The sequence below is a fragment of the Clostridioides sp. ZZV15-6598 genome (assembly GCF_020657705.1).
In the GTDB taxonomy this organism is placed as follows: Bacteria; Bacillota; Clostridia; order Peptostreptococcales; family Peptostreptococcaceae; genus Clostridioides; species Clostridioides difficile_F.
Genome location: NZ_JAGWCS010000017.1, coordinates 1 through 52,500 on the forward strand (window position 1 = coordinate 1; position 52,500 = coordinate 52,500).

The 52,500-nt window shown below is 29.6% G+C and carries 47 protein-coding genes and 2 riboswitches; of the genes, 46 read left to right on the forward strand and 1 reads right to left on the reverse strand.

Annotation, left to right across the window (positions count from 1 at the left end; all coding sequences use genetic code 11):
• Positions 1 to 143 precede the first annotated feature (143 nt).
• From cdaA to fabZ, 27 genes are all read left to right on the forward strand, one after another.
• Positions 144 to 983 carry a diadenylate cyclase CdaA gene (cdaA, locus tag KGF50_RS05185; RefSeq protein ID WP_227434523.1) on the forward strand — a complete coding sequence of 280 codons (840 nt, stop codon included), beginning with the start codon at positions 144 to 146 and terminating at the stop codon, positions 981 to 983.
• Complete coding sequence (locus tag KGF50_RS05190; protein ID WP_227847110.1) at positions 980 to 2,164, forward strand: CdaR family protein; 1,185 nt, start codon at positions 980 to 982, stop codon at positions 2,162 to 2,164. Before cdaA ends, KGF50_RS05190 begins: the two co-directional genes overlap by 4 nt.
• Before the next feature lie 303 nt (positions 2,165 to 2,467).
• Positions 2,468 to 3,370, forward strand: a complete 903-nt coding sequence (ptb, locus tag KGF50_RS05195) for a phosphate butyryltransferase (protein ID WP_227434525.1) — start codon at positions 2,468 to 2,470, stop codon at positions 3,368 to 3,370.
• Positions 3,371 to 3,391: 21 nt separating this feature from the next.
• Positions 3,392 to 4,471, forward strand: coding sequence for a butyrate kinase (buk, locus tag KGF50_RS05200; protein WP_227847111.1), 1,080 nt, complete (start codon positions 3,392 to 3,394; stop codon positions 4,469 to 4,471).
• Positions 4,461 to 5,138, forward strand: a complete 678-nt coding sequence (locus KGF50_RS05205; protein ID WP_227434527.1) for an ATP-binding protein — start codon at positions 4,461 to 4,463, stop codon at positions 5,136 to 5,138. Before buk ends, KGF50_RS05205 begins: the two co-directional genes overlap by 11 nt.
• Positions 5,139 to 5,180: 42 nt before the next feature.
• Positions 5,181 to 5,396, forward strand: coding sequence for a 4Fe-4S binding protein (locus KGF50_RS05210; protein ID WP_227434528.1), 216 nt, complete (start codon positions 5,181 to 5,183; stop codon positions 5,394 to 5,396).
• Positions 5,397 to 5,425: 29 nt separating this feature from the next.
• Entirely contained in the window at positions 5,426 to 6,505 is a 1,080-nt protein-coding gene (locus KGF50_RS05215; protein ID WP_227434529.1) for a 3-methyl-2-oxobutanoate dehydrogenase subunit VorB, read from the forward strand.
• The gene (locus tag KGF50_RS05220) at positions 6,505 to 7,257 is read left to right on the forward strand and encodes a thiamine pyrophosphate-dependent enzyme (protein ID WP_227847112.1); all 753 of its coding nucleotides are present in this window, start codon (positions 6,505 to 6,507) and stop codon (positions 7,255 to 7,257) included. The genes KGF50_RS05215 and KGF50_RS05220 overlap by 1 nt, the downstream gene beginning before the upstream one ends.
• Positions 7,258 to 7,815, forward strand: coding sequence for a 2-oxoacid:acceptor oxidoreductase family protein (locus KGF50_RS05225; protein ID WP_227847113.1), 558 nt, complete (start codon positions 7,258 to 7,260; stop codon positions 7,813 to 7,815).
• 170 nt (positions 7,816 to 7,985) lie between these two features.
• Positions 7,986 to 9,332 (forward strand): phosphoglucosamine mutase, encoded by a 1,347-nt coding sequence (glmM, locus tag KGF50_RS05230; RefSeq protein ID WP_227847114.1) that lies wholly within the window; start codon positions 7,986 to 7,988, stop codon positions 9,330 to 9,332.
• A gap of 267 nt (positions 9,333 to 9,599) precedes the next feature.
• Positions 9,600 to 11,432, forward strand: coding sequence for a glutamine--fructose-6-phosphate transaminase (isomerizing) (gene glmS / locus KGF50_RS05235; protein ID WP_227847115.1), 1,833 nt, complete (start codon positions 9,600 to 9,602; stop codon positions 11,430 to 11,432).
• A 186-nt stretch (positions 11,433 to 11,618) separates the two neighbouring features.
• Positions 11,619 to 12,695, forward strand: a complete 1,077-nt coding sequence (locus KGF50_RS05240) for a (Fe-S)-binding protein (protein ID WP_413926792.1) — start codon at positions 11,619 to 11,621, stop codon at positions 12,693 to 12,695.
• A 28-nt stretch (positions 12,696 to 12,723) separates the two neighbouring features.
• Positions 12,724 to 13,320, forward strand: a complete 597-nt coding sequence (locus tag KGF50_RS05245; RefSeq protein ID WP_227847116.1) for a CDP-alcohol phosphatidyltransferase family protein — start codon at positions 12,724 to 12,726, stop codon at positions 13,318 to 13,320.
• Between the two features lie 23 nt (positions 13,321 to 13,343).
• Entirely contained in the window at positions 13,344 to 14,561 is a 1,218-nt protein-coding gene (locus tag KGF50_RS05250; protein WP_227847117.1) for an ABC transporter substrate-binding protein, read from the forward strand.
• Positions 14,551 to 15,426, forward strand: a complete 876-nt coding sequence (locus tag KGF50_RS05255) for an ABC transporter permease subunit (RefSeq protein ID WP_227847118.1) — start codon at positions 14,551 to 14,553, stop codon at positions 15,424 to 15,426. Before KGF50_RS05250 ends, KGF50_RS05255 begins: the two co-directional genes overlap by 11 nt.
• An 8-nt stretch (positions 15,427 to 15,434) precedes the next feature.
• The gene (locus tag KGF50_RS05260; RefSeq protein WP_227847119.1) at positions 15,435 to 16,229 is read left to right on the forward strand and encodes an ABC transporter permease subunit; all 795 of its coding nucleotides are present in this window, start codon (positions 15,435 to 15,437) and stop codon (positions 16,227 to 16,229) included.
• 20 nt (positions 16,230 to 16,249) lie between these two features.
• Positions 16,250 to 17,287 carry an ABC transporter ATP-binding protein gene (locus KGF50_RS05265; protein ID WP_227847120.1) on the forward strand — a complete coding sequence of 346 codons (1,038 nt, stop codon included), beginning with the start codon at positions 16,250 to 16,252 and terminating at the stop codon, positions 17,285 to 17,287.
• Positions 17,288 to 17,422: 135 nt separating this feature from the next.
• The gene (locus KGF50_RS05270; protein ID WP_227847121.1) at positions 17,423 to 18,163 is read left to right on the forward strand and encodes a rhodanese-like domain-containing protein; all 741 of its coding nucleotides are present in this window, start codon (positions 17,423 to 17,425) and stop codon (positions 18,161 to 18,163) included.
• Between the two features lie 43 nt (positions 18,164 to 18,206).
• Positions 18,207 to 19,508: a rhodanese-like domain-containing protein gene (locus KGF50_RS05275; protein WP_227847122.1), complete on the forward strand. Its 1,302-nt coding sequence runs from the start codon at positions 18,207 to 18,209 to the stop codon at positions 19,506 to 19,508.
• A gap of 185 nt (positions 19,509 to 19,693) precedes the next feature.
• Positions 19,694 to 20,563 carry a 4Fe-4S binding protein gene (locus KGF50_RS05280; RefSeq protein WP_227847123.1) on the forward strand — a complete coding sequence of 290 codons (870 nt, stop codon included), beginning with the start codon at positions 19,694 to 19,696 and terminating at the stop codon, positions 20,561 to 20,563.
• An 85-nt stretch (positions 20,564 to 20,648) separates the two neighbouring features.
• A complete protein-coding gene (locus KGF50_RS05285; RefSeq protein WP_227847124.1) occupies positions 20,649 to 21,386 on the forward strand; it encodes a YwmB family TATA-box binding protein in 738 nt (245 codons plus the stop codon).
• 20 nt (positions 21,387 to 21,406) lie between these two features.
• The gene (gene murA / locus KGF50_RS05290; RefSeq protein WP_227847125.1) at positions 21,407 to 22,660 is read left to right on the forward strand and encodes a UDP-N-acetylglucosamine 1-carboxyvinyltransferase; all 1,254 of its coding nucleotides are present in this window, start codon (positions 21,407 to 21,409) and stop codon (positions 22,658 to 22,660) included.
• 86 nt (positions 22,661 to 22,746) lie between these two features.
• Complete coding sequence (gene spoIID / locus KGF50_RS05295; RefSeq protein WP_227847126.1) at positions 22,747 to 23,811, forward strand: stage II sporulation protein D; 1,065 nt, start codon at positions 22,747 to 22,749, stop codon at positions 23,809 to 23,811.
• A 65-nt stretch (positions 23,812 to 23,876) separates the two neighbouring features.
• On the forward strand, positions 23,877 to 24,545 hold the full coding sequence (locus tag KGF50_RS05300; protein WP_227847127.1) for a M23 family metallopeptidase: 669 nt from the start codon (positions 23,877 to 23,879) through the stop codon (positions 24,543 to 24,545).
• Between the two features lie 97 nt (positions 24,546 to 24,642).
• Complete coding sequence (gene spoIIID / locus KGF50_RS05305; protein WP_044212029.1) at positions 24,643 to 24,903, forward strand: sporulation transcriptional regulator SpoIIID; 261 nt, start codon at positions 24,643 to 24,645, stop codon at positions 24,901 to 24,903.
• A 197-nt stretch (positions 24,904 to 25,100) separates the two neighbouring features.
• Entirely contained in the window at positions 25,101 to 26,120 is a 1,020-nt protein-coding gene (gene mreB, locus KGF50_RS05310; protein ID WP_227847128.1) for a rod shape-determining protein MreB, read from the forward strand.
• Positions 26,121 to 26,135: 15 nt separating this feature from the next.
• Positions 26,136 to 26,564 (forward strand): 3-hydroxyacyl-ACP dehydratase FabZ, encoded by a 429-nt coding sequence (gene fabZ / locus KGF50_RS05315; protein ID WP_227847129.1) that lies wholly within the window; start codon positions 26,136 to 26,138, stop codon positions 26,562 to 26,564.
• A gap of 135 nt (positions 26,565 to 26,699) precedes the next feature.
• On the opposite strand, the gene yyaC is transcribed toward fabZ, so the two are convergent.
• On the reverse strand, positions 26,700 to 27,209 hold the full coding sequence (gene yyaC, locus KGF50_RS05320; RefSeq protein ID WP_227847130.1) for a spore protease YyaC: 510 nt from the start codon (positions 27,207 to 27,209) through the stop codon (positions 26,700 to 26,702).
• 188 nt (positions 27,210 to 27,397) lie between these two features.
• Positions 27,398 to 27,501, forward strand: a riboswitch (SAM riboswitch).
• Positions 27,502 to 27,637: 136 nt separating this feature from the next.
• Here yyaC and metK point away from each other — a divergent pair.
• From metK to KGF50_RS05415, 19 genes are all read left to right on the forward strand, one after another.
• Complete coding sequence (gene metK, locus KGF50_RS05325; protein WP_227847131.1) at positions 27,638 to 28,831, forward strand: methionine adenosyltransferase; 1,194 nt, start codon at positions 27,638 to 27,640, stop codon at positions 28,829 to 28,831.
• A 333-nt stretch (positions 28,832 to 29,164) separates the two neighbouring features.
• Entirely contained in the window at positions 29,165 to 30,262 is a 1,098-nt protein-coding gene (locus KGF50_RS05330) for a hypothetical protein (RefSeq protein WP_227847132.1), read from the forward strand.
• A gap of 271 nt (positions 30,263 to 30,533) precedes the next feature.
• Entirely contained in the window at positions 30,534 to 32,753 is a 2,220-nt protein-coding gene (locus tag KGF50_RS05335) for an ATP-dependent RecD-like DNA helicase (RefSeq protein ID WP_227847133.1), read from the forward strand.
• A gap of 2 nt (positions 32,754 to 32,755) precedes the next feature.
• Entirely contained in the window at positions 32,756 to 33,538 is a 783-nt protein-coding gene (locus KGF50_RS05340) for a ComF family protein (RefSeq protein WP_227847134.1), read from the forward strand.
• A 343-nt stretch (positions 33,539 to 33,881) separates the two neighbouring features.
• Positions 33,882 to 35,786 carry a BglG family transcription antiterminator gene (locus KGF50_RS05345; protein WP_227847135.1) on the forward strand — a complete coding sequence of 635 codons (1,905 nt, stop codon included), beginning with the start codon at positions 33,882 to 33,884 and terminating at the stop codon, positions 35,784 to 35,786.
• A 139-nt stretch (positions 35,787 to 35,925) separates the two neighbouring features.
• A complete protein-coding gene (locus KGF50_RS05350; protein ID WP_227483559.1) occupies positions 35,926 to 36,234 on the forward strand; it encodes a PTS lactose/cellobiose transporter subunit IIA in 309 nt (102 codons plus the stop codon).
• A gap of 26 nt (positions 36,235 to 36,260) precedes the next feature.
• Complete coding sequence (locus KGF50_RS05355) at positions 36,261 to 36,587, forward strand: PTS sugar transporter subunit IIB (protein ID WP_227847136.1); 327 nt, start codon at positions 36,261 to 36,263, stop codon at positions 36,585 to 36,587.
• A 47-nt stretch (positions 36,588 to 36,634) separates the two neighbouring features.
• Positions 36,635 to 37,969, forward strand: a complete 1,335-nt coding sequence (gene celB / locus KGF50_RS05360; RefSeq protein ID WP_227434554.1) for a PTS cellobiose transporter subunit IIC — start codon at positions 36,635 to 36,637, stop codon at positions 37,967 to 37,969.
• 10 nt (positions 37,970 to 37,979) lie between these two features.
• Positions 37,980 to 38,498 carry a GrdB-related putative oxidoreductase gene (locus tag KGF50_RS05365; RefSeq protein WP_227847137.1) on the forward strand — a complete coding sequence of 173 codons (519 nt, stop codon included), beginning with the start codon at positions 37,980 to 37,982 and terminating at the stop codon, positions 38,496 to 38,498.
• Between the two features lie 94 nt (positions 38,499 to 38,592).
• A complete protein-coding gene (locus tag KGF50_RS05370) occupies positions 38,593 to 39,552 on the forward strand; it encodes a N(4)-(beta-N-acetylglucosaminyl)-L-asparaginase (RefSeq protein WP_227847138.1) in 960 nt (319 codons plus the stop codon).
• A gap of 54 nt (positions 39,553 to 39,606) precedes the next feature.
• Entirely contained in the window at positions 39,607 to 40,659 is a 1,053-nt protein-coding gene (locus KGF50_RS05375) for a Sapep family Mn(2+)-dependent dipeptidase (RefSeq protein WP_227847139.1), read from the forward strand.
• 2 nt (positions 40,660 to 40,661) lie between these two features.
• A complete protein-coding gene (locus KGF50_RS05380) occupies positions 40,662 to 41,336 on the forward strand; it encodes a copper homeostasis protein CutC (RefSeq protein ID WP_227847140.1) in 675 nt (224 codons plus the stop codon).
• A 565-nt stretch (positions 41,337 to 41,901) separates the two neighbouring features.
• Positions 41,902 to 42,453 (forward strand): ribosome hibernation-promoting factor, HPF/YfiA family, encoded by a 552-nt coding sequence (hpf, locus tag KGF50_RS05385; RefSeq protein WP_227847141.1) that lies wholly within the window; start codon positions 41,902 to 41,904, stop codon positions 42,451 to 42,453.
• A gap of 131 nt (positions 42,454 to 42,584) precedes the next feature.
• On the forward strand, positions 42,585 to 45,260 hold the full coding sequence (secA, locus tag KGF50_RS05390) for a preprotein translocase subunit SecA (protein WP_227847142.1): 2,676 nt from the start codon (positions 42,585 to 42,587) through the stop codon (positions 45,258 to 45,260).
• Between the two features lie 14 nt (positions 45,261 to 45,274).
• A protein-coding gene (gene prfB, locus KGF50_RS05395) for a peptide chain release factor 2 (RefSeq protein ID WP_227847143.1) occupies positions 45,275 to 46,382 on the forward strand; the annotation gives its coding sequence in 2 pieces (ribosomal slippage) (positions 45,275 to 45,349 and positions 45,351 to 46,382; 1,107 coding nt in all).
• A gap of 149 nt (positions 46,383 to 46,531) precedes the next feature.
• Positions 46,532 to 48,673, forward strand: coding sequence for a Tex family protein (locus KGF50_RS05400; RefSeq protein ID WP_227847144.1), 2,142 nt, complete (start codon positions 46,532 to 46,534; stop codon positions 48,671 to 48,673).
• 163 nt (positions 48,674 to 48,836) lie between these two features.
• On the forward strand, positions 48,837 to 50,003 hold the full coding sequence (locus KGF50_RS05405) for an amidohydrolase (protein ID WP_227847145.1): 1,167 nt from the start codon (positions 48,837 to 48,839) through the stop codon (positions 50,001 to 50,003).
• A gap of 59 nt (positions 50,004 to 50,062) precedes the next feature.
• Positions 50,063 to 50,180: riboswitch (FMN riboswitch) on the forward strand.
• A 124-nt stretch (positions 50,181 to 50,304) separates the two neighbouring features.
• Positions 50,305 to 50,910: an ECF transporter S component gene (locus tag KGF50_RS05410; RefSeq protein ID WP_227847146.1), complete on the forward strand. Its 606-nt coding sequence runs from the start codon at positions 50,305 to 50,307 to the stop codon at positions 50,908 to 50,910.
• Positions 50,911 to 51,246: 336 nt separating this feature from the next.
• A complete protein-coding gene (locus KGF50_RS05415) occupies positions 51,247 to 52,287 on the forward strand; it encodes a DUF4116 domain-containing protein (RefSeq protein ID WP_227847147.1) in 1,041 nt (346 codons plus the stop codon).
• Positions 52,288 to 52,500: the final 213 nt, after the last annotated feature.

Sequence of the window (52,500 nt, forward strand, 5' to 3'; positions counted from 1 at the left end):
GTATTTAGAGATTATTTAACAATCTCAAGCTATAAAAATAGAATTATTTACACAAAAGTTAAATAGTTTGTATAGAGTTAGATTTATATAGTATAATACATAGTGTAAATAATTAAGAAGTTATCGAACAGGAGGATAAAACTGTGTTAGATATAAATTCTTTTTTAAATGAATTTTTTAATATAATATTAAGAATGAGTATATATGATTTAATTGACATATCCATAGTAGCATATATTTTTTACAAAATATTTATGTTTATAAAAGACACAAGAGCAGAACAAGTATTTAAAGGTATAATATTTCTTTTGCTAGCAACTCAACTTAGTAACACTTTTAAATTGCATACCGTTTATTGGATATCTCTTAAGGCCCTGGATTATGGAGTTATAGCAGCTCTTATAATTTTTCAGCCAGAATTTAGAGCAGGACTTGAACATATAGGAAGAGCAAAGTTTAATTTATTTGGAAAAAATGTAAATACTTCAGAGGAAACTCTTAATAGAACTATAGAAGAGATTGTAGAAGCTTTATATTCACTTTCTAGACAAAAAATAGGAGCTCTTATCATAATGGAGAGAGAAACCAGAATAAGTGATATAATAAATACAGGAACTATAATTGATGCTGAAATTTCTAGGCAATTATTGATAAATATATTTATACCAAATACACCATTACATGATGGAGCTGTTGTAATTAGAGATTCTAAGGTAAAGGCGGCTGCATGTTTCTTGCCGTTGACGGAGAGTAAGGATTTAAGCAAAGATTTAGGTACTAGACATAGAGCTGGAATAGGTGTAAGTGAAGTCTCTGACTGTATAACACTAATTGTATCAGAGGAAACTGGAGGCGTATCAATCGCTAAAGCGGGTAAGTTATATAGAGATATTTCTAGAGAAAGAATGATGAATATATTACGTAGTAATCTAAAAACGAATACAGAAACAAGAAGTTTTTTCAAAGGTGGTATATTTAAATGATAAATAGACTAAAAAATAATACCAAAATAAAAATAATATCATTTTTAAGTGCAATTGCCTTATGGATGTATGTTATGGCTGTAGTTGACCCTGAAGAAACTAGAGGGTTTGAAGATATACCTGTATCTATAAGTAATATGAGTGATTTAAATGATAAAAATCTTGTTATATATCCAGACGAAAAATTAACAGCAGATGTGTATATAAAAGGTAGTTTATCAAAGGTACAAAAAGTTAAAAAAGAAGATATACATGTATATGGAACTGTTGAAGATCCAATACAAGGCAAGAAAGAAGTATATTTAAAAGCAAATATTCCTCAAGGTGTTACTTTAGAATTTAAGCATGATGTTTTAATAGTAAATCTTGAGAAAAATATAAAAGAAAAAAGAGATATAAAGGTAGAAGTAAGTGGGAATTCAAAGAGAAATATAGATAAGATTGAATTGAGTAAAAATTATGTCGATATATCAGGACCGATGAGTTTAGTTAAAGAAGTTAAAAATGTAAGAGCTAATCTAAATGTGGGTAATGAGACAGAAGATTTCTCTAAAAAATTGGATTTAATACCTTTAAATAGTGATGGAACTAAGGTTGAAGGTGTGACATTAAGTTCAAATTCTGTAACAGCAAGTGTAGAATTATTAAAAGAAAAAACTGTACCAATAAGAGTAGATTTAAAGGATAATAATCAAGATAATAATACATTGAAAAATTATAAATTAAGTAAAGATGAAGTTACAATAAAAGGTAAAAAAGAAAATATAGACAAAATAAATTATATTAAGACAAAACCTGTTGATTTAGTTGATTTAGCTAATGGAGAAGAAAAAGAAGTGAGTCTAGAGATTCCAGAAGGAATAACTATTGATGACAGCTCTATAACTATAAAGCTAAATGAAACAAAACAATTAAGTGCTGAGTTTGTATATAGTCCAGAAGATATTATGTTAAGAAATATTCCAGCAAATATGGACAATCCGAGTATAATTTCTACTGGAGATATTCAAGTTGTTGTAGAATCAACAGAAGATTTAAGTAAGCTAAATAAAAAAGATATTTCGTTATATATCGATTTATCAGAAGCACCTACTGAAAATGGTAAATATAAAATAAAATATGAAACAACATATCAATTTAAAAAAACAAATATAGAACCTAATATTGTTGAAGTGGAATGAACAAATATTTTGAATATTTAGTTGTTACAAGATGCGACAAAAAAATCCATAAAATTAAGTTTGTTAATTTTATGTTTTTGTTGCATCTTGTTTATTTTAGTTATATTATAAAATAAGGACAATGAGATATTTGTTAAATCTAAAAAGTGTTAGATATATGAAAAAAGACTGATAAATAGATTTAAATAAATATTTTTGAATTAAATATTTCAATTATCCCTAGGAAAACGTTGCTGAACGAGTTATAATTTAATTGAGATATAAAAGTTCTATTTCAAAAAATTCAAGATGAGGTGGAAATGCATGAGAAGTTTTGAAGAAGTAATTAAGTTTGCAAAAGAAAGAGGACCTAAAACTATATCAGTAGCATGTTGTCAAGATAAAGAAGTTTTAATGGCAGTTGAAATGGCTAGAAAAGAAAAAATAGCAAATGCCATTTTAATAGGTGATATAGAAAAGACTAAAGAAATTGCAAAAAGCATAGACATGGATATCGAAAATTATGAAGTAATAGATATAAAAGATTTAGCAGAAGCATCTCTAAAATCTGTTGAATTAGTTTCACAAGGAAAAGCCGATATGGTAATGAAAGGCTTAGTAGACACATCAATAATACTAAAAGCAGTTTTAAACAAAGAAGTAGGTCTTAGAACTGGTAATGTATTAAGCCACGTAGCAGTATTTGATGTAGAGGGGTATGACAGATTATTTTTCGTAACTGATGCAGCTATGAACTTAGCTCCTGATACAAATACTAAAAAGCAAATCATAGAAAATGCTTGCACAGTAGCACATTCATTAGATATAAGCGAACCAAAAGTTGCTGCAATATGCGCAAAAGAAAAAGTAAATCCAAAAATGAAAGATACAGTTGAGGCTAAAGAACTTGAAGAAATGTATGAAAGAGGAGAAATCAAAGGTTGTATGGTTGGTGGACCTTTTGCAATAGATAATGCAGTGTCTTTAGAAGCAGCTAAACATAAAGGTATAGATCATCCTGTAGCAGGAAGAGCTGATATATTATTGGCTCCAGACATCGAAGGTGGTAATATATTATATAAAGCTTTAGTATTTTTCTCAAAATCAAAAAATGCAGGAGTTATAGTTGGAGCTAAAGCACCAATAATATTAACTTCTAGAGCAGATAGTGAAGAAACTAAACTTAACTCAATAGCTTTGGGCGTTTTAATGGCAGCAAAGGCTTAAATTTAAGGGGGAAATAGGCAAATGAGCAAAATATTTAAAATCTTAACAATAAATCCTGGTTCGACATCAACTAAAATAGCTGTATTTGATAATGAGGATTTAGTATTTGAAAAAACACTAAGACACTCTTCTGAAGAAATAGGAAAATATGAGAAGGTTTCAGACCAATTTGAATTTCGTAAACAAGTAATAGAAGAAGCATTAAAAGAAGGTGGAGTAAAAACATCTGATTTAGATGCTGTAGTAGGTAGAGGAGGTCTTCTTAAGCCTATAAAAGGTGGAACTTATTCAGTAAGTGATGTTATGATAGAAGATTTAAAAGTAGGAGTTTTAGGAGAGCATGCTTCAAACTTAGGTGGTATAATAGCAAAACAAATAGGTGATGAAGTTAATGTTCCTTCATACATAGTAGACCCAGTTGTTGTGGATGAACTAGAAGATGTTGCTAGAATTTCTGGTATGCCTGAAATAAGTAGAGCAAGTGTAGTACATGCTTTAAATCAAAAGGCAATAGCAAGAAGATATGCTAAAGAGATAAACACAAAATATGAAGATATAAATCTTATAGTTGCACATATGGGTGGAGGAGTTTCTGTTGGAGCTCATAAAAATGGTAGAATAGTAGATGTTGCAAACGCATTAGATGGAGAAGGACCTTTCTCTCCAGAAAGAAGTGGTGGATTACCAGTAGGAGCATTAGTAAAAATGTGCTTCAGTGGAGAATATACTCAAGATGAAATTAAAAAGAAAATAAAAGGTAATGGTGGATTAGTTGCATACTTAAATACTAATGATGCTAGAGAAGTTGAAGAAAGAATTGAAGCTGGTGATGGAAAAGCTAAATTAGTATACGAAGCTATGGCATATCAAATCTCTAAAGAAATAGGAGCTAATGCAGCAGTTCTTAAGGGAGATGTAAAAGCAATATTATTAACTGGTGGAATCGCATATTCAAAAATGTTTACAGATATGATTGCAGATGGAGTTAAATTTATAGCAGATGTAAAAGTTTATCCAGGTGAAGATGAAATGATTGCATTAGCTCAAGGTGGACTTAGAGTTTTAACTGGTGAAGAAGAGGCTCAAGTTTATGATAACTAATGATAAAAGAATAAGAATCATAACAGGTCACTATGGAAGTGGTAAAAGTGAATTTGCGATGAACTATGTTGTTAAATTAAGAGATATGGTTTCTGGCAAAGTTGCTATAGCTGATTTGGATGTGGTGAATGTATACTTTAGAACTAGAGAAAAGAAAGAGCTAATGAAATCTTTAGGTATACAACCAATAGATAGTTCAATTAATGCTCCAACATTAGATTTACCAGCAGTATCAGCAGAAGTAATGTCACCTATGGTTGATCATTCATACAATTCTGTTATAGACTTAGGTGGAGATAATGTAGGTGCTAGAGTCATAGGAAGATTTAGTCATTTATTAAAAGAAGGCGACTATGACATGCTTTTTGTAATAAATGCAAATAGGGAGAAAACTCAAACTTCTGAAGAAGTTATCCAATATATAAAGGAAATAGAAAAATCTTCTAAATTAAAGGTAACAGGTCTAATTAATAATACTCATCTTATTAGATTTACTACTATTGATGACGTTTTAAGAGGTCAAAAAGTTGCAGAAGAAGTTTCTAAGGAATGTAATATACCTATAAGATATGTTGCATGCTTAGAAAATCTTGTTGAACAATTACCAAAAGATTTAGAGGGAGAAATTTTTCCAATAAAATTATATATGAGAGAAGACTGGATGTAGTTTGAGCTCAAATATATAGAAAGTTTAAGGAGGCTTAGGTAAATGGCTAAAGGAAAAGTATCTTTTAATCAAGAACGTTGTAAAGGTTGTGGATTATGTGTTGAAGCATGTCCAGTAAAAATCATACAATTAGACTCAAACACAATAAACAAAAAAGGGTATAACCCAGCAACTGTTTCTGAAATGGAAAAATGCATAGGATGTGCAAGTTGTGCGACTATGTGTCCAGATGTAGTTATAACAGTAGAAAGAGATTAATTTAAATTAATATTTAAGGGGGAATTTTAATGGCTAAGATACTTATGAAAGGTAACGAAGCATTTGGAAAAGCAGCTATAGAAGCTGGTTGCAAATATTTCTTCGGTTACCCAATAACTCCACAAAGTGAATTACCAGAATATTTATCAAGAGAGTTACCTAAAATAGGTGGAGCGTTCGTTCAAGCTGAATCAGAAGTTTCTGCAATAAACATGGTTTATGGTGGAGCAGGTGCAGGAGCAAGAGTTATGACTTCTTCATCTTCACCAGGAGTTGCTTTAAAACAAGAAGGTATAACATATGCAGTAGGAGCAGAAGTTCCTTGTGTTGTACTTAACGTAATGAGAGGTGGTCCAGGACTTGGAAGTATACAACCTTCACAAGCTGACTACTTTATGTCTACAAGAGGTGGAGGAAACGGAGACTACAGAACTCCAGTATTCGCACCAGCTACAGTTCAAGAAGCTGTTGATATGATAATGGAAGCTTTTGATGTTGCAGATTACTACAGATCACCTGTTATGGTAGTTGCAGATGGTATGATAGGTCAAATGATGGAGCCAGTTGAATTCAAAGCTCCTGAAAAGAAAAGAGAATTGCCTCCTAAAGATTGGGCAACTGTTGGAACTAAAGGAAAAAGAGTACCTAATGTAATAAACTCTTTATACTTAGAGCCAGAAGTATTAGAAGATCACTGTTGGCACTTAGAAGCTAAATTCAATGAAATGGAAAAGAATGAAGTACAATATGAAATGTACAAAACAGAAGACGCTGAATTTATATTTGCAGCTTATGGAACTACTTCAAGAATAGTGAAAAGTGCAATTGATATATTAAGAGAAGAAGGAATAAAAGCAGGTCTTATAAGACCTAAAGTATTATGGCCATTCCCATTTGAAGCATTTGACCAAATCCCTAGTGCTAGAAACATATTAACTGTTGAAATGAGTATGGGACAAATGGTGGAAGATGTAAAAATGGCAGTAGAAGGTAAATTACCAGTTTACTTCCATGGAAGACCAGGAGGAATGACTCCAACACCAGCAGAAATAGTTGAAAAAGCTAAAAAAATTATTGCCGGAGAATTGGTTGCAGGAGGTGCTAGATAATGGCTGTTGTATTTAAGAAAACTCAAGGGTTACAAGATACTCAAACTCACTACTGTCCAGGATGTACACATGGTATAATCCATAGATTAGTTGGTGAAGTATTAGAAGAATTAGGAGTATTAGGTGATGCTGTAGGTGTTGTTCCAGTTGGATGTTCAGTTTTAGGATATAAATATTTTAACTGTGACACTCAAGAAGCAGCTCATGGTAGAGCACCAGCTGCTGCTACAGGAATAAAAAGAGTTCATCCTGAAAACACAGTATTCACTTATCAAGGTGATGGAGACTTAGCTTCAATCGGTACTGCTGAGATAGTTCATGCAGCTGCTAGAGGAGAAAAAATAACTACTATATTTGTAAACAATACAACATATGGTATGACTGGTGGACAAATGGCTCCAACTACATTAGTTGGACAAAGAGCTACTACTGCTCAATCAGGAAGAAATCCTGAAACTCAAGGTTATCCAATAAGAGTAAGTGAAATGTTAGCTACATTAACAGGAGCTGTATTCGTAGAAAGAGTAGCAGTTGATACTCCAGCTCATGTTAGACAAGCTAAAAAAGCTATAAAGAAAGCATTCCAAGTTCAACAAGCAGGATTAGGATTTGGAATAGTAGAAGTATTATCTACTTGTCCTACAAACTGGGGACTAGCTCCAAATGATGCTTTACAATGGTTAAGAGACAATATGATACCATACTATCCATTAGGAAATTTCAAAAATGTTGAAGTTGAGGAGGTGAAGTAAATGTCTACAGCTAGAGTAATATGTGCAGGCTTCGGAGGCCAAGGTGTTATGTCTATGGGACAATTACTTACTTATGCAGGAATGTTAGAAGGAAAAGAAGTTTCTTGGTTACCATCTTATGGACCAGAAATGCGTGGAGGTACAGCAAACTGTGCAGTAACTGTATCTAGTGAACCAGTTGGTTCTCCACTTATAACAGATGATGCAACTGCAGCTATATTATTAAATATACCAGCATTTGAAAAATTTAAAAATGACGTTGTACCTGGTGGAAAAATAATAGTAAATAGCTCTTTAATAAAAGAAAAAGTTGAAAGAACAGATGTAGATGTTTATTACATCCCAGCAAATGAATTAGCTGTTGAATTAGGTAATGATAAAGTTGCTAATATGATAATGCTAGGAGCTTACTTAAAAGTAGCTGATACAGTGGATATAGAATCTGTATTAGAAGCATTTAAAAAAGTTTTTGGACCTAGAAAAGAAAAATTTGTTCCATTAAACAGAGAAGCTTTACAAAAAGGTATGGATGCTGCATGTTGTGGAGCAACTAACTAATAAAGAAAAAAGATGTCAAAAAAAAGACAATAGAATTATTTCTATTGTCTTTTTTGCTGAGAAGTATTAAAATATTTTTATGACTGAAATTAAGAATATAATAGTATTTTATGAATTATAAAAATATAATACAAATTACAAGCTTTTCAATTATGAAAGGAGAATATTTAGTGAGAAAGTATTTTGGAACAGATGGAGTTAGAGGCGTAGCAAATACAGAATTGACATGTGACTTAGCATATAGACTTGGTAGAGCTGGTGGATTTGTTTTAGCTCAAGGAGACCATAGAGTAAAAGTAGTAGTAGGTAAAGATACTAGAATATCAGGAGATATGCTGGAGGCATCTTTAATAGCAGGTCTTATGTCTGTTGGATGTGATGTTATTACTGTTGGAATAATACCAACCCCTGCAGTTGCATATTTAACTAGAAAATATGGTGCTGATTGTGGTGTGGTTATATCTGCATCTCATAATCCTGTTGAATATAATGGAATTAAATTCTTTAATAAAAATGGATATAAATTGGATGATGAAATAGAGTTAAAGATAGAAGAATATATAGATGATATAGAAAAAGTAGATTGTATGCCAGTTGGTGAAAATGTAGGAAGAAAATTACATGAGCATTATGCACAAAGAGACTATGTAGATTATTTAAAATCAATAATTAACACTGATTTTAGAGGATTAAAAGTGGTCTTAGATTGTGCTAATGGTGCATCATATAAAGTAGCACCAATAGTATTTGATGAGTTAGGAGCAAGTGTAATTTCAATAAATAGTTCACCAGATGGAAATAATATAAATTATAAATGTGGATCTACACATCCAGAACAACTTCAAAAGGCTGTTTTGGAACATAATGCTGACTTAGGTCTTGCATATGATGGAGATGCTGATAGATTAATTGCAGTAAATGAAGAGGGTCAAATTGTTGATGGAGACCATATAATGATATTGAGTGCTTTAAATTTAAAGAAAAATAATAAATTAGCACAAGATACTTTAGTAGTTACAGTTATGAGTAATATAGGATTAACAATAGCTGCAAAAGAAAATGGAATAAAATTATCTACTACAGCAGTTGGAGATAGATATGTTTTAGAAGATATGGTTAAAAATGGATATAATCTTGGTGGAGAGCAATCTGGACACATGATATTCTTAGATTACAATACTACAGGAGATGGAGTTCTTAGTTCTTTAATACTTGCAAATATAATATTGCAAGAAAAGAAACCTTTATCAGAACTTGCATCAATAATGAGTCAATATCCACAAGTATTAGTGAATGCAACAATAAAAAATGAAAATAAAACCAAATATATGGAATATCCAGAAATAAAAACTGAAATAGAAAGAATAGAATCTATTTTAGATGGAAATGGTAGAGTCTTAATAAGACCATCAGGAACTGAACCATTAGTTAGAGTTATGTTAGAGGGTAAAGAGGAAGGTCAAATAAAAGAATTAGCAACAAATTTAGCTAATCTTATACAAGAAAAATTATCGTAATTTATAAGGGTATTCTCAGATATAAACACTGGGGACACCTTTCTAAGCGCCAGAACTTAGTTATAGACACAAGAATTAAGTATTATTGGAACTAAGTTGACGAGGTCAGAGTTAATCGAATTGTCGGCGGATGCTCTGCGGTGTGTTTACCATCGAAAGACTTCTTTAAATAATAGGAGTAATCTTATGGACAAAGGGAAGCCAAAGTAAACTTATATGACCTAACTCTTAAAATATATAAATAATATTTTTAGGAGGACACAAATAATGTGTGGAATAGTTGGATATTTAGGAAGTAGAAAGGCAGCAGAAGTTATCGTAGAAGGGCTTTCTAAGCTAGAGTACAGAGGTTATGACTCAGCAGGAGTAGCAGTTAATGGTTCTAATTGTGATGAACTTAATATTAGAAAGTTTAAAGGTAGACTTTCTGTGCTTGCAGAAGATTTAGAAAAAAATCCTATTGATGGAAATTTGGGAATAGGACATACAAGATGGGCAACTCATGGAGAACCATCTGATGTAAACTCACATCCTCATTTTAATCAAGCTAAAACAATAGCAGTTGTTCATAATGGGATAATAGAAAATTATATGGAAATCAAAGAAGAATTAATTTCTGAAGGTGTTAAATTTGAATCTCAAACAGATACAGAAGTAATAGCACATTTAGTAGATAAATACTATGAAGGTAACTTGTTAGACGCGGTATATAAAACTATATCAAAATTAAGAGGAGCTTATGCATTAGGTGTTATATGTAAAGATCATGGAAATGAATTAGTTGCAGTAAGAAAAGATAGTCCTCTTGTAGTTGGTGTGGGTGAAGGTGAAAACTTTATAGCATCAGATATACCTGCTTTATTAAAATATACTAGAGATGTTTATTTCTTAGAAAATGGAGAGATAGTTCACCTAAAAGATGAAAGTGTAACAATTTATGATTCTAATAGAAATGTTGTAGAAAAAGAAGTATTCCATGTAACTTGGGATGTAGAAGCTGCATCTAAAGGTGGATATGACTACTTTATGTCAAAAGAAATACATGAGCAACCAACAGGAGTTAGAGAAACTCTAGAGAGAAGACTTGATGATAATGGAAATATAATTTTAGATAGTATAAATATTTCTAAAGAAGATTTAGATAAAATAAATAAAGTTTATATAGTAGCTTGTGGAACAGCATATAATGCTGGATTACTTGGTAAGTATGCTATAGAAAAGTTTGTAAATATACCAGTAATAACTGATATAGCATCAGAATTTAGATATAGTGACCCATTTGTAGATGAAAATTCATTAGTAATATTAGTTAGCCAATCTGGTGAAACAGCAGATACTTTAGCAGTATTAAGAGATTCAAAAGCTAAAGGAGCAAGAATACTTTCAATAACTAATGTTGTAGGTTCATCTATAGCAAGAGAATCAGATGATGTTTTCTATACTTGGGCAGGTCCTGAAGTAGCTGTTGCATCAACTAAGGCATATACAACTCAAATAACTTCTTTATATATGATAGCTTTAGATTTTGCTATTAAAAAAGGAACAATAACTAGAGAGTTTTATGATGATATGATTTCTAAGATGAAAGAAATACCATCAAAAATACAAGAAATATTAGACAATGAAGAATATATAAAAGAAGTTGCTAAAACAGTTGTTAGCTCTGACCATGCTTTCTATTTAGGAAGAGGTATAGATTATAGTTTAGCAATGGAAGGTTCATTAAAATTAAAAGAAATATCATATATACATGCAGAAGCTTTTGCAGCAGGAGAATTAAAACATGGAACAATAGCATTAATAGAAAAAGGAACTCCTGTAATTGCTATAGCTACTCAAGAAAAATTATTTGAAAAAATGGTTTCTAATATGGAAGAAGTAAGAGCAAGAGGAGCTTATGTTGTAGCAATTGCTCAAAGTCATAACAAAGACGTTGAAAAAGCTGCTGAAAAAATAATCTATATACCAAACTCAGATGATATTTTATCACCAATATTAGCAGTTGTACCAATGCAATTACTTGCTTATCACGTTTCTGTACTAAGAGGTTGTGATGTAGATAAACCAAGAAACTTAGCTAAATCAGTAACAGTTGAATAAAAATATATTAAAAATTGCATAGATAATATCTATTAGAAAAAACTCATTCTATTTGTTATAATTTTATAGAATGAGTTTTTTATTATAGAAAAAAGCTATTAATCAATTTGGAGGTGTATTTGTATAAAAGAAGTAAAGCTAAAACTAGAGACATTAAAAAAAATCGAAAAAAATAACGATGATTGTATAAATTGCAAAAAATGTTTTAAGGTATGCCCGATGATGAAAGAATTTGGAGACTCACCAAGAGAACTTATGATAGATATTTTACAAAATAAATCAATAAATAAAAATATGCCATATTCTTGCATGTTATGTGGAATTTGCAAGGTGGAGTGTCCAAAAGATATAGATTTAAAAGAAATGTTTTTTGATGTAAGGAAAGAAATATTCCATGACAATCAAAAAGAACTAAATGATATAGGATATAAAACAATAAAATTCCATCAAACTAATAGTTTCTCTTCATTATTCTCAAAACAATTTATTAAAAAAAACACTAAAAAGATTTTTTTCCCAGGATGTAGCCTTTCTAGCTATAGTAGCGACTTAGTATTAGAAACATATAAATATTTAGAAAACCATATAGAAAATATATCCTTAGTTTTTGAATGTTGTGGCAAGCCAACTTTGTCTATGGGAGATACAAATAAATTTGATGAATATTATTCTAAAATAGACAAGCTATTTAGAGAAAATGATATAGACGAAGTAATCGTAGCTTGTCCAAATTGTTTTAATACCATAAGAAATAATAGTGATATAAAAGTGATTTCAATATGGGAGGTGATAAAAGAATATGGACTTCCAGAAAATCTAAAAAATCATTATGATGATTTAAATCAGGAATTTTTATTACATGACCCATGCCCTATAAGAAATGAACATAATATACATGAATCAGTCAGAGAAATACTAGGTTTTATGGGAATAAAAATAATTGAATTTGAAAAAAATAGAGAAAACACAGAGTGTTGTGGCTCTGGAGGGATGGTAAGGGTTACTAATAATGAAGTTGCTATAAACCAGACCAAAAACAGAGTAAATAATGAAAAAACAGATTACGTAATCTCATACTGTCAATCTTGTTGTGAGTCTATGTTAATGGCAGATAAAAAAGTACTACATGTATTAGATTTTATTTTTGATGGTGATGTTATAAACAAAAATAAATTAACTCAGAAAAAAACATCATCTATTAAAAAATGGAGTACAAGGTATAAAGGAATAGCATTAGCAAAGAAGATGAATATAGAAACTTAATAAATGCACATAAAAAGTATATAAGCTAATGAAAGGAAATGATATGTTAGATACACATGCAAGGAAATATGTAGAACCATTTATAAGTAAAGGAGCAAAGTTCTTTTTAAAACTTAAATTAACCCCAAATAACGTAACAATAATAGCACTTATAGTTGGAATATCTACGTCTTTATTTATATATCTCGATATGAGAGTGCTAGCAATAATTACATTATGGATTTCAGGATACCTAGATGCTGTAGATGGTGATATGGCTAGAAGTAGTAATAAAACATCCTTATTTGGCACATTAATGGATATTACTTTTGATAGAGTAGTAGAAATAAGTATGATTTTAGTATTTGGCTTGAAGATGATTGATGTAAGATTAAATTTAATGGTTCTTTTAAGTAGTATTCTTATGTCAATGACTATATTTTTAACTGTTGGCGCTTTAACTGATAAAAAAGGCATGAAATCATTTTATTATCAAGCTGGTGTTGCTGAAAGAAGTGAGGGATTTATACTTTTTACTTTGATGATTTTATTTCAAAGTTATATCGGAATGATAGCAAATCTATTTTCTATAGTAGTTTTATTTACAGCAGTTCAAAGACTATTAGAAGCAAAAAAAATATTATGAATTAATTTCAGAGAGGGGAAAAAATGAAAAAAAGGATATTAACAATATTATTATGTTTAGGACTTGTATTTGGATTGGTGGGATGCTCAAATAACGATAAAAAAGAAGAGCCTCAAAAAGACATATTAAAAAGTAGCAATGAAGAAATTTTAAAATCTGCAAAAGGTACAACAGTTAACTTTTATGGATATGGTGGAAATGAAGTAATGAATAAATGGTTTGATAGTTATGTAATTCCAAAGATGAAAGAAGACTATGACATAACTGTAAAAAGAGTAGGAATGGACATAGAAAACATTCTTAATAAACTATTGTCAGAAAAACAAGCTGGAAATGCTAAGGGTACTATAGATGTAGTTTGGATAAATGGAGAAAACTTTAAAACAGCGAAAGAGAATAAATTACTATTTGGGCCCTTCATAGATAAACTTTCTAATTATGAAAAGTATGTTGATTCATCTTCTGAAGATATTACTACAGATTTTGGAGTGAAAGTAGAAGGTATGGAAGCTCCTTGGGGTAAATCTCAATTTGCAGTCGTAACAGATACATCTAAGATTAATACAAAAATAACTGATGCAGAAACACTAAAAGAAGCAATTGTGTCTAATCCTGGAAAATTTACTTATCCAGCTCCACCAGATTTTACAGGAAGTGCATTTGTTAGAAATATAATATATGATATAGTAGGGTATGATAAAGTAAAAAACTTACCAGAAGATGAAGCTAAAGTAAAACAAGCTATACAACCAGCTATGGATTATCTTAAAGAAATAAAACCATACTTATGGAATAAAGGTAAAACTTATCCTGCGACATCTTCTCAGTTAGATAATATGTATTCAGATAATGAAACTTATTTTACAATGACTTACGCTCCAAACGTATTATTAGGAAGAATAGAAAATGGAGAATTTAGCAAATCTACAAAAGCAATAGAATTTGAAAAAGGAAATATAAGTAACACACATTTTGTTGCTATACCAGATAATTCTCAAAATAAAGAAGGTGCAATAGCGCTAATAGATTTCTTGATGAGTATAGATGCACAATCTTCTAAGACAGAAACTAAAAATTGGGGAGATACATCTGTTTTAGATATGAAAAAGATTCCAAGTGAAGATGTTAAGAAATTTAGTGAAACTATAGTATTAAAAAATTCAGTTCCAGAATTAAAAGCAGGAATAGTTCCAATAATAGAAAAGATATGGACTCAAGAGGTACTAGAAAGTGAAAAGTAAAATAATTAATGATAAAACAATTCCATATTTATTAATAGCACCTGTATCTATTATCTTGATACTTATAATGGGTGTAGGAATTATAAATTGCATCTCACAAAGTCTAGGATTTTTTCCTCAGATTGGTCTTGAGCAAATTACATTAAGTTATTATAGAGAAATTTTTAGAGATTCTAATTTTTTAGAATCTCTTATCTTTAGTTTGAAGATTTCTTTAGTGTCATCAATTTTAGCTGTTATTATAGGGATATTTTTAGCATACATAATATCTCAAAATAGATTTTCTAAAGTTAGATATATGATTCTAAATATTCCACTAGTAGTTCCACATATAATAGTTGTATTGTTGGTATTTATAATATTTTCTCAAACAGGCATAATTTCAAGAGTACTTTACTTTTTCAATATAATAAAGGATTCATCTGAATTTATGCCAATGGTTTCTGATAAAAATGGAATAGGGATAATTTTAGTTTATCTATGGAAAGGAATACCATATATAACACTAATGGTTTATAATATACTGAAAAATATAAATGATAATCTACAACAAGTATCTATAAATTTAGGTGCAAGTAAACTTCAAACTTTTAGATATATAGTGTTGCCGCTTGCTATGCCCACGATAATTTCTTCATTTATAATAATTTTTGCTTTTTCGTTTGGTTCTTTTGAAGTTCCTTTTTTAATAGGAGCATCAACTCCAAAAGCATTACCAGTTCAAGCATATCTGAGTTATGCTAGTTCAGATTTAATGCAAAGGCCAATCTCAATGTGTATCAATGTTGTATTATCTGGAATAAGTTTTATACTATTAATAATTTATGATAGATTTTTTAATAAAATATCAAAATATAATGTATAGGAGTATCTATGAGTAAAAAATTTAATATAATTCTTAATATCATGTTTGTAGTTATTATAGCTCCTATAATATTATTGGCAGTATGGGGAGTTGTAAATACATGGCCATTTCCAAATATTTTACCTAAGGAATTTTCATTAAGAGGATTTAGATATATTTTGGATATAAGTAATCTGAATATCATTCTGAGAAGTATTATAATATCAATAACTGTAGTCTTAATCACTATTTTATTAAGCATACCAGCATCCAAAGCGTTAGCATTATATAACTTTAAAGGAAAAAGGTTTTGTGAGCTATTGATATTGTCTCCAATTATAATTCCACTAATATCTGTTGCTATGGGTATACATATAGCATTTATAAGAATAGGTCTAGCCAATAATATTTTGGGAGTAATTATTATAAATATACTTCCATGCATACCATATTCAGTTCGAATAATAACAGATGTTTATAAATTAATAGGTGATAATTTAGAAATACAAGCTAAAGTACTTGGAGCAAGTAAATTTAATACATTTAGATATGTGACTTTCCCTTTGATTTTACCAGGGATATTGGGTGCATCAAGTATGTCTTTCATAATATCCTTTAGTCAATATTTTTTGACTCTTCTTATAGGTGGAGGTAGTGTCATAACCTATCCAATGATTATGTTTCCATATATACAAAGTGGAGACAGGACAATAGCATCTTTGTATAGTATGCTCTTTTTAATAATAAGTTTATTTATCTTGATAATAATAGAATACAATGTAAAAAAGAAATATAAGCATATTCAAAATACAAGGCTATTTTAGTACGATTGGAGGTGTAAGCATTGTCATCAGTCAAACTTATAAATTTATGTAAGAGTTTTAACAAAATAAAAGTTTTAAACAATATGAATTTGGATATAAAAGAAGGAGAAATAGTTTCTCTTTTAGGCCCATCAGCTTGTGGAAAAAGTACTACTCTAAAATTAATTGCTGGTATTTTACATCCTGATTGTGGAGATATACTTTTAAATAATGAATCAGTATTGGATATACCTATAGGAAAAAGAGATACTGTAATAGTTTTTCAAGATTATTTACTATTTCCACATATGACTTTATATGAAAATATAGAATTTGGCCTTAAAATGAAAAAAATAAACAAAAATATAAGAAAAAGTAAAGTAAGTGAGCTTATAAATTTAGTTAAGTTAAAAGGATATGAAAATAAATATCCAAACGAACTCTCAGGAGGACAACAACAACGTGTCGCAATAGCAAGGTCTTTAGCAATAAATCCAAAGGTACTGTTATTAGATGAGCCATTTTCAAATTTAGATATTAATTTACGCAATGAAATGAGAGAATTTGTATTAGGATTACAAAAACATCTAAAGATAACAACGATATTAGTAACACACGACAAAGAAGAAGCGTTGATGATGAGTGATAGAATAGCAGTTATGTTAAATGGTGAGGTTAAACAATTCGGCACACCAGATAACCTTTATGAAAATCCTAAAAGCAAAGAAGTTGCAAATATATTTGGAGAAAAAAATTATTTAATAGGAAATATAAGAAACGGAGAATTTGTAAATGATATAATTTCTATTAAATTAGATAAATATAAAAATATGAATATAGATAATATAGAATTAATGATACCAAAAGAAAGTATAATTCTAAAAACAATTAATAATGATGTAAGAAGAGAAGGGACTATATTAAGAAAGAGATATGCAGGAGATAAAATTTACTATGATGTAGATATTAACGGAACTGTATTAAAAGCTAGTAGTAACAATAATTTATATGAAATAAATGAAAAGGTAGATGTATTTATAGAACAAAGAAAAATTCTATTTTTTCCTGTTGAACTATAGAAAAAAACTATAACTGTAAATCAAGTAAATAAGTATCAAATATATTTTAATTTTGTTATAATGAATTCGAATACTATAATAAAATAAGATTTTATATCAAAAAAGGGAATATTTTTAATATTGGAGGGTAATTTTATGAAATTTAGTAAAAGATTTAAAGTTTTAGCTATTGGTTTGACTTTAGTATTAACATTAGGGAGTGTAGTTGGTTGTGATTCTAAAGAATCAGAAAAACCAAAAGAATCTTCTCAAAGTCAAGATAAGGCTAGTTATAAAGAAGCTACAGGTGAAGAAGCTGTAAAAATGATGAAGAAAAATAAAGAATTATTGATATTAGATGTAAGAGGTGCAGAGGACTATGCTAAAGGTCATATTATAAATGGTATAAATATATCAGTAGATGATTTAGAAGGTAAATTAAGTGATTTAGAAGGATATAAGGATAAAACTATATTAGCATATTGTAACTCAGGTAAGAAAAGTGCAAAAGCTGCTGAAATATTAGTAAAAAACGGATTTAAAGATGTTTATAATGCAGAAGGTGTAAAAGATTTTGATTATGGATTAGTTACATATAATGATATAACTGCTCCTGAAATGTTAAAGTTAATAAGCGAAAATAAAGATGCTATAGTAATAGATGCTAGAAAGGCAAAAGAGTTTGAAACTGGGCATTTAAAAGAAGCTATCAATATACCACTAGAAGATACAGAAAAGAAAATGGGAGAACTTGATAAAAATAAGGATATAATCTTATACTGTAGAACTGGAAATAGAAGTGGACAAGCAGCTAAAATACTTTCAGAGAATGGATTTACAAAAGTATATAATTCAATTGACGGTGTAGATGAATATGATTTTGATTTAGTTAAATAGATTTAAAATAATAAAAGATTGATTAGAAATCGGAGTACAAATTATGTCAAAGAAATTCAGAGAAGAAATAGAAGAAGATTTTTTTGTTAATGTTAAATCAATTTCTACAGAAGATTTGAAAGAGAAAGTACAAGATGAATCTTGGGTTATAGTTGATACTCGTTTAAATGATGCATATAACGGATGGAAATTAGATGGAGTAAAAAGAGGCGGACATATAAGAGGAGCAGTAGATTTTTCTGCGAATTGGCTATATGTAGACTCAGATAAAAAAGATAAGGTACTAGAACAAGCACTAAAAACAAAAGGTATTGATTTAGATAAAAATATAGTACTATATGATGCTAATGGGAAAGATGCGTTACTCATAGCTACTTACTTATCTAAAAAAGGATATGAAAATCTATATAAATATGATATTAAACAATGGGCAAATAATGAAAATCTTCCAATGGAAAGATATAAAAATTATCAAATGATAGTACCTGCTTCTATAATAAAAGATATCTTGGATGGAAAAATTCCAGAGACATTTGAACATTCTAAGAATATAAAAATGATTGAAGCAAGTTGGGGAGAAGAAAAAGAATCTTATGCAAAAGGGCATATACTTACAAGTGTTCATATAAATACTGATATTATAGAGCCTCCCCCAACATGGATGCTTACTAATGATGATAATTTGGCCAAATTTGCTTTAGAATATGGATTTACAAAAGATGATACTGTGATAATTTCAAGTAGCGCATCTATGGCTTCTTATAGAATTGCTATTATATTACGATATATAGGGGTAAGAGATGTAAGAGTTTTGAATGGTGGAATAAACTCATGGATATCAGAAGGATATGAGTTGGAGTTAACTAGTAATCCAAAGAGTTCATGCACTACTTTTGGGGCAAATATACCAGCTAATCCACAACTAATTGTTAGTATATCAGAATTAAAGCAAAAGCTAAGAGATAAAAATAAATTTACATTAGTGGACAATCGTTCTTGGGATGAACATATAGGTAAAATATCTGGATATAGCTATTATGATAAAAAAGGACGTATACCAGGAGCCTTATATGGTCATGCAGGTAGTGACAGTGTATCACTAGAAGAGTATCGCAATATAGATAACACAATGAGAAATCAATATGAGATATTGGCAATGTGGGATAAAGAAAATATAGATACTAATAAACAACTTGCATTTATGTGTGGCAGTGGATGGCGTGCTGCAGAGATATTAACGTATGCAAATGTTATGGGATTTGAAAACACTTCTCTCTATAGTGATGGATGGATGGGATGGAGCCTTGATGATTCAAATCCAATTGAAACAGGAGATTCAAAATAGAATTTTGTAAAAAATATAATATAATTGTTTAAAATGAAGGTATATTCAGTTTATTAAGTTGAATATACCTTTGTTATGTTTTAAAATATAAACATAGTTAGAATATGCTTATATAGATGTGCACTTATTTAAACATATTATTAGCAATATAGAATTATAAATTTATATATTATGAGGTGTGAAATATGATTAGTAAAGATGAAAAAGCAAGGTTAAAAGCTGAAGGTATATTAGCTCAAAGCCAAGAAGGGTATTTCTCAATACGAATATTGAGTAGAGCTGGAAACTTTACAGCAGAACAGCTTATCAACTTATCAAAGTTATCTGAAAAATATGGGAGAGGCTATGTAGGTGTTACTACTAGACTAGCTGTTGAAATACCATGGATAAAGTATGAAGATATAGATTTAATGAAGGAAGATTTAAAAGCTGTAGGGCTAAAGCATGGTGGTACGGGTAAAAAAGTAAGACCATTAGTCGCATGTAAAGGTACTGTATGTCAACATGGAATATATGATACACAAGAATTATGTGGAAAGTTACATGATTCATATTTTGGATATGATTTACCATCTAAAACTAAAATTACACTAGTTGGATGTCCAAATAACTGTGCAAAAGCGAATACTAATGATGTGGGTATAGTAGGTCAAGTATACGTAAAATTCAATGAAGAGAAATGTAAAAATTGTGGATTGTGTACATCATCTTGTAGACAAAAATCAGTTTATATGGAAGATAAGAAATTAGTGTGGAATAAAGAAGAATGTGTAAATTGTGGAAAATGTGCTCAAGTATGTCCATTTGGAGCTATGGAAGTTGATAAAAAAGGACTAGCTGTTTATCTTGGTGGTAGAATGGGAAGAGGCTATAGATTTGGAGATAGACTTAGTAATTTGTATACAGAAGATAATATAGAAGAATTAGTGCAAGATGTATTTTATACATATAAACAATTAGCAAGTCCAGGAGAAAGAATAAGTAAAGTATTAGAGAGAATTGGAATTGAAGAGTTTGAAAAACATTTATTGAGTATAAAATTACAAAATGCATAAAAATACATATTGATAAAGTATATCTCTCTTAAATTTGTTAATAATTCTGTTATAGAGAAAAACAAATTTAAGGGGGATTTTTATTATGAAGATAATAAAGTTAGTTGTAAGTTTTTTTATGTTAATGGCTATAGGCATGACAATATCTTATGCGGATACAAACATAAATACTAGATATAATAAACTAATTAGTGCTCTTGAAACTTCAGAAGCTGATTTTAAATATTATAATATGAAAATTAATTCTGTTATAAATTACAATTTATCAAATAAAGAATTACATAATATTTTTCTAGAAATAATTAACAATCTAAAGTTAGATGAAAAAGGAATAAATTGGAATCAAAAAGGGTATGGCGATAAAATACAATTATATGCTACTATAAAAGATAGCGATAAAGAAATTTCTATAAAAGGAATAAATAAAAATAATAAAGAAAGCTACATAATAGTTGACATATTGGACAACAAAGTATATAAACATAAAGAGGATATTTATAGCAGTGTAGAAAATGTGTTAAATAAATATTCATCTCAAGTAGATGTATCTGCTTGTGTTGTTGGAGAATACACAAAAAGGTTACAAAACCACAAATATGATGATATTTTACAAAAAATATTATATAATATGAGTGCTAAGCAAATAGATAAAGTGAAAGACGTAAACTTTTTATCTATAACAGCATATAGTAAAGTATTAAATGATGATGATTTAGAATATTTAGGGGAAAAAATCAATTTAAATATAGGAATTAAATATAATGAGGACGATGGAAAAACACTCATATATATTGCCACACCAATTATAAAATTAGATTATTAATTATGAGGAGATCAGAAAATATGGCTAAGATAATAGTAAAAAAGAGTAATCCACTTAAAGGTAGTGTTAAAATAGATGGCGCAAAAAATGCAGTTTTACCAATAATAGCAGCAACTTTATTAGCGAATGGGAAGTCAACTTTAAATGGGGTTCCAAATTTGAGAGATGTTCATGTTATATCAGATTTATTAAGACATGTAGGAGCAGAAGTTGAATATAAAGAAAATACACTTACTGTTGACGCAAGTAATATAAAAACTTGTGAAGCTCCATATGAGCTTGTAAGAAAGATGAGAGCTTCTTTTTTGGTTATGGGACCATTACTTGCTAGATTTAATAGTACAAAAATTTCTATGCCAGGAGGATGTGCTATAGGAACAAGACCTATAGATTTACATTTAAAAGGATTTAAAGCTTTAGGTGCAAAAATAGAGATGGACCATGGTTTTGTTGAAGCCGCAACAGAAAAATTAGTAGGAAATAAATTGTATTTAGATTTTCCATCTGTTGGAGCTACTGAAAATATAATGATGGCAGCTTCTTTAGCAGAAGGAACTACAATAATAGAAAATGCAGCAGAAGAACCAGAAATAGTTGACTTAGCTAATTTCTTAAATGAAATGGGAGCAGATGTTAAAGGTGCAGGTACTAATACTATAAAGATAAAAGGTGTTAAGGAGTTAAAAGGAGCAGAACATAATGTAATTCCAGATAGAATAGAAGCAGCAACTTATATGGTTGCAGCAGCTATGACAAAAGGTGATATAACAGTTGAAAATGTTTTAATGGAGCATTTAAAGCCAGTTGTAGCTAAATTAAGAGAAGCTGGTTGTGAAATCACAGAGATGGATAATTCTGTTAGAGTAGTAGGTCCAAAGGTATTAAAGCCAATAGACATAAAGACTTTACCACATCCAGGGTTTCCTACAGATGTGCAAGCTCAATTTATGGCTATGCTTACTGTAGCTAATGGAACTGGTGTAGTTATAGAAACTGTTTTTGAAAATAGATTTATGCATGTTGCTGAATTCAATAGAATGGGTGCTAATATAAAAATAGATGGAAGAAGTGCAGTTGTTAATGGAGTAGATGAATTACATGGTGCAGCAGTAAATGCTACTGATTTAAGAGCAGGAGCAGCGCTTATTTTATGTGGTCTTATAGCAGAAGGAGAAACTCAAATAGGAGAAATATACCATATTCAAAGAGGTTATGTTGATATAGATAAAAAGATAACAGCATTAGGTGGTCAAATCAAAATAGTAGAAGATTAATAATTGGTTTAGATAAGTAAGTTATAAATTGATAGGGTTGTTCATATACTTAAATACAAGGTTTTAAAAGCTAAGGAGGAGAGTATATGAAGAACCCATTGGTTGTTTTGTTAGGATTTGTAACTTGCTCTGTGTTAGTCCCTTCATTGATAACTTTAGTTTCTTACAAAAATGTGGAACTAACTGAAAAACCAGAGAAAGTAGTATCGATAAACAAAACCATTAAAAAAAATGATATTAAAGATGAAAGTAAGAAAGAAGATAAAAAGGTAGTAAACTATGAAACTGTAGACAAAAAAACACCAGTTATCAATGTCTATAATCACATATCAGGTAAAGTTGAAAAAATGGACATGGAAAACTATCTATGTGGAGTACTAGCTGGTGAGATGTCCTCGGATTTTGATATAGAGGCTTTAAAAGCCCAAGCTGTAGCAGCTAGAACGTATGTAGTATATAAGCAAGAACATGGGAAATCAAGTAAACATAAAAATGCAGTGGTATGTACTGACTATAAACACTGTCAGGAATACAAGAGTTATGCTACTCTTAAAAAGTTGAATGGCGAAGAATGGATTAAAAATAAGTATTCTAAAATTCAAAATGCAGTTAAAGGTACTAAGGGGCAGATAATAACTTATAATGATAAGGCTATACTTCCTCTTTATTTCTCTACCTCTTCAGGGAAGACAGAGAATAGTGAAGAAGTATTTTCATCAAAATATCCTTATTTAAAATCTGTAGAAAGCCCATATGATAAGTATTCTCCAAAATTTGCATCAACACTTAAAATAAGCAACACAGATTTTGTTAAGAGTCTTAGAAAATCTTATAGCAGTATTGTAATAGATGTGAATAATTTGAGTAAACAAGTTGCAATAACTAAAAGAAGTGATGCGGGAACTGTAGAAAAAATAAAATTAGGAAACAAAGAAGTCACAGGAAAAGATTTGAGAACTGTTTTTAACTTAAATTCTGCAAACTTTGATATAAAATTTGGAGAAGGATACATAGATTTTGTAGTAAAAGGATATGGTCATGGTGTTGGTATGAGCCAATGGGGAGCTGAAGGTATGGCAGAAGAAGGCTATAAATACTATGATATATTATCACATTACTATACTGATACAAAAATAAAAGATATATACTAATAATTGTATAAAATACCAAAAACACGTCAATAATCCAAATGTAGAAATATATTTGGAGGTGCGAAATGAAGAAAAAACTGTTAGAAAAAGATGGTTTTTATTTATCTTTATTTGTATGTGTTTGTTTATTAGCAGTAGGTGGAGTTTGGTTTACAAATAATAATGTAGATAAATTAGCTTCTAATAAAGGCATGATAGAAAAATCTAATAAAGATAGTGAAGAGGAAATACATTTAATTGAAAAAGATAAGAAAGATGCTATCCCTACTGCGACAGATTCAAAACAAAACTTAGAAAAAGCTAAGGCAAAAGAAGAAAATAAGTCAAGTACAACAAAATTAAATTACATTGGTGATAAGGTAATAAGAGAATATTCAGAAAAAGAACCTAGTTATTCTAAAACATTGGATGTTTGGGAAACTCATAAAGGTATAGATGTTAGTTGTACTAAAGGTAAAGAAATAAAATCTCTATTAAACGGAATGGTAGCAGATGTATTTGATGATGAAGAATATGGAAAATCAGTAAAAATAAAAAGCGACAATAATACTGTAGTAGTATATTCAAATCTAGATGAAAATGTTAATGTTAAGAAGAATCAGAAAGTAACAGAAGGACAATCACTAGGTACTGTAGGAAGTACTTCTCAGATAGAAAGTGAAGAAGGTATACATGTGCATTTAGAAGCATATAATGGAGAAAAATCTATAGACCCAATGAGTCTAATTAAGTAAAAGTATAACAAGTTTAATCATATTTGGTTAAGCTTGTTATATTTTTTGGTGTTTTTACATATATATCATTAAAGCTATTATGTGAGGGGGGTAATCTTTGAGATCTCATATAGAGGAAAGAGCCATAGTGGTAGCAAAATATATACTTGAAAAAAACACTACAGTAAGACAAACAGCCAAGACATTTGGAGTAAGTAAAAGTACAATTCACAAGGATGTTACAGAAAGATTGAAGGAAATAAATCCATCCCTTGCCAAAGAAGTTAAAAGTGTGCTAGACAAAAATAAATCAGAGAGACATATTAGAGGGGGATTAGCAACGAAATTAAAGTATGAGAAGGAACATAAAAAAATGTAGGTTAAAAACCTACTTTTTTTATTACATTAAATTATTATAAGAAATATATTAGATAATTATAAATAGCAAAAGAATAATACCTCCAAAACATTTATTTTCTCTTGATTAAAGCGAGATTTTTGTATATGCTTTATTATAGGAGTATTAATAAATAGGCTTATAATATAATCTAATATATAAATGAAGGAGTTGAAAAAATGGCTGGAGCTGATATAGGCATAGATTTAGGTACTGCAAATGTACTTGTTTATGTTAGTGGGAAGGGAATCGTTTTAGAAGAACCATCTGTTGTGGCAATAGACAACAGAACAGATTCTGTTTTAGCTGTAGGAGAAGAGGCTAAAAAAATGATAGGAAGAACACCAGGGAATATAGTTGCAATAAGACCTTTAAGAGATGGTGTAATTTCAGATTATGATGTAACTGAGAAGATGTTAAAATCTTTTATAGATAAGATAGTTGATAAAAAAGGCTTTGGAAGATTTTTTATGCCTAGAATTATGGTATGCGTGCCAACAGGTGTTACAGAAGTAGAAAAGAGAGCAGTAGAGGATGCTACTAGACAAGCTGGGGCTAGAGATGTATATATCATAGAAGAGCCAATAGCAGCAGCTATAGGAGCTGGTGTAGACATATCACAACCTAATGGCAATATGATTATAGATATTGGTGGAGGAACTGTAGATATAGCCATAATATCACTAGGAGGAGCCGTTGTAAGTGAATCTATAAAAGTTGGTGGAGACCGATTTGATGATGCTATAGTTAAGTACATGAAAAAACAACATAATCTTCTTATTGGAGAAAGAACCGCAGAAAAAATTAAGTTTGAAATTGGTTCTGCATTTAAGAGAGAAGAAGAAAAGTATATGAAAATAACAGGAAGAAATCTGATTACAGGTCTTCCTAGCTCTATAACTATAAACTCAACAGAAATGTTAGAAGCCCTTAGAGAATGCGTTGAACAAATAGTTGTTGCAACTCATGCTGTTTTAGAAAAAACACCACCTGAACTAGCGGCAGACATAGGGGATGTTGGTATAATAATGACTGGCGGAGGCTCATTATTATATGGATTAGATAAAATAATAGAACAGAGAACAGGAATAACTGTTACAATAGCAGATGAGCCACTATCTTGTGTTGCAAAAGGAACAGGGATTGCTTTGGGCTCAATAGATTTACTTGAAACAGGTGGGTCTTTCAAAAGAAAATAATTAGGAGAGTTTAAAATGTTAAATATAGATGAAATAAAAGAACTAATACCACATAGGTATCCATTTTTATTAGTGGACAAGATTACAGAGTTAGAAGTTGGAAAAAGAGCTGTTGGTATAAAAAATGTAACAGTTAATGAACCATTTTTTCAAGGTCATTTTCCAGATTATCCGTTGATGCCAGGAGTGTTGATAGTAGAAGCTCTAGCACAAGTGTGTGGAGTGGCAATGATGTCTTTAGAAGAAAATAAAGGCAAATTAGGTGTATTTGCAGGTATTGATAAAGTTAGAATCAAGAGAGAAGTAAGACCAGGAGATACATTGACTATGGAAGTTGAAATGACAACACTTAGAAGAAATATAGCAAAAGCAGATGCTAAAGCTTATGTTGGTGAAGAACTTGTCTGTAAAGGTGAGTTAATGTTTGCTTTAGTAGAAAAATAAAATTTATGCGTATGAAAACAGAAGAATAAACATCAAAATAAAAAGGTAGATAATTTGGAGTATTTATTAAATTAAATACTCTATAGTATCTACCCTTTTAATATAAAAAATTTTATCAGTTACCTTATATAAGATTTAAGTAGATACCAATAGTGCTAAAGCTATTGTTTCAGCTAAGTCTAATATAAAGCTAAGACGTATATTATTAAATGAAAGTCTGTTATTTTCATCAATTTTATCTACAATTCCTACTATAGAATAATTTCCTATTTGAGGTAGTTTTTTTCCCACACCTTTTCCGGGCAGGATAGGTCCTTCTCTAATTTGTATATTACCTATGTTACTCTGCGACCCCAAGCAAGCATCTATAGCCAAGAAGTTACCTTGCATATGTGTATTTTTTATAGTATCTAAAGACTCATATATATTTAAGGCGTGAATAGGGTTATCTAGTGTACCGTAAACGGGGTATTTAAATTTACTGTTTTTAAGTATTGTTCCAACTAAAGGGCCTAAAGTATCACCTATAGCCCTGTCTGTTCCTATGCAAACAACAATCGTATTTTCATTAATTATGGTTTTGAGAACTGAACTTAGCACCTGTATAACATCATCATCGCTGTAATTTACTTTAGCTAAATACAATAGGAACACCCCCTTCAAAAAAATATATGAATAAAAAGCACTAAAAAGACCTAACTTTAAATTTCAGATAGAGATAATATTTTATTTGTCTCACAAAAAAAGTGATGGCAAAAATATGACTAAAAATCTTGACAAAATTTTAAAAAAATAGTAAGCTAATAAGGTAAAATAAAATTTAAATCTTGATTACCTTATCAAGAGAGGCTGAGGGATAGGCCCTGTGAAGCCCAGCAACCACCCAAATGGGAAAAGGTGCTAATTCCTACAAGACAAAAGTCTTGAAAGATGAGGTCAGTTAATTAGTATGCGATTACGATTATTAACCTCTTCTTATAAGGAGAGGTTTTTTATTTTGAGTAAAATTTCTAAGAATTGAAGATAAGGTAAAACCTATAATAAAAATTAAGAATGAATAAGGAGGAACAAAAATGGCAAGACATTTATTTACATCAGAATCAGTTACAGAAGGACATCCTGACAAGATATGTGACCAAATATCAGATTCAATATTAGATGCATTGTTAGAAAAAGACCCACAGTCTAGAGTAGCTTGTGAAACTACAGTAACAACAGGCTTAGTTCTAGTAGCTGGAGAAATAAGTACATCTGCTTATGTAGATATACCTAAATTAGTAAGAGAAACAGTAAAAGAAATTGGATATACAAGAGCAAAATATGGATTTGACTGTGACACTTGTGCAGTTATAACTTCTATAGATGAACAATCTGGAGATATAGCTATGGGAGTTGATGAAGGTCTAGAAAGTAAGACTGGAGAAGAAATAGAACAAGAAATAGAAAAAGTAGGAGCTGGAGACCAAGGTATAATGTTTGGATTTGCATGTAATGAAACTCCAGAATTAATGCCACTTCCAATATCATTAGCTCATAAATTATCAAGAAGACTTACAGAAGTTAGAAAGACAGGTTTAGTTGATTATTTAAGACCAGACGGAAAAACTCAAGTTACTGTTGAATATGAAGGAAATAAAGCTGTAAGAGTACATACAGTTCTTATATCAGCTCAACATTGTGAAACAGTATCAAATGATAAGATAAGACAAGATTTAATTGAGCATGTTATAAAATCAGTTATACCAGCTGAATTACTTGATGAAGATACTAAAATTTATATAAACCCAACAGGAAGATTCGTTATAGGAGGACCTCAAGGAGATACAGGTCTTACAGGAAGAAAAATAATAATAGACACTTATGGTGGATATTCTAGACATGGTGGAGGAGCTTTTTCAGGAAAAGACCCTACAAAAGTTGATAGATCTGCTGCCTATGCTGCTAGATATGTAGCTAAAAATATTGTTGCGGCTGGACTTGCAGAGAAATGTGAGATAGAGCTTGCATATGCTATAGGGATAGCTAGACCATTATCTATATTTATAGATACTTTTGGGACAGGTAAAGTTTCAGAAGAAAAGCTTGTTGAACTAGTAAACAAACACTTTGATTTAAGACCAGGAGCAATAATAAGAGATTTAGATTTAAGAAAGCCTCTTTACAAAAAGGTTGCTGCTTATGGTCACTTTGGTAGAACTGATATAGATTTACCATGGGAAAAAACTGATAAAGTAGAACAATTAAGAAAAGATGCATTAGGTGAATAATGCTTAGACAAGGAACTGCTAGAATGTAATTTTATAATTACGTTTTAGCAGTTTTTTATTTTATAATTAAATATATTTAATAAATACTAATTTTCAATCATATAATAAAGAAACATTATTTACTGAGATTAATATATTTCATTATATAATATTGCATTAAATTAATACATATTAGAAGACATATGTTAAAAACTGGTTAAGATTTCGTTAAGTAATGTTAAATAATTCAAAAAATATTGAAAAGTAGCACTAATACAACTAATATAGTCTTAATAAACTTACATTAAATTTTACTTATTAAAAATTTATTTTATTTAGGAGGGAGTAGTGTGTATGTCAGGTAAAATAAACATCAAAATGGTTATAAGTTTTGCTGGAGCATATGTAGCAACTGTAATAGGTTCTGGATTTGCAACTGGTCAAGAAATAGTACAATTCTTTACGTTTTATGGATATGCTGGTATTATAGGAGGAATAATATCTATGGTATTATTCTCATGGTTTGGAGCAGAAGTTATAGAAAAAGGGAGAGAACTAAAGCTTAAAGAACCAATAAAGATTTATCAAGTATATTGTGGAAAATATCTTGGTACATTTTTTGAATGGTTTGGGCCATTATTCTTGTTTGGAACATTAGTAATAATGATTGCAGGAGCAGGAGCTACATTGTCAGAGTACTATGGGTTAAATCCATATGTAGGTAGGATTGGTATGGCAATCGTTTCCCTAATAACTGTATCTCTAGGTTTAACAAGACTTTCCAAGATACTAGGTAATATAGGTCCTATAATAATAATATTTACACTTTTAGTAGGAGCAATTAGTTTATTTAGTAATATTGGTGCTTTATCAAATGCAGGAGCTATAGTTGATAGTCTAAACGTCAAAACTGCTACATCAAATGGATATTTCTCAGGAGTGCTTTATACTTGTTATAATGTAATAATAGTAATAACATTTTTAACTGGAATGGGAGCTTCAGCAGAAAATAAGAGAGATGCTGTATGGGGAGGTATAGTAGGTGGAGTAGCCCTTATGGCAGCAGCTATAATGATGAATCTAGCACTACTTTCAGATGTAGGAAATATATACACAAAAGAAATACCAGCTCTTTATTTAGCTGACAAGATATCTCCAATTATAGGTATTTTATTCTCAGTAGTACTTTTATTAGGAATATATACTACAGCTGTACCATTATTATGGTCAGTAACTAATAGATTTGTGGAAGATGATCATCCTAAATTTAAAATAATAACAGTGGTAGTAAGCATATTAGCATGTATAGGAGGATTATTACCATTTGATAAACTTGTAGGGACATTATATCCATATACAGGTTATATGGGAATTTTAATTTTACTATGTATGCTTTATCGAAGAATTACCAAAACTGAAGGATATAAGGAAAATAAATCTGAAGTAAATTAATATCAAAATAAATTTGTGAAATTTAATCTATGTTTTAGAAGTAAGCTGGTTTAAATAAAATAGTTATTTATATATGGTACCTTTACTTTAAGGTACCATATTTTTGGGGTGCAGATTTTTTTTGTTTCTGATAAAATGTATAATAGTTGGAAATTAAGTTAAGTATAAAAATATAGAAAAATTTTCTGATAGAATCCTATCATAGAACTTAATATATTTAAGTATACTAACATGCAAACGGAACAATTATTAGTATTTTTAGGAGATAAAAATGGAAAAATTAGAAGGAATGATAAGCGAAATAGTCTTTAAAAATGAAGATAATGGCTATACAATAGCTCATCTGGTAAATGAGAATGATGAAATTGTTGTTGTAGGATGTATGCCTACTTTAGCAATGGGAGAGAGTATAGAAGTTGAAGGTAAGTGGGTAAACCATAAAATTTATGGAACTCAATTTGAAGTAAATAGTTTTATGCCAGTGACACCATCATCTTTAGAAGGAATTTATGTTTACTTATCTTCTGGTATGATACATGGAATTGGCGAAAAAATGGCTAAGAGAATAATTGATAAGTTTGGTGTTGACACACTAGATGTAATACAAAACTACCCAGAAAAATTACAAGAAGTAGAGGGGATAGGTAGTAAAAAGGTAAAGCAAATAGTAAAGAGTTATGAAGAAGATAGAGAATTAAGAAACATAATAATAGAACTATCTCCTTTTGGAATAACACCTAATTATTGTTTAAAAATATATAAAAAATATAAAAGTAGTGCAATAGAAATTATAAATAAAAATCCATATCAGCTTGCTGAAGACATAAGAGGAATAGGGTTTAAAGTAGCTGATAGTATAGCTAATAAAATTGGCATAGATAAAAATTCTAAAGATAGAGTATGCCAAGGAATATTATATACCTTAAATAAATCCCTAAGCAATGGACATACATATTTGCCAGAACATATTCTAATACAAGATTCGGAAAAATTGTTGGAGTTAAATGGAGATATAGTAAGAGAATGTGTAATGATGTTAGTATATAATCAAAAAATACATATAGAAAAAGTAAATAATGAAAATCTCATATATCTTATGCCATACTACCTGTCTGAAAATGGAGTATGTAGTCAAATAGTAAAATTATCCCAGTATGAATTTGAAGATTTGAATATAGATATAGAAAATGAAATTAAAATTTTAGAAGATGATAAGAAAATTAAGTTAGCAGAGAAACAAGTTTTAGCAGTTAAAGAATCTGTGAACAGTGGAGTATTAATTATAACTGGTGGCCCAGGTACTGGAAAAACTACTACCATTAATGCAATTATAGATATATTTGAAAATAATGGGAAAAGTGTAACTTTAGCCGCTCCAACGGGAAGAGCTGCTAAGAGAATGAGTGAAACCTCTAATAAAGAAGCAAAGACTATACATAGATTATTAGAAATGGGATTTTCAACAGACGATGATTTAACGTTTTTTAAAGATGAAGAAGACCCGATAAACTCAGATGTGATAATAGTCGATGAAGTATCGATGGTAGACATTATCTTAATGTATAATTTACTTAGAGCAATAAAATTAGGAACAAGAGTAATATTAGTTGGAGATAGTGACCAATTACCTTCTGTAGGTGCGGGTAATGTACTTAAGGACATGATAGACTCAAATATTATAAATGTAGTCAAATTAAATGAAATATTTAGACAAGCTCAAGAAAGTATGATAATTGTGAATGCCCATAAGATAAATAATGGTGAACCACTTCATTTAAATACAAAGGGAAAAGACTTCTTTTTTATAAGAAAATCAACGAATGAAGAGATATTGAATGAAATAATAGGTTTGGTAAATGAAAGACTACCTAAATTTTATAATGTCGATAAACTAAAAGATATACAAGTGTTATCTTCAATGAGAAAAGGAGAGTTAGGAGTTACCAATCTGAACATAGAGTTACAAAAGTATCTTAACAAAAAGGAGAAGTTTAAAGTAGAAGAAAGTTTTTCTAAAAGGTTGTTTAGAGTTGGTGACAAGGTAATGCAAGTAAAAAATAATTATACAAAAAAGTGGGAGACAGAAGACCAGAAGGAAAGTGGTGAAGGTATATATAATGGAGATATAGGCTATGTCTATCATATAGATAAAGATAAGAAAACTATTTATGTACTATTTGACCAAACTAAAATTGTATCATATTTATACGATGAGTTAGATGAGATTGACCATAGTTTTTGTACAACTATACATAAAAGTCAAGGAAGTGAATTTCCAGTTGTAGTGATACCAATAACTTGGGCTCCTCCTATGTTACTAAGCCGTAATTTATTATATACAGCAGTGACAAGAGCAAAAAAATTAGTTGTGCTAGTTGGAGATGTAAAATATCTGGAATATATGATAAAAAATAATAGAGTGAATCAAAGATATTCAAATTTAGGTTATAAGCTAAATAAATTTAAACAAGAAGGGCTGTTGATAGAGTAAATATGAAAATATGCAATGATAATTTTATTAAGAGTTTTAAAAATCTGATTAATAAATGTCTGGATTTTATTTATCCTGAAAATATAAATTGCATAATTTGTGATAAATCAATAAAAAAAACTAATACCTATTCAGTCTGTAAAAGTTGTTTTAATGAAATGAATTTTATACTAAATGGGTGTATAAAATGTGGAAAGCCAATAATACATCATTCGCTTGAAAAAGAATTTATTGAAGGGTGTAGCTATTGTTTTGATAAAAGTTTTTATTTTGATAAATCAATCTCCTGTATTGAATACAATGATATAACTAAAAAAATAATATTAGGATTAAAGTACAATCAAAAAACATTTATGACTAAATACATAGCTCAAATAATGAAAGAAAAGTTGGATTTAGAAAATGTGAAATTTGATTATATATTATTTGTTCCACTTCATAGGAAAAGACTTAATAAAAGAGGATTTAATCAAGCACAAAAAATAGCTTTGAGTTTGAGTAAAGTAATCAATATTCCAATATTAGATTGTATATCTAGGGAAAAAAATACAAGGATGCTCTATAAGTTAAGTAAACAAGAGCGAAAAAAGGAATTAAAAAATGTATTTGCTGTTAACGAAAATATTAAATTAATAAATAATAAAAATGTACTTTTGATAGATGATATATTCACAACTGGCTTGACAACAAATGAAATATCTAAGATTTTAAAGTTATCTGGTGTTAATAAGGTTTTTGTAATGACTTTGCTTACAAGAGCAAATGACAACTATGTTATGGAATAATCTTATATATTGACAATTTTACTTTAAAATATTAAAATGAATAAGTGATATTTAGGTCTGTGGTTGAAAGTCCAAGCCAGTCGCAGGCAAAAGGATCCACGTAAGTTAACACTAAAAATTGGGTTAATGAGCATGGTGCGGCTTAGAAGTAAGACCTACCGATAATAAAATCGAGAGAGAGTAGTAGTGCGGCGAACCCAAGCGAACCCTCCAGTAGGCGAGTGTGGGGTCAAAGACCAGGTCAGCTAAATATCATATTAAAAGAGAGCTAACATAATGTTTTTATGTGTAGCTCTTTTTTATATATAATAAATTTAGATTGAGTCATAAAGAGGTGATATATATGAACAAAAGACAAGAGAGCTTGTTAACAGTATTGCTATTAAAAGAAGAATTTATAAATATTAATGATATTGCTAACGATTTTGAGTGCTCAGAGAGAACAATAAGAAATGATTGTAAGTATATTGACGAATGGTTGTCTACTTTTTGTAATGCTTATATTAAAAGAAAGCCTAATGTAGGGATTAAGTTTAGTGGAGATGATACAGATAAAATAGTAGTAAATCAGAAGTTAAGAGGTGAAGTTAAAAGAGTAAACAGTGAACTTCATAAACAAGTTGAGATATTGAATCTATTACTTTGCAATAATAAGAAAATTACCTTAAATGATTTGTCCAATAAATTGTATATAAATAAAAATATTGTTAGAGAAGAAATAAATAAATTATCAGTAGAACTAAGTAATTATAATTTGAAAATTTCAACTAAAACAGGTAGTGGCATATGTATTGAGGGAAATGAGAAAGACATAAGGATAATGTTAGTGGCGTTCTTATTTAAATATATAGATAAATACAGACTAAACATGGATGAAATAGAATATTTCCATATGGTAGACATAATAGTTGTCAAAAACATAATGTCTATGATAGAAGATAAAATGGATATAAGACTTACAGATATTTCATTCAGGCAATTGATGTTATTTTTACTTATAAATATCATACGAATAAGGTTGGGGAATTCTTTTGAAATATCAAATATTAAAAGAGAACTAAAGTTAGAAATTCTTATATTAGATATAGAAAATGAGTTGAAATCCAGTCTATCTATAGTGTTAAATCATGAGGAAAAGTTATTTATAGAATCACTAATACTTGGTATGAATAAACAAATAAATAGTAAAGATACTAAAAAATCACTATACCTTAATGAAGAATTATCAGAGTACACAAAAAAAATTATAAATCTAGTATCAGAAGAATCAGGTATAAACTTTAATAATGATATATTGCTTTATGACCAATTAATATGTCACTTAAATGTTACAATGCACCAAATGCAAAGTAACGTTTATTTGGAAAATCCACTTTTAGACAATATAAAAAATAAATTTTGTTTTTTATTTACAGTAATTTCAAACTCAATAGGAATTGAGCAAAAAGGAAAACAAATAACTGAAGATGAAATAGGTTATCTTACTCTTCACTTTCAAACATCTTTAGAAAGAAAAAGTAATAAGAGAGAATCAACTAAAAAAGCAAGTATTGTATGCCCATTTAGTTTTGGAGTAAGTATGTTACTAAAAGTAAAGATAGAAAAGAGATTTAATAATATAGAAATAGTTGAAACACTAAGAGAAGAAGATTTAAGAAGAGATAACTTCAATAAAATGATAGATTTTATAATTGCATTTCAAGAATATGAAAATGTACAAAAGCCAATTTTTATAACAACACCACTATTTACTGATGAAGATGAAAATAAACTCAAAGAATTTACCAACAAAATAAAAGAAAAAGATACATCATATAAACTCATGAATAGATTAATGATGTCTGATTATTTAATAAGAGAGCTAGAACATAATGATATTTATGAGGCTATAGCATACTTAACTAATTTATTAATCGAAAAACATTATGCAGATAAAGAGTATTTAAATTCTATTATAGAAAGAGAAAAGGCATATCCAACTAATGTTGGGAAAGGAATATTATTTCCTCATGGTGACATGAAATATATAAAACAATCTGTATTATGTTTTGCAAGATTGAAAACACCAATAAAAATTAGAAATGGAAAATACATAAAGATTATACTTTTATTAGCTTATAAAAAAGATGATGATAGAAAAGTATTTAGAGAATTATTCAAAGAAATATCTAAATTGACAGAAGATGAAAATATGCTTGATGTGCTAAGTAAATGTGATATTAAAAATATAAAAAATATTCTTATATAAATTTATATCAAAATGTGAATAAGCACAAAATTTTCCATGCAATGGAAAAAGTTGTGCATGTTTTTTTGTTTTTATAAGATATTATATATCTATCAGATAGAAATCAGTTAAAAGTAGACAAGTAATTTAGGAGGAAGAAATGGAAGAAATAGTATTAAAGATTATAATTCATGCTGGGAATGCAAAATCTATGCTTTACGAAGCTCTTGATTGTGCAAAGGAAAACGATTTTGAAAAGGCTGATGAATTAATCGAAAGTGCAAATGAAGAAATATTAAAAGCGCATAAAGTACAAACAGAACTTATACAAAAGGAAGCAGGAGGAAATAAGTCAGATATATCTATTTTACTAATTCACTCTCAAGACCATTTAATGACTTGTATGAGTGAAAGAAACCTTATAAAAGAAATGATAGTGCTAAGAAAAGAAATTCAAAAACTAAAATAAAAAATAATTAAGGGGGAGTTAAGATAATGAAGAGAAAAGTATATTTATTTTGTAGTTTTGGGATGTCAACGAGCTTACTTGCAGGAAAGATGCAGAAAGTAGCAGATGAACACAATTTACCAATAGAAGTAGAAGCATTTCCAATAGCAGAAATTGATAAGATAGTTGTAGAAAAGAATCCAGATTGTATATTGTTAGGACCTCAAGTTAAATACATGCTAAAGGAGTTAAAGCCAAAGTTTGAAGCTCAAGGAAAACCTGTGGATTTAATAAATGAAACTGACTATGGAACTATGAATGGAGAAAAAGTACTAAAGCTTGCTATAAAATTAATAAAATCTAAACAGGCTTAAAGGATTAAAATTATAGTAAAAAGATACTGAGAAATGAGGGTGGATAGATGAATAAATTGGAAAGAATACTTATGCCATTGGCTGAAAAAATAGGTAAAAATAAATTATTAATTGCAATTAGAGATGGTTTTTTAGTATCATCACCATTATTGATAATAGGGTCATTATTTTTATTAGTAGCGAACTTCCCAATTAAAGGATGGGATGAATTCGTAGGTCAAATTTTTGGTCCAGATTGGGCAGTAAAATTACAACAACCAACTATAGCGACTTTTGAAGTAATGACTTTACTTGCAGTTTTAGGAATTGGTTACTCTTATGCTAAACAAATAGATGTAGACCCAATTGCATCAGCAGCAGTTGCAATAGTCGCTTTTTTTATAGTGACACCATTTGTAATACCATATACACCAGAAGGAACAAAGGCAGTCTATATGGTAACAGGTATCCCCTTGGGGTGGATGGGTTCTAAGGGAATGTTTGTAGGAATGATAACCGCAATAACATCTGTTAAATTATTTGCAGTAGTTGTCAAAAAAGGGTGGACATTGAAGATGCCAGATGGAGTTCCTCCAACTGTTTCAAAATCATTTGCTGCATTAATACCAAGTGCAATAGTTATGGTAGTTTTCTTTTTAGTTAAGATTGCTTTTGAAGCTACACCATATGGAAGTATACATGAATTTATATTTAAGTTTTTACAAATGCCATTATTAAAATTAGGAAATAGTCTAGGTGCTATGGCAATAGCTTATATATTCTTACATTTATTCTGGTTCTTTGGAATAAATGGTAGTAGTGTTGTCGGAGCTGTCTATAATCCAATATTAAAAATTTTATCAGCTGAAAATTTAGCGGCTTTTCAAGCTGGTTCAAAAATACCAAACATAATAACTGGTCAATTTCAGGATATGTTTGCAACATTTGGTGGGGCAGGTAGTACACTATCCTTAATTATAGCTATGTTACTTATATGTAAAAGTAAACGTATAAAATCAATGGGTAAACTATCAATTTTACCAGGGATATTTGGAATAAATGAGCCGTTAATATTTGGTCTACCAATAATGCTTAACCCGATATTACTGATACCATTTGCAATAGTTCCAACAATAAACATAATAATAGCTTATTTCTGCATGTCAGCAGGATTAGTACCACTTACAAATGGGGTTCAATTACCATGGACAACTCCAATTATATTCTCTGGTTTTCTAACAACAGGATGGCAAGGTGCTTTACTGCAAATAATACTTCTTGTACTAGGAATATTTATGTACATGCCATTTATAAAAATGTTAGATAAACAATATTTAAAAGAAGAAAAAACAAATGTTGAAGAGGAAGATGATGATATATCTTTTGATGATTTAGTATTATAGGAGGATAATTATGAAGAAAATAGTTATGATATTGGATCAAATACAAGCAGGTGCAGGTGGGAAAGAAAAAAGCAATATACCTCCTGCTGGAAAATCAAGCCCATTAGGTCCAGGTGTAATGATGGAACCATTTTTAAAAGAATCTAAAGTAATAGCGACACTTTTTTGTGGGGATGAATTTTTTATAAACAATGAAGAAGAAGTGACAAATAAGATGATAGCTATGGTTAAAAAGTTAAACCCTGATGTAGTAATTTGTGGACCAAGTTTTAATTATGAAAATTTTTCTAAGATGTCAGCAATATTATCTAAAAGTATAAACAATAAAACAGATATACCAGCTTTTGCAGCTATGTCAGAAGAGAATACAGATATAATAAACGAATACAAAAATGATATATGTATAGTTAAGACACCTAAAAAGGGCGGAATAGGTCTTAATGATTCACTAAATAATATATGTAAATTAGCAAAATCAATAGCAAATAAAGAAGATATAACTTCAATGAAAGAAGAATTTTGTTATTAATTAATACTCCACTAATTGTCAAATTTAAGTATTACACTATATTATGATTAAAGTATGTGGATAGAGTTTATATAATAAGGAGGGATTTTCTAATATGTGGGGAATGATAGCAACATGGAGAATGGCTATAGAAGGAATCACTGAAGCATCAGAACATTTAGAAAAAGGAATGGAAGCAGGAGATGCTGTAGAACTTGCTGTAAGAAGAGTTGAAGATTATCCATTCTACAAATCGGTTGGATATGGAGGACTTCCAAATGAAAACTGTGAAGTAGAACTTGATGCTGCATTTATGGATGGAAACACACTAGATATAGGAGCAGTTGCAGGTATAAGAGATTATTCTAATCCTGTCAGTATAGCTAGAAAACTAAGTTATGAGAAAGTGAATAATTTCTTAGTTGGAATTGGAGCTGAAGAGTATGCTCATAAAAATGGATTTGAAAGAAAAAATATGTTAACAGATAGAGCTAAGCTACATTATAAGAAGAGGAAAAAAGAAACTTTAGATAAGGGATTAAGCCCATATGCTGGTCATGATACTGTTGGAATGATATCTTTAGATAAAGATGGAAAGATGTGTGCAGCAACTTCAACAAGTGGACTATTTATGAAGAAAAGAGGTAGAATAGGAGATTCTGCACTATCTGGTTCGGGATTCTTCGTTGATAGTAGCATAGGAGGAGCTACAGCTACTGGTCTTGGAGAAGATTTGATGAAAGGATGTATATCATATGAGATAGTTAGACTTATGAAAGAAGGAAAACATCCACAAGAGGCATGTGATATAGCAGTAAATGAGTTAGATGAACAACTTATCAAAAGACGAGGAAAAGCTGGAGACTTATCGTTGGTTGCTATGAATAATAAAGGTGAATGGGGAGTAGCTACAAACATAGCTGACTTTACATTCTCAGTAGCTACTAAAGAAGAAGCCCCTACAGTGTATATATCAAATAGAATAGATGGTAAAACTATACATAAGGTTGTGTCAAACGAGTGGATGGAAGCATATGAAGCTAGGATAAAAGCACCAATAGAGGTGAGTGAATAAAGTTTGTATTTATACAGTAAAGTAGTATTCTTTAATATTTAAAAGGAGATTTTTATGGATATCATAAATAATAAAGTAGATGAGTTAAAAGAAAATTTATTAAGTGATATTATCGATATTGTAAAAATACCTAGTGTAGAAGGGGAGTCAGAAAATGGCTTCCCTTTTGGCGAAAAGGTAGGAAAAGCACTTAATAAAGCACTAGAAATTTCAAGAAACTTAGGATTTAAAGTTAGAAACTTAGATAATTATATTGGTTATGCAGAATATGGAGATAGTAAAGATTATATCTGTGTAATAGGCCATGTAGATGTAGTACATGAAGGCGAAAATTGGATATATCAACCTTATGGAGGAGAGATATATAATGGAAGAATCTATGGTAGAGGGGTATTAGATAATAAAGGGCCTATAATGTGTGCTTTATATGGACTATATGTTATTAAAGAATTAGGTCTAAAGTTAGATAAAAAGGTTAGGATAATTTTTGGCACAAATGAAGAAAGTGGATTTAAAGATATACCATATTATTTAAAAAAGGAAAAACCTCCTATAATGGGGTTCACACCAGATTGCAAATATCCTGTTGTATATGGTGAAAAAGGTATGGCAAAAATTATAATCAAAAATAACTGTAACTATAAGGAAGACACATTTTTAAGCTTTATAGAAAATATATCTGAAAAAGTGATTGTTACAAATCAAGAGCTATATAAAGAAAATGATGGTATAATACTGGAGATAAAAGTAAAATATGACTTTAGTTATAAACTAGAAGATGTATTAGATGAAATAAAATCTAATTTTCCTAATGGTACAGAGATAGAAGTAATTTCTAATTTTAATCCTGTATATTTTGATAAAGATAGTAAGCTTGTTAAAAAACTTCAAATAGCTTATGAAAGAGTAACATCATTAGATGGTACTCCAGTAACAACTAATGGAGGTACATATGCAAAAGTAATGCCAAATATAGTTCCATTTGGGCCTTCGTTTCCAGGACAAAAAGGAATAGCTCATAATCCCGACGAATATATGGATATAGATGATATAATTTTAAATGCAAAGATATTTGCAAATGCAATATATGAATTAGCAAAGGAGTAGTTATGTTAGAGATAATAGGAATGACAGTAGAAGACGCTAAGATTATAGAAGATTGTGGCGCAGATAGAATAGAATTAGTTAGTGCTTTAACTGAAGGAGGACTGACACCAAGCTTTGGGCTTATAGAAAGTGTTGTTAACAGTGTAAAGATACCTGTGAACGTAATGATAAGACCTCATGCTAAAAGTTTTGTATATAGTAAAGAAGATATAAATATAATGTTAAAAGATATAGATATAGTCAAAAAGATTGGAGCTAATGGCATTGTATTTGGAATGTTAGATAAGTATAACAATATAGATGAAGAAAGTTTAAATTTTTTATTACAATACTGTGATAATCTTGATGTTACATTTCATAGAGCAATAGATGAATCAAATACAATAGAAAGTGTTAATATTTTAAAAGATTATGACAGAATTACAAATATACTAACATCAGGGGGAAAGGGAAGTATAAGAGATAATACAAAAGTTATAAAAGATATGATGCTTAACTCTAATAATATAAAAATTCTTTTAGGAGGAGGACTTAATTTTAATAACATAGTGGAAATAAAGGAAGTAACTAAGGCAAATAATTTTCACTTTGGCACAGCTGTTAGAATAGATAAGAATCCATTTGAAGATATAGACAGACAAAAGCTTAAACAATTAGTAAATATAATTTCGAAATAATATAAACATATATGATTTATACAACTTATTAGATTAAATAAAGAGTGTTAGTCAATTGTAGTATGGGTATATAAATTTTATGAGTATTGATTAAGAAATTATTGTTATGATGCTTTACTACTTTTAGGTAATTTTGAAGCTAAACTAAATAGTGAAAGAAAAAATGAAATATGGAGGTCTTAGAAGTTGGATAACTATGAAAAATTTATAAAAGTTAAGTGGCATATAATACATATAATTTCCTAAAATTACCACTTTATGACATGAATTCACATATTAATAAACAATTATTGGAGATATTTGTGGATAGAAAGGACAATAAAAATAGCTTTAAATACACAGGAACAAGAGTTATTAACAGTTTTATCCACATTATCCACAGGGTATTGTTATAATATTAATCCACATAAGCATTAAGGTGATTGAAAATGAAAAATAATTCTATCAATTGAATAGAAAAAATCACAAAAGTTAATAATAAAAGAAGGATTATGAGAGTTTGTGTAGAATATATTATTAAAGTATAAATTTTCTTATACTGGCATAATTGAAGGGAGATGTACTTATGAACATAATTATATCTGGAAAACAAATCGAATTAACTGATGCAATAAAAAATAAAATCGAAAGCAAATTAAGTAAGTTAGATAATTACATTCATCCAGACACTGATGTAAAGGTTACAGTAAGTGCTAAAAAAACAAGACAAAAAATAGAAGTAACAATAGCTACTGTAAATGGTCCTATAATTAGAGCAGAAGATATGCAGGAAAATTTATACACAGCTATAGATGTTGTATATGATAAATTAAGTAAACAATTAAAAAAATATAAAAAGAGACTACAAGATAAGCATCAAGACAACAAGAGTATAAGATTCCAAGATGCAGAGATAAATCTAGCAGATGAAATAGAAGATTATGAAGATGAAAATCAAGATATAGTAATTCAAAGACGTAAGAAATTTAGTGTTAAGCCAATGAGCGAAGAAGAAGCTGTATTACAAATGGAATTAGTAGGACATGATTTCTATATGTTCAAGAATATAGATTCAGATGAAATAGCTGTAGTTTATAAACGTCATAATGGCGGATATGGTATAATAGAACATGAATAAAGCAATCTAGATTTAATCATATTAGCTATCGATAAATAATTTATCGATAGCTTTTTAAATTAATATTAAAAGTATAGTTTTTATGGTAAAATGAATAATAGTACAATAAAGAACGAGGAGAGATGTAAAATATGAGCTTTATGGATAGTTTATTCAACATGGCAGATAAAAAAGAATTGAAAAAGTTCAGTAAGACTGTTGATATAATAGATTCATTAGAACCTAAATTTGAATCTATGGCAGACTCGGAACTTAAAAATATGACAAATACATTTAAAGAAAGATTAGAAAATGGAGAAAGTATAGATGATATACTTCCAGAAGCATTTGCAGTAGTCAGAGAGACTTCTAAAAGAGTATTAGGTCTTAGACACTACAGAGTTCAAATGATTGGAGGTATAGTGTTACATCAAGGAAGAATAGCTGAGATGAAAACAGGTGAAGGTAAAACTTTGGTTGCAACTGCTCCTGTTTATTTGAATGCTCTTACTGGAAAAGGTGTACATGTTGTAACAGTAAATGACTACCTTGCAAAACGTGATAGAGACCAAATGGCAAAGGTTTATGAGTTTTTAGGAATGAGTGTAGGTGTTATTGTACATGGTCAAAATCCAAAAGTTAGAAAAGAACAATATGATTGTGATATAACTTATGGTACAAATAATGAATATGGATTTGACTACCTAAAAGACAATATGGTAATACACAAAGAGCAAAGAGTTCAAAGAGGATTAAATTATGCGATAGTGGATGAGGTCGACTCTATACTTATAGATGAAGCTAGAACACCACTTATTATATCTGGTCCTGGAGATAAATCAACTCACTTATATTCAGATGCAAATACATTTGTGTTAACTTTAAAACCAGATGACTATGAATTGGAAGAAAAAGATAAGGCTGTATCTCTAACAGCATCAGGTATACAAAAAGCAGAGGTATACTTTAATGTTGATAATATAACAGATATATCTCATACAGAGTTATATCACCATATAAATCAGGCTCTAAGAGCACATGTAATAATGAAAAAAGATGTTGATTATGTTGCTAAAGATGGAGAAATAGTAATAGTTGATGAATTTACTGGTAGACTTATGTTTGGTAGAAGATATTCAGAAGGCTTACATCAAGCAATAGAAGCCAAAGAAGGTCTTAAAATACAGAGAGAATCTAAAACACTAGCTACTGTAACATTCCAAAATTACTTTAGAATGTATAAAAAACTTTCAGGAATGACTGGTACAGCAAAAACAGAAGAAGAAGAGTTTAAAGCAATATATAAAATGGATGTTTTCCAAGTTCCTACTAACAAACTTATGGTAAGAGAAGACTTGCCAGATAGTGTATATAAGAGTGAGATTGGTAAATTTAATGCTGTAGCTGAAGAAATAATTGAAAGACATAAAGTTAATCAACCAATACTTGTAGGTACAGTTTCAATAGAAAAGTCAGAACTACTATCACAAATATTAAAGAAAAAAGGTATTAGACATGAAGTATTAAATGCTAAACACCATGATAAAGAAGCAGAAATAATAGCACAAGCAGGTAGGCTTGGAGCTGTTACAATAGCTACTAACATGGCTGGTCGTGGTACTGATATAGTTTTAGGTGGAAATCCAGATTTCCTAACTAAGAGAGAAATGAGAAGAAATGGATTTAAAGAAGATGTAGTAAATAGAGTTGATACTCCAATAGAAGGAATACCTGTGGCAGGAAATGAAATTTTATTTGAAGCTAGATCAGAGTATGAAAGATTATATAAACAATTTAAACAACAAACAGAAGAAGAACAAAAACAAGTAGTAGAAGCAGGTGGACTTGCTATAATTGGTACAGAAAGACATGAGTCTCGAAGAATAGATAACCAGTTAAGAGGTCGTGCTGGTCGTCAAGGTGACCCAGGTAGTTCAAGATTTTATATAGGTCTTGATGATGACCTTATGAGATTGTTTGGAAGCGATAGAATCTCTGGAATCGTAGATAAAATAGGTCTTGAAGAAGACATGCCTATAGAACATAGAATATTATCTAAGTCTATTGAAGGTGCACAAAAGAAAGTCGAAGGTAAAAACTTTGGTATAAGAAAACATGTACTTCAATATGATGATGTTATGAATAAACAAAGAGAAATAATATATGCAGAGAGAAAACGTGTATTAGAAGGTGAAGATTTACAAGAGCAAGTACAATCAATGACTCATTCTATAATAGAAGAAGCAGTAACTCTTTATACACAAGATAAAGGATTTGATGAAGACGGGTTTAAGGAACACATGTATAATCTGTTCCTACCAAAAGGTAGTATAGAAATCCCAGAGATAGAAAAACTTAATCCGGTTGAAATAACAGAAAAAGTTTATGAAATAGCTATGAAGATATATACTGCAAAAGAAGAACAAATAGGTGATGAAAGAATGAGAGAAGTTGAGAGAGTTATCTTACTTCAAGCTGTTGATAATCACTGGATAGATCATATAGATGCAATGGATCAATTACGTCAAGGTATAGGGCTTCGTGCTGTAGGTCAACAAGACCCAGTTATTGCTTATAAAATGGAAGGATTTGATATGTTTGATGAGATGAATAAACATATCAAAGAAGATACTGTAAGATATTTATTTAATATAACAATAGAGGCTCCAGTAGAAAGAAAAGCAGTTGTAGATGTTGAAAATCTAACTTCTCCATCAGATGGAACTCTTCCAACAAGTAAAACTATTAAGAAAGATGAAAAAGTTGGAAGAAATGATTTATGTCCTTGCGGAAGTGGTAAGAAATATAAAAACTGTTGTGGAAGATAGTCTTGGAGGATTAAATGTTAAGAATACAAGAGTATAGACATAGTGTGGAGCAAATAGCTTCAAATTTAGAAGAATTGAGGGTTTCTCTTTGACATAGCTTCATTGATGGAAAAGATAAAAATTAATGAAGAGAAGATAAACAAACAAGATTTTTGGAATGATAATGAAGTAGCACAAAAAGTACTTCAAGAAAATAAAGCTTTAAAAGAAACTCTAGATGAATATGAAAGTCTAAACAACTTATTAGAAGATGTAGAAGTATTAATTGAAATAGGTCTAGAAGAAGAGGATGATTCTGTTGAAAAGGATATAGAAAAGTCTATAGAATTAATAGAAGAACAATTATCTGAGATGAAAATAAAAACTCTTCTAAATGGCGAGTATGATAAAAATAATGCTATATTATCTATAAATGCTGGAACTGGAGGTCTAGATGCTCAAGATTGGGCTCAGATGCTTCTAAGAATGTATATAAGATGGGCAGAAGGCAAGGGATATAAAGTTAAGCTTTTAGATATAATATCAGACCCTGAAGCTGGAATAAAGACAGCTACAATTCTTGTAGAGGGAACCAATACTTATGGATATTTAAAAAGTGAAAAAGGGGTTCATAGATTGGTAAGAATATCTCCATTTGACCCATCAGGAAAGAGACATACTTCATTCGCTTCTATAGACGTAACACCAGAGTTAGATGAAAATATAGAAGTAGAAATTAACCTATCAGATTTAAAGATAGACACATATAGAGCGTCTGGTGCTGGAGGGCAACATGTAAACACAACTGACTCAGCTGTTAGAATAACACATATTCCTACTGGTGTAGTAGTTCAATGTCAAAATGAAAGGTCTCAACATTTAAATAAAGATAGAGCCATGAGACTTTTGATGGCAAAATTGATAGAGTTAAAAGAATTAGAGCAAAAGGAAAAAATAGAAGATATACAAGGTAAATATTCACAAATAACATGGGGTAGCCAAATTAGGTCATATGTTTTCCAACCATATAAGTTAGTCAAAGACCATAGGACAAATGCTGAGTTTGGAAATGTAGATAGTGTTATGAATGGAAATATAGACTTGTTTATCAATGAATACTTAAAAATGAATAAGACAGTTTAATAAATAATGTACAGTAATTAAGATAGATATATAAGAAGGTTAGTGCTTACTATGCACTTTACAGCACTTAGGCTGAGGACTACAACCCTCAGCCTTCGTTCTGTTTACCGTTATACTTATGAAAAAACTAACATTAGGAGTGAAAAAAATTGGATATAAATCAAATCTTAAAAAATGAATTTAATCTCAAAGACGAACAAATAAATAATACGCTAAAGCTTATTGATGAAGGAAATACAATACCATTTATAGCTAGATACAGAAAAGAAATGACTGGTGAGATGAGTGATGTCACATTAAGAGAATTCTATGAAAAATTGATGTATCTAAGAAACCTTCAAAGTAGAAAAGATGATGTAGTTAGGTTAATAGATGAACAAGGAAAATTAACAGATGAAATAACACAAAATATAGAAAAAGCAAAAACACTACAAGAAGTAGAAGATATATATGCACCATATAAACAAAAGAAAAGGACTAGGGCAACAATAGCAAAAGAAAAAGGGCTAGAAAATCTAGCAGTATCAATACTAGAGAGTAATCTAGATAATATAGATTTAGAGGCGAAGAGTTATATAAATGAAGAAAAAGAAGTAATTTCTGTTGAGGATGCCTTAAAAGGCGCAAGAGATATAATTGCAGAAACAGTTTCAGATGATGCTAAGATTAGAAAATACATAAGAGAGCTTGCTTTAAGAGAAGGAATGATAGTTAGTAAAAGTTCTACTGATGAGAAATCAGTTTATGATATGTATTACGATTATAGTGAAGCAGTAAAAAGTATGGCTCCACATAGAGTTTTAGCAATAAATAGAGGAGAAAAAGAGAATTTTTTAAAAGTTAAATTAGAAATAAATAATGATAAAGTTTTAAATTATATAGTAAATGAATATGTAAATGATAAAAACTTTAAGAATAAAGATGAAATTGTAAATTCAATAGAAGATTCATATAAAAGATTAATTTTCCCATCTATAGAAAGAGAAGTAAGAAATCATCTGACAGAAATAGCTCAAGAAAGAGCTATAAGTGTATTTGGAAAAAATGTTAAAAGTTTATTACTTCAACCACCAGTTAAAGATAAAGTAGTTATGGGATTTGACCCTGCATTTAGAACTGGTTGTAAAATAGCGGTTGTAGATAAAAATGGTAAATTATTGGACTATACAACAGTATATCCGACAGACCCTCAAAATAATGTAGAAGGGGCAAAGAAGACTTTAAAAGAATTAATTGAGAAATATAGTATAGATATAATTTCAATAGGAAATGGGACAGCATCAAGAGAATCAGAAACATTTGTATCAGAAATGATAAAAGAGATAGATAGAGAAGTTCAATATGTTATAGTAAGTGAAGCTGGTGCATCAGTTTACTCAGCATCTGAACTTGCAAATGAAGAACATCCAGATATAAATGTATCAATAAGAGGAGCTATATCTATAGCAAGAAGACTACAAGACCCATTAGCAGAACTTGTGAAAATAGACCCTAAGAGTATAGGTGTAGGTCAATATCAACATGACTTAAATAAGAAGAGATTAGAAGAAGTATTAAATGGAGTTGTTGAGGATTCCGTAAATAGTGTTGGAGTAGATTTAAATACTGCATCATATTCTCTATTAGAGCATATTGCAGGAATAAGTAAGGTTATCGCAAAAAATATAATAGCATATAGAGAAGAAAATGGAGACTTTACATCAAGGGTCCAACTGAAAAAAGTAAAAAGACTTGGGCCTCAAGCATTTACTCAATGTGCTGGATTTATGAGAATTTTAGATGGAAAAAATCCTCTAGATAATACGGGTGTACATCCTGAAAGCTATGATATATGCAAAAAAATGATTGAAATAATAGGATATTCTTTGGATGATGTAAAAAATAAAAATATAGAAGAAATAGATGAAAAAGTTAAGGAAATTGGTTTGAGAGAATTAAGTGAAAAATTGGAAGTAGGCCAAGTTACTTTAAGAGATATCATAGCTGAAATCAAAAAACCAGGAAGAGACCCAAGAGAAGAGGGTATAAAGCCTATACTTAGAACTGATGTCCTAAAAATTGAAGATATACAAGAAGGAATGTCTTTAAAAGGTACAATAAGAAATGTTGTAGATTTTGGAGCATTTGTAGATATTGGAATAAAAAATGATGGATTAGTTCATAAATCAGAAATGAGTAATAGCTTTGTAAAAGACCCTATGAGTATTGTTACAGTAGGTGATATAGTAGATGTAAAAGTAATTGGGATTGACTTAAATAAAAAAAGAGTAGCATTGTCAATGAAAAAATAGGTTAAGTTATGTTTAGTTATGATACTTACATGTAACGATTGTGAATGTAAGTATCATAATAAAAAAATTTAAGAAATTATGAAATAGGATTGTAAGGAAATAATATTTAAAATAAGTAGTATAGTATTGAAAAGTATAGTATTGAAAATCAGGAGGAAAATGAATGGTTTTTGTAAAAAATGGTAATATAAATACCATAACAAATGGAGTAATTCAAGGAGATATACTTATAGACCAAGGAAAAATAATAGAAATAGGAAAAGATTTAATAGCACCTTTAGATGTAGAGGTGATAGATGCAAGTGGTAAATTTGTGTTTCCAGGGTTTATAGATGCCCACACTCATTTGGGATTGTGGGAAGATGGTATAGGATTTGAAGGAGCAGATGGAAATGAAGAAACTGACCCAATAACACCACAATTAAATCCTATAGATGGAATTAATCCAATGGACAGAACATTTAAAGAAGCTTTTGAAGGTGGTATAACTTCTGTGTGTACAACTCCTGGAAGTGCAAATGTTATGGGAGGTCAATGTATAGCTATAAAGACATATGGAAAAAGAATTGATAAAATGGTAATAAAAAATCCAGTAGCATCTAAAATAGCCTTTGGAGAAAATCCAAAAAGTTGTTATGGTCAAGATGATAAATCTCCACAAACTAGAATGGCAATAGCTTCATTGCTTAGAGAAAATCTTAAAAAAGCAGAAGAATATTTAGAGGAAGTCGACCTGTATGAAAGTCATGATGATGAAGACTGTGAAAAACCTGAATATGACATAAAAATGGAAAGTTTGATACCTGTTTTAAGAGGGGAAATTCCTTTTAAAGCACATGCTCATAGAGCTGATGATATGTTTACAGCTATAAGAATTGCAAAAGAGTTTAATTTAAAGCTTACATTAGACCATTGTACAGAAGGTCATCTTATAGTGGAGGAGCTATTGGAAGAAGGATTTCCTGTAATAGTAGGACCATCATTATCAGAAAGGTCTAAGTTTGAACTTAGAAATTTAACTTTTAACACAGCTGGGATACTTTCAAATGCAGGGCTTGATGTATGTATAATGACAGACCATCCAGTAATACCAGTTCAATATCTTCCAATATGTGCAGGAATAGCAGCTAAGCATGGTATGAAAGAAGAAAAGGCAATAGAATCTATTACAATAAATCCAGCTAAGACTCTAGGAATTGAAGATAGAGTAGGTTCTATAGAAGTTGGTAAAGATGCAGATATAGTAATTTGGGATAATTCTCCACTAGAGATTCAAAGTAATGTACTTTACACTATAATAAATGGCAAGGTAGTGTACGAAAAAAAATAACTTGACAATTATTAAAAAATTAACTAATATAAGAGTGTAAGGAAAATTAAAAAATCAAAGAAGATCTTCGGGGCAGGGTGAGATTCCCTACCGGCGGTATAGCCCGCGAACTACTTATGTGGTTGATTTGGTGAAATTCCAAAGCCGACAGTAAAGTCTGGATGAGAGAAGATATTTATGGAATATAAATAAGTTTATTTTAGTTTGTTTAAACTATATCCATAAAAACTCGAAGATAGGATCTTCGAGTTTTTTGTTTTTCCTAAAAAATATAAATATATTTATTAGGAGGATAATAATTATGCAAAGTACAGCAAAAAGAAGTAATATGATTTCAACAAGAACTTTAGTAGTAATGTCAATTTTATCAGCAATATCTTATTTATTAATGTTTATTCAAGCACCAATACCAGGTATATTTCCAGATTTCTTAAAAATTGACTTGTCAGATATTCCAGCAATATTTGGTGGTATGTCTTTAGGACCAGTAGTTGGGTTTGGAATAGTTGTAGTAAAAAATATACTACAAGCAATTACAGCAACAACAACTGGAGGTATAGGAGAATTTGCAAATATATTAATTGGTGGTTCTTACGTAATGATACTTTGTTATTCATATAAGAGAAGTAAAGATTTAAAAGGTGTATTAATTGGATTTGTATTAGGAACAATAGCAATGACTATAATTGGTTCATTAGTGAATTATTTTGTAATGTTACCACTTTATGGTCAAATGATGGGACTAGATGCTATAATAGGCTTAGGTTCAGCTCTAAATCCTAAAATTCACGACCTATTTACTTTTGTAATTTGGATGATAGCACCATTTAATGTACTAAAAGCTGTGATAATATCTTTAGTAACATTACCACTTTATAAAAAAATGGGAAATGTAATAAAAAAATAATCAGACAAGAAAATATAAAATTTTAAAATTAAATATATTGAAAAGCCATAATTTATTTATAACTTCAGTCTCATGTTGTGATTGATGTATTAAATACATTATGGCTTTATTAATTTATCAAAAAATGTATTTAAAATAAGAAATATTTAGACAGATTTAATTTTTAAAATAAAGGAAGAATTAAAACGATTAACTATTAAAATACTAAAAAGGTATCTACAATATGCAGAGCGAATTCATAATAAACAAAAAATAAAGTTATTATTAAGAATAAATAATGTTTTGAAATGTGATTCTTAATAATAGCTAATTTAATAATGATAGGAGAGTAGATTTATGAAAATATGTAAAACAATGAAAAAAGTATTTTTAGACGATAAAGGGTATTATTTTAATAGTGATTGGGAAAATATTCATATAGGCATTGATAGTAAAATGTTAGGAGATTCTTTAAAGTATATTACAAATGAGTATATTGAAAATATGGAAAGAGTGAAGTATGATTATCATGAATTAGAAAATATAAATAATCAAACAGATGGTATGTGTACTTTAGCTGTAAGACAGAATTATAAAGCTTTGAAGTATGTAAAAGATCAAACAGAAGAATTATGTTTAGAAGCTATAAGGTACAATTATAGAGCACTTGAATATGTAAAAGAACAAACTGAGTATATATGTCTTGAAGCAATAAAAAAGGATTGCAATGCACTTAAGTATGTAAGAAATCAAACAGAAGAACTTATTATACAAGCAATAAGATGTTCTTCCAATATAGATGTTGTAAGTATATTAAAAGCTTTAGAGGTTCAAACAAGAAAAATATGTTTAGAAGCAATTAAAAAAGATGGCAGGTGTCTTGCATATGTTAGAGAGCAAAGTGAAGAATTATGTATAGAAGCTATAAAACAAAACTATAAAGCACTTCAATATGTACAAAACCAAACAGAAAAAATGTGTATAGAAGCTGTAAGTCAAAATGGTATGGCATTACAATATGTAAACCAGCAAACAGAAAAAATATGTTCAGAAGCAGTCAAACAAGATGGAAGAAGCCTACAATTTGTTAATAATAAGACAGAAGAAACATGTATAAGAGCTATAAGATATTTGGATAAAAAGTACAATATTAAAGATGTACTAAATTACATAGATAACTATACAGAAGAGATATGTACAGAGATTGTAAGACAAAATGGAAAGATGCTTATGTATATAAAAAATCAAACAGAAAAAATGTGTATTGAAGCAGTAAAAGAAAATTATAAATCTCTCAAGTATGTAAAAGAGCAATCAGAGGAAATATGTAAAGAAGCCCTAAAACAAAATTGTAAGGCAAAAGAGTATGTGAAGATTGCTATTGATGATTATGTATAAGTTTTGATTAAAAAATAGCTACGCACACTCGTGACTTTAGTCATGAGTTAGTAGCTAAAGTAGTCAGCATATAGGGAAACTTATATGTAGAGATAGGATAAGAACCTATCCAATACTACTTGAATTGCTGGAAACCCCTAAAGCTAACCAAACTAAAACATAAGGATGAAATAAACCTAAGTGTGAAAGTTACGAAAGTAGAAAAAATTGGTT

Coding starts and splice junctions, on each gene's coding strand:
- KGF50_RS05225 (WP_227847113.1), top strand. CDS start 7,258: ATGTCTACAGCTAGAGTAATATGTGCAGGCTTCGGAGGCCAAGGTGTT.
- KGF50_RS05285 (WP_227847124.1), top strand. CDS start 20,649: ATGAAGATAATAAAGTTAGTTGTAAGTTTTTTTATGTTAATGGCTATA.
- KGF50_RS05250 (WP_227847117.1), top strand. CDS start 13,344: ATGAAAAAAAGGATATTAACAATATTATTATGTTTAGGACTTGTATTT.
- KGF50_RS05210 (WP_227434528.1), top strand. CDS start 5,181: ATGGCTAAAGGAAAAGTATCTTTTAATCAAGAACGTTGTAAAGGTTGT.
- celB (WP_227434554.1), top strand. CDS start 36,635: ATGAATAAATTGGAAAGAATACTTATGCCATTGGCTGAAAAAATAGGT.
- KGF50_RS05370 (WP_227847138.1), top strand. CDS start 38,593: ATGTGGGGAATGATAGCAACATGGAGAATGGCTATAGAAGGAATCACT.
- KGF50_RS05270 (WP_227847121.1), top strand. CDS start 17,423: ATGAAATTTAGTAAAAGATTTAAAGTTTTAGCTATTGGTTTGACTTTA.
- KGF50_RS05375 (WP_227847139.1), top strand. CDS start 39,607: ATGGATATCATAAATAATAAAGTAGATGAGTTAAAAGAAAATTTATTA.
- KGF50_RS05335 (WP_227847133.1), top strand. CDS start 30,534: ATGGAAAAATTAGAAGGAATGATAAGCGAAATAGTCTTTAAAAATGAA.
- KGF50_RS05365 (WP_227847137.1), top strand. CDS start 37,980: ATGAAGAAAATAGTTATGATATTGGATCAAATACAAGCAGGTGCAGGT.
- metK (WP_227847131.1), top strand. CDS start 27,638: ATGGCAAGACATTTATTTACATCAGAATCAGTTACAGAAGGACATCCT.
- KGF50_RS05220 (WP_227847112.1), top strand. CDS start 6,505: ATGGCTGTTGTATTTAAGAAAACTCAAGGGTTACAAGATACTCAAACT.
- KGF50_RS05380 (WP_227847140.1), top strand. CDS start 40,662: ATGTTAGAGATAATAGGAATGACAGTAGAAGACGCTAAGATTATAGAA.
- KGF50_RS05205 (WP_227434527.1), top strand. CDS start 4,461: ATGATAACTAATGATAAAAGAATAAGAATCATAACAGGTCACTATGGA.
- spoIID (WP_227847126.1), top strand. CDS start 22,747: ATGAAGAACCCATTGGTTGTTTTGTTAGGATTTGTAACTTGCTCTGTG.
- mreB (WP_227847128.1), top strand. CDS start 25,101: ATGGCTGGAGCTGATATAGGCATAGATTTAGGTACTGCAAATGTACTT.
- KGF50_RS05340 (WP_227847134.1), top strand. CDS start 32,756: ATGAAAATATGCAATGATAATTTTATTAAGAGTTTTAAAAATCTGATT.
- KGF50_RS05330 (WP_227847132.1), top strand. CDS start 29,165: ATGTCAGGTAAAATAAACATCAAAATGGTTATAAGTTTTGCTGGAGCA.
- KGF50_RS05245 (WP_227847116.1), top strand. CDS start 12,724: ATGAAAGGAAATGATATGTTAGATACACATGCAAGGAAATATGTAGAA.
- KGF50_RS05355 (WP_227847136.1), top strand. CDS start 36,261: ATGAAGAGAAAAGTATATTTATTTTGTAGTTTTGGGATGTCAACGAGC.
- KGF50_RS05405 (WP_227847145.1), top strand. CDS start 48,837: ATGGTTTTTGTAAAAAATGGTAATATAAATACCATAACAAATGGAGTA.
- KGF50_RS05275 (WP_227847122.1), top strand. CDS start 18,207: ATGTCAAAGAAATTCAGAGAAGAAATAGAAGAAGATTTTTTTGTTAAT.
- ptb (WP_227434525.1), top strand. CDS start 2,468: ATGAGAAGTTTTGAAGAAGTAATTAAGTTTGCAAAAGAAAGAGGACCT.
- KGF50_RS05215 (WP_227434529.1), top strand. CDS start 5,426: ATGGCTAAGATACTTATGAAAGGTAACGAAGCATTTGGAAAAGCAGCT.
- KGF50_RS05350 (WP_227483559.1), top strand. CDS start 35,926: ATGGAAGAAATAGTATTAAAGATTATAATTCATGCTGGGAATGCAAAA.
- KGF50_RS05345 (WP_227847135.1), top strand. CDS start 33,882: ATGAACAAAAGACAAGAGAGCTTGTTAACAGTATTGCTATTAAAAGAA.
- murA (WP_227847125.1), top strand. CDS start 21,407: ATGGCTAAGATAATAGTAAAAAAGAGTAATCCACTTAAAGGTAGTGTT.
- fabZ (WP_227847129.1), top strand. CDS start 26,136: ATGTTAAATATAGATGAAATAAAAGAACTAATACCACATAGGTATCCA.
- KGF50_RS05410 (WP_227847146.1), top strand. CDS start 50,305: ATGCAAAGTACAGCAAAAAGAAGTAATATGATTTCAACAAGAACTTTA.
- KGF50_RS05260 (WP_227847119.1), top strand. CDS start 15,435: ATGAGTAAAAAATTTAATATAATTCTTAATATCATGTTTGTAGTTATT.
- KGF50_RS05280 (WP_227847123.1), top strand. CDS start 19,694: ATGATTAGTAAAGATGAAAAAGCAAGGTTAAAAGCTGAAGGTATATTA.
- hpf (WP_227847141.1), top strand. CDS start 41,902: ATGAACATAATTATATCTGGAAAACAAATCGAATTAACTGATGCAATA.
- glmS (WP_227847115.1), top strand. CDS start 9,600: ATGTGTGGAATAGTTGGATATTTAGGAAGTAGAAAGGCAGCAGAAGTT.
- secA (WP_227847142.1), top strand. CDS start 42,585: ATGAGCTTTATGGATAGTTTATTCAACATGGCAGATAAAAAAGAATTG.
- buk (WP_227847111.1), top strand. CDS start 3,392: ATGAGCAAAATATTTAAAATCTTAACAATAAATCCTGGTTCGACATCA.
- KGF50_RS05300 (WP_227847127.1), top strand. CDS start 23,877: ATGAAGAAAAAACTGTTAGAAAAAGATGGTTTTTATTTATCTTTATTT.
- KGF50_RS05415 (WP_227847147.1), top strand. CDS start 51,247: ATGAAAATATGTAAAACAATGAAAAAAGTATTTTTAGACGATAAAGGG.
- KGF50_RS05190 (WP_227847110.1), top strand. CDS start 980: ATGATAAATAGACTAAAAAATAATACCAAAATAAAAATAATATCATTT.